This is a genomic window from Butyrivibrio sp. VCB2006, assembly GCF_000420945.1.
GTDB lineage: Bacteria > Bacillota > Clostridia > Lachnospirales > Lachnospiraceae > Butyrivibrio.
Genome location: NZ_ATVX01000018.1, coordinates 1 through 57,671, shown reverse-complemented (window position 1 = coordinate 57,671; position 57,671 = coordinate 1). Strand labels below are relative to the sequence as shown.

Below are 57,671 nucleotides of genomic sequence, written 5' to 3'. Positions count from 1 at the left end.
TGTTGCTCTCTCGTTAAGGGAAGCAGCAGGATCCTGGAATACCATCTGAATATTTCTGATAACTTCTCTATCAAGAGCCTTAGAAATCTTACCGGAAATTCTCTCGCCCTTATACTGGATTTCTCCGGCAGAACAAGGATTAACTCTGATAACGGCACGACCGATTGTGGTCTTACCTGATCCAGACTCACCAACAAGTGAGAATGTCTCGCCCTTATAAATATCAAAACTGGCATCCTTAACAGCCTTGAAAGCGTTATCTCCCTTTCCGAAAGTAATATCGATATTCTTAATGGAAAGGAGTACTTCTTTACCTGTTTCCGGATCTATTGGACCATGTTCAGGAAATGAATTATTAGCCATTTTCAGAAACCTCCGTAACATCATAAATCTTTAAGAACTTCTCATGAATATTCCGGATAATTTCCGGCTTTTCAATCTTTGGCGCCCTTGGATCGAGAAGCCATGTCTTAGCGTAATGAGTATCACTAACCTTAAACATAGGTGGTTCTTCAATAGTATCAATCTTAAGGCAATATGGATTACGAGGTGCAAATGCGTCACCAACGATCTTGTTATAAAGTGATGGTGGTGTACCTGTAATTGAGTAAAGCTCTGTATCTCTCTGAGCAAGCTGTGGAAGTGATGATAAAAGTGCCCATGTGTATGGGTGTCTTGAATCATAGAATACATCTTCTACAGTTCCAAGCTCAACAATCTGTCCGCCGTAAAGAACGGCAACTCTGTCTGCAATATTAGCAACTACACCAAGGTCGTGAGTAATGAATACGATTGTGTAGTTATATTCCTTCTGAAGATCCTTAAGAAGCTGAAGGATCTGAGCCTGAATTGTAACGTCAAGCGCTGTTGTAGGCTCATCACAGATAAGGATCTTCGGCTGACATGAAAGAGCAATAGCAATAACTATACGCTGTCTCATACCACCTGAATACTGGAATGGGTAATCATCGTAGCGCTTCTCTGCATTAGGAATACCAACCTTCTTCATGATTTCAATAGCACGTACCCTAGCTTCTACCTCTGAGCAGTTCTGATGCTTCATGATAATTGAAGTAATCTGCTTACCAATTGTGATAATTGGGTTAAGAGATGTCATAGGATCCTGGAATACTGTAGCAATTTTCTTACCACGAGTCTGTCCCCAGTCCTCAGGGTCTGTTACTCTTGCAAGGTTAATATGAATCTTACCAGTAAGCTTAGTCTCTGCCTCTTCTACAAGCTGGCAGTACATAACGTTATCAAAGAGTTTAATCTTAACATCCTCATTTGAAACGTCCTCGCCCATCTTAAGAGCTTTCTTGAAATCAGCAAGGAGCTTAGATACATATTTTCTTCTCTTTGAATATTTAAATCTACCTACTGAAAGGTAAATTTCCTTGGCAATAACAGCATTTCTCTCAATCTGAGTCTTGGTAACAGGCTTAGCGATCTCATTCTTGTACTGATCCTTGAGAGTCTGCATGTTTCTGTTGTACTCAGCAAGATATGTGTTATCTGCAGCAACGTCTGCTTTATGCTTAGCAATAAGATCATTTCTTTCCTTCTCTACTGCTAAGATATCAGCATCAAACTGCTTAATCTTTTTCTCAGACTCCTTGATCTTATCCTTTTCCTTCTTAGGATCAAGTGTCTGCTTGTAGTTAAACTCTTCTGTCTTCTTGAATTTGATATCCTTGATTCTCTTATCAAATTCCTGATCCTGCTCGTCTGAAAGAGTCTCTTTGGCTCTCTTGGATGACTCAAGGTCAAGAATCTTCTTGTAAGTATCTGCACCAAATTCAAGTGAAGAATAAGCATTAAGCCTGTCTGTAATTGAATTAAGTTCTCTTCTGCCGGCTGCATTTAAGAATACAACTGTATTAGATAACTCGTCATCATTGAAAAGGATATCACCATTGCTGATAAATCCGTTAGAATCAAGCATTCCTGCAAAAGTCTTGGTAAATACTGATTTACCAGATCCTGACTCACCTACGATAGCAATGGATTCATTCTCGTAAATATCAAGTGAAATACCGCGGATAGCTGTAAGAATACGGCCTCTTACACGGAATTTTACTTCCAAATCTTTAACTGATAATAATACTTTCTTATCTTCCATCTTCCTACGTTTCCTTACATATGTGTTCTAGGGTCTGATGCATCACCCAAATTCTGTCCTGTAACATAAAGAGCAACTGTGATAATTGAAGCAATTACAACCGGGCTCCAGAACTCGAACTGCCAACCAGGAGTAACCATGGCACTCTCTGCCTCATAGATAAGTCTACCAAGAGACATATCTGACATACCCATACCGATATAAGCAAGGAATACCTCGTATCCGATATATGAAGGAATCTCTACAGCAAGAAGTGTAACTATAACTGATGTCATGAATGGCAAAATATTCTTGGTAGCAATTCTTGTAAGAGGAGTACCAAGGCAACGGCTTGCCAGATTGTACTCTCTATCTCTTATGATAATAACCTGTGTTCTGATAAAGTATGCAATGAACAGCCAGCCTGTACATGTAAGCGCAAATACCATTGATCCAAAGCTTGGAGAAAAGATAAGTACAAGTACAGAGATAAGAAGGATCATTGGAATGTTACCAACGATATTGTAAACTTCCATCATAATCATATCTATCTTCTTGCTGAATCCCCAAATAGCACCAACAAGTACACCGATTGTCATGTTAATTGCAGCACAGATAAACGCCAGGGAAATTGAAATTCTTGAACCTGTCCAGATAGCATCAAAAGTTGACTGTCCTGATGCACCTGTACCAAGAATCCAATGAATGCTAAATCCAAACTTCTTAATGGCTGCGCCTGGCTTAAGATGCTTAGCAGAAGCATCCATAAGATTTCCGAATCTGTCGTAGCTTATAAGTGAAGGATAAATATAAGCAAACAAAATAACAAATGCTAAAACAGCAAGGATTACGATGTTAATCTTCTTCTTGAAGAATACGCGAAATACTGAACGCCAGTATGAATATCTGGGAGCTGTAATCTTCTCAGAGTCAAGACTGTTATGATCTACAAGCGAAAAGAGCTCCTCATCTGTCATTCCCTCTACTGTAAAAAGAGAATCTTTATTTTCCATTGTTAAAATCTCCAATCTATTGTTGTCTTACCTAGCTTTTCCAGTGTAGCTGATACGAGGATCTACTATTGAAATAAGTACATCACCCGCAATGATACTAATTACTGAAAGGAGTGAATAAAACAGTGCCATACCAACGATTACACCGTTGTCGTACTGATTAATAGCGATTGTCATAAGGTTACCGGCACCGGGAACTGTATAAACACGCTCAGTAATAATAGCACCAACAAGAGCTCCGAGAATCTGACCTGGAATACCATGTACAAGAGGAATTGAAGCATTCTTGAGGATATGCTTTCTGAAGATTTCACCCTCTGTAAGACCACCGGATCTTGCAAATTTAACATAATCAGAATTCATCTGATCGATCATGTATCTACGAAGCCACTTCATAATGTTTCCGATTGCAGGAAGTGCAAGTGAAACAATAGGAAGAACATAAATCAACTTACTTGTAGATTCCATATCAAAGGTTGTTGGAAGACCAATCTTACCGCCAATAGCCTTGAACAGGAAAATATATGCCAGTGAAGGAACCGCTGTAATAAATACGATGTAAGCTGTACCAAGCTTATCAACAAACTTGTCCTTCTTCTTGGCCATGAGAATACCCATAGGAATACCAAACAGATAAACAAGGAATACCTCAATAATACCGATTGTAAATGAGTATCCAACCTTAGACTTACCAGCCTTGTAGGTTGAAACGCTTGTATAGTCGTCTGTAAATCTATCTGAATTAACCTTGTTAGCTGCCATTGAGCCGTATACAAAAGTAGCTGAGTGAAGGTCATCAGCTGACTCCTCAGTAAGGCCTGTAGGGAATGTCATAGTAGACATAACATAAGATCCCTGCTTCTTGGTCATGGTATCAAATACATCGATACCTGCATTTACTGCATATGACTTACCAAGGTTAATAGTAACCAAATTCTGGTGTAAATAAGGGAATACCTTATCTACATATAATAAATATTTATGATATGTTCCATTTCCGATAATTGCAGGAGCAAACTTATCACCACCGTAAACCGGGTCATGAAGTGTAAATGTAAGGCCTCTCTTGCCAAGGTCAATATCTTCATCAACGAAATGAATATTATCTACAGAAATAAGTCCTGTAACATATTTAACTAATCTGTGAGTAACAGGAAGATCCTTAGCTGCGAAAAGCTGCTGCGCACCACCATTAGCATACTTCTTGGGTGTAACCATGATGGCATTAAGTCTTGTTACAGTGTATCCGTTAGCTGCACACCAATCATTAAACTTCTGAACGTACTCAGCTGTAAGTTCTGAATCGTTCTCAGGTTTCTTGCCAATAGAAGCAACCTTCTTCTGTGTCTCCTCATCGAGTTCCCCCTTATCAACAAGGTCAAGAAGGTAATCATTATAGGTAATAAGGTCCAGATAACCGTACTCTTCCCACTTTCTGTACATATATGCTGTCTTCTCATTGTTACCATAGTTCTTGAAGACATTATCAGTAGCAAAAATAAGGTTTCTGTCCAGCATGGTATAGATCATTATCATTACAATAGTAACAACAACGAAGGATGAAATTAATCCATGCAATAGTCTTTTCAATACATACTTAGTCATAGCGTCTATCCTTTAAGAACATATTTTGTATATGTGGCTAAATAAGTTTATAAAAAATTAATTATTTAGTTACACAGCCACAACATTATACAACAGAATGGAGAAAGTGGGAAGAACTTTTTCCCACTTTCTCCAATTTATTTGCAATATCTTATTACAAACTAAATCAGATAATATCATGCGCGAAATCCGTTATTACGGATTTCTGTGCATAATCTTTTCTAATAAACACGCAGTGTTTATTAGAAGATACCAATACTCTTAACCATGTATCCTGCATAGTCAGGAAGCATTGTATCAAGGTATGTCTGAGGATCACCATAGTCAGGACCCCAACCGGATACGTCACACATATCGCAGTTGAACTCGTAACCTGTCTCTGGGTAGTAAGCTGCATAGTACCAGTCATCAGCTGACTCGCACTTAACAAGGTTGATTACAACCGCGCCATCAAGTACTGTCTCAAGTGACTGCTTGAATGCGTTAGCTCTGTTTGTGTATACCTCAGAACCAGCGAAGTAAGGAAGGTCGATCTGGATAGGATTCTCTTTAGAAATCTCTACACCCTGAGCTGCAAGTTCTTCTGTTGCCTTAGCAAGGTTTTCCTTAGCTGCTGTAGGATTATACCATCCATCAAATCCGTCTGAAGACTGTGTATCTGCATCCCAAACCTTAAGGCTTACACCATCAGCATCGATCTGAGCCTGTGTGATCTCACCATTGTAGGTACCAGCTGGGAATGTTGTAGCTGTTCCGTTGATGTCGATTGTAACATCCTCTTCGAGGCTTACGAAGTTACCAGGAACATAAGAGTTTCTAAGGCTCATGAGCTTAAGATCTTCACCCTGTGTCTGAGCGTTGTAAGCTGCTCTGTCAAGAGCTGAGCAAACAGCAAGTCTGAAGTTCTGGTTCTGCATAGCGATAGTTGTTCTCTGTCCTTCGTAAACAGTCTTCTCAGAAACTGCTACTGTAGCATCGTTAGAGTTTGCAAATGACTTACGGTTGATGTTAAGGAATCCGTTGAATGTTGTAGCATCTGTGTTAGATGTGTACTTATACTTATCAAAAGTTCCGTCAGCCTTAGCAGACTCGATTGTTGATGTGTTAAGTCCGCATCCGTCAACTGTACCAGCAAGTGTATCGTTGTATGTCTTTGTTACATCTGTACCATCTTCGAATACATATGTAAGAGTCTTGATTTCCTGGTTGTCCTTGTTCCAGTAAAGTGGATTAGCCTTGAATACGATTGAGTTCTTCTCAGTGAAGCTTGTGATGATGAATGGTCCACAGTAAGCGATGTGATCCTTATCTGTACCATACTGACCAGCTGAAGCGCCCTGACCGAACTGTCCGCCCTGTCCTTCATAGTATGATCTTGAAAGAGGAGCAAATACACCATAGCTGAGCATTGTCATGAAGTAAGGAGTCTTCTGCTCAAGTGTGTACTCAAGTGTGTAATCATCAACAGCCTTAACACCAACTTCTGCGAAATCAGTTGTCTCACCGTTAATATAAGCATCTGCACCCTTGATAACGCCCTGAACGAGGTACTCAAGACCACCCATAGCGTCCATCATGTGCTGCATACCAGCTACGAAATCGTCTGCTGTAAGATCAGCAACTTCTCTACCCTGAGCGTCAACCCACTTAACACCCTCACGAATGTGGAATGTGTATGTAAGTCCGTCATCAGATACTTCCCAGCTCTCTGCAAGTGCAGGCTGCTGAACGTTCTCTACGTCGTACTCTGTAAGTCCATCATAGAGCTGAATAAGAATTCTTGAATCAGCCTGTCTTGATGTAGCAAGTACGTCCCATGTTACAGGGTCTGATGAACTAGGATAGTTGTAAGAATCCTTTAATGTATAGCCCTTGTCTGCAAGGTACTCTTTAGCCTTTTCTACATATGTGCCTGTACCTCTAAGCTCCTTGAGCATATCTCTGAGAGCCTGAATATCTTCAGAAGCAATAAGCTCTGTTGTAATAAGAGCATTATGCCATCTCTCATCGTCGTTGCCCCAAAGAGTTGTTGTTACTGAACCAGGAGCCATACGTGTGATAGCGTAGTTACCACCACGAGTTGAAAGTGGAATGAATACACCAGACTCAAGAAGCTTAGCCTCAGCAACAGCCTGAAGAGCATAACGCTCTGAAAGGTTGTCAGCCTCAAGTGCCTTCTGGTATGTCTCATAGTACTCACCAAGCGCTCTATTGTAGAGCTCTGATGACTCTGTCTGATAGCTGTCTACATCCCAAAGCTCTGAATAAGCTTCAGAAGCAAGACGAGTATCTGGCTCAACGCCTACAAGTGATGGGAGGTTTGAATCAACCTCTGTAGTCTCCTCTGCTACAGTAGCCTCTGTTGCAGCTGTATCAGTAGACTCTGTTGTCTGCGCAGGTGTATCTGTCTGTGCAGGAGCTTCTGTCTTGCCGCATCCAGCCATAAGTGTAGCTGTCATAGATGTAGCAGCAAGTAAAGCGATTACTCTGTTGTACTTCTTCATAATTTTCCTCCATATTTTAATAAGAAAATATATAAAAATAGCTATCTGCATCGTGAAGATACAAATAACCTTTTTATCACTAGAATATGTTCCCCACTCTTAGTCTCCGTAAAAACGTCATTGTTTCTACTTTCTTTCAAACCTGTATACAATTATACTACGCTGAATAAAATAAATCAATACCGGATTATTTTCTTCAGTGCTAGAAATATCAAGTTCTCCAACCACCTTTTATTAAACTAAAGTTTAACAGTTTAAAGTGTTGTGCTGTTACAATAATAAACCATGTTGATTAATTTTGCTACAATTTTTTTACAAAAATTTTATTTTTGTTATATCGTTTTTGACCAGAATCAAAAAAGTCATTGTAAACAATATTAATTTCATCACTGTTTTTCCTTGCAAGACGCACAATTGTGCGCCATTAGCGGATTGACATCCAAACAAAAATGAGCCTCGGAAAATAGTTTCCAAGGCTCAAAAAATGAAAAAGAAGTTTTATACATTATATTTATTTTCAAAAATTAAAGACAGCTTGCGTATGCAGCCTCTGCACCCTCTGTATGGATCTTCTTAAGGTCAGCTACAACAGCATCTGTAAGACCTGAAATCTTGTTAAGATCCTGATCCCACATCTTCTCATTGCCAAGAACAGCCTTTACAAGCTCCTCTTCAGACTCTCCCTTATGCTCATAGAAAAACTCAAGAGCCCATCTGTCATCACTTACTGTATATGTATTGCCTGCTGGTCTCTTGCATACAAGTCCTGCATCTGTAAGTTCCTGAATGTCATTTGAATAGAAAGCAATGTATGCAGCAAGTGACATTGTAAGGCAAACAGGAAGCTTGCCATTCTTATCAATATACTGAAGGAATGATGGCATATTTCTAGCCTTCCACTTACTTGTTGAGTTAAGTGAAATAGACATAAGCTCGTGGTTAACGAATGGATTGTTGAAACGATCCTTAACTGCTGCTGCAAACTCATTAAGATCATTCTCATCAAGATGATCTACAAGTGTAGGAATAACCTCTTCATTAAGCATCTTGTTCATGAAGCCTGCAACATTATCGTTGTGCATACAATCACGTACAATATCAAAACCTGCAAGATAAGCACCAAGAACAAAACCTGTGTGAGCGCCGTTAAGGATACGAACCTTACGATGCTTGTAAGGCATAACATCAGGAACTACGTGAACATTAACGCCAGCCTTCTTGAATGGAAGTCTGTCCTCAAGTCCATCTGGTCCCTCAATGATCCAAACACCGAAAATCTCACCAACATCGATGAGTTCGTCGTGGTATCCATTGATCTTCTCAAGCTCTTCTACTTCCCTGGCATCGCGAATTCTACCCGGAACGATTCTGTCTACAAGAGTTGAGCAGAAAATGTTCTCCTCATTAACCCAAGTCTTGAAGCCATCCTCAAGCTTCCACTGATCAATATACTGGTTAACGCACTTAAGAAGCTCTTTACCATTGTTATCAATAAGCTCGCATGAAAGAACAACTACGCCCTTCTTACCAGCCTTATATCTTGCAAAAAGAACCTGTGTAAGCTTACCTGGGAAGCTGTTAGCAGGAACATCCTCAAAATTGCATGAAGGATCATAAGCAATACCGGCTTCTGTTGTGTTAGAAGCAATGATATCAAGATCATCAGATACTGCAATCTCCATCATCTTGTCATAATCTGCCTTGTCATAAGGATTAAGGCAGCAATCTACTGCAGAAATAACTCTCTTAGCATCTACCTTCTCTCCGTTTTCACTTCCACGAAGATAAAGTGTGTAGAGGCCTTCCTGCTTGTTAATAAGCTCTGTAAGTCCCATTGAAATAGGCTGCACAAGAGCTACCTTACCATTAAAGCCAGCTTTCTCATTACTGATATCAAAAAAGTAGTCAACAAATGCACGCATGAAGTTTCCTTCACCAAACTGAAGAACTCTTACAGGTGCTTCCTTGCAAACATAGCCTTCGTAGCCAGATTTCGCCAATACATCATAGTTTAATAAATCCATTACCTGATCCTCCTAAATTGTAACCGCTTACAAATCACATAAAAAAGTAATTTTGCTACAAATGTTATAACACATTTATGAAAGCGTTTACAATACTTATTTTTCATTTAGTAAAAAAAATAAAGGACACACTATTTTATCCAGTAAAATAGCATGTCCTCGTATTTCTTTTACCAAGTGATCATTTACTGCTGAACGATTCCACCATTAGGTGATATTACCTGACCTGTTACATAAGGGGCTGTGAGAAGATATCCCAAAGCACCGGCTATATCTGATGTGTCACCAATAAAGCCCTGAGGAATAGTTGCCGCAAGAGCCTTAAGTTCCTCCTGGTTAACACCTCTTAGCATGTCAGTCATGATCATACCAGGAGCAATAGCATTTACTCTTATGCCCTTTCCTGCAAACTCAAGAGCAAGCGCTCTGGTAAGGCCAATGATACCTGCCTTTGAAGTACAGTAATCAGCCTGATTTATTACACCGATAAGTCCACCGATTGAAGAAGTATTAATGATACAACACTGATCGTCCTTACTACTATGATTAACCATATGCGGAAGAACCAAATGAGACATATGAAGAAAGCTCATAAGGTTAGTATTGATAACATTTTCATACTGCTCTCTTGTGATATCAATAAAGTTACAGTTGTTGGTGATACCAGCATTGTTAACAAGTACATCGATATTTTCGCCGAATTTCTCAATTGCAGCCTTTACAAGAGCTTCACAGTCCTCGTATTTGCTGACATCTGCCTTAACTACAAGAGCTTCTACGCCATATTCTTTTGTAAGCTTTTCAGCAATTGCATCCGAAAGTGCTTTGGAAGACTCGCTTCTGTAGTTAATAACTACATTGTAGCCAAGTTCTCCGAGCTTAAGTGACATAGCTTCCCCAATTCCCCTTGAGCCACCAGTTATGATAGCTGTTTTTGCCATTCTTCATACCTCCTTATTTTTGTCAAAAATATTGTATGCAACATAAATATAATAGCATAAATCAATATAATAATCATTTATTATTTACTTGATATAATCAGTTTTTCTTATCATTGCTCTACTGATTTTACCATTGGAGGTTCTTGGAAGCTCGGTGGCAAAGCATATTTTTCTGGGATATTTGTACATAGCTACTCTTTCTCTTACAAACTGCTGTATCTCTGCAGAAAGTTCATTACTTGGTTTATAACCTTTATTAAGAATAATACTGGCTTTTACAATTGCCCCTCTTGTTTTGGAAGGAAACCCTGTTACAGCACACTCAAATACAGCCGGGTGCATCATCATCACGTCTTCGACCTCGGAAGGGCCGATCCTATAGCCGCTTGATTTGATCACATCGTCATTTCTGCCAAGGAAAAAGAAATTTCCTTCCTTGTCCTTAAACGCCCTGTCCCTGGTGTGGTAGATGCCGCCTTCCCATGCTTTTATATAATTTTCTTTATCGCCAAGATAGCCCTTAAATACTCCGATTGGTAATATTCCCTTATTTTTAGGAAAAAGAACTATCTCGCCTTCCTCCCCATCAGAAACCTCAACGCCTTCCTCATCTACTATCCTTACATCATAAAGAGGCGAGGCCTTTCCAATTGAACCTTTAACCTGACTATCTCCTGCAGCTGTACATATCTGAAGTGCTGTTTCAGTCTGGCCAAAACCTTCCCTTACTTCAAGGCCTGTCATTTCTTTAAACCTTCCTGATACCTCTAATGGCATAGGTTCACCAGCTGTTGTAACCTGTTTTAGATTAGTAAGGTCATAAGCTTTTAAATCTTCCAGGACCAGATACTTATATATAGTGGGAGGAGCACAAAAAGAAGTTACTTTTTCTTTTTCCAGTAGTTCCAAAATATCCCAGGCATAGAATTGCTCATAATCATAGACCATAACAGCACATCCAATGAGCCACTGTCCATAGAGCTTACCCCACGCTGACTTAGCCCAGCCGGAATCTGCCACTGTAAGGTGTAGTCCGTTTTCTACTGCGCCGTGCCAGTTTTTGGCTGTATAGATATGGGCCAGAGGATATGAATAATCATGAATGACTGCTTTAGGAGCTCCGTTAGTACCTGAAGTAAAATAATAAAGCATATCATCGTGGACATTAGTTTCTACTCTTTCCAGCTGACATGATGCCAATTCCATCTCATCCTGAAAACTGTAGCAATTGTCGTATTTATCTCCCACCACAATCTGTTTAATGGAAGAATCAGTATTCATAATTGCATTTCTAACTTTATCGCAGATATCCTCTGAGTTTACGCATATTACAGCTTTGGCTTTCGAAAGCTTTATTCTTTCACTTATATCCTTTTCCGAAACCATATGAGATGTTGGAATTGCCACAGCCCCAAGCTTATGAATTGCTATGATGCTTGTCCAAAACTCATATCTTCTTTTTAGTAAAAGCATTACGCTGTCGCCTCTGCATATGCCAAAACGTCTTAGCATATTAGCAGTTTTATCCGATAGTTTTTTAAGCTCATAAAACGTAAATCTTGTAATAACGCCCTCCGTGCTTTTATGAACAAGGGCTAATTTGTCAGGTTCTGTTTTGGCATATCTATCTACAACATCGTAAGCGAAATTGAAGGATTCGGGAAAAGAAATATTTACATCCTTTACCTTTCCATAATCATCTAATATTTCGCTGTAATACTCAGTATATAATCCAGGCATCCTTAACCACCTATATCCAGTTCTATTATTTGTTTTCTACGTAGTAACCAATATTTCTGAATTTGTTATATCTTTTATCCAGTAGTTCATGTATAGGAATATCCTCAAGCTTTTTGACACTCCTATAAATATCCTCGGAAAACTTTTCCAGGTCATTACCTTTGCAGATTTTATCTATTATTCCAAGGCAATATAACTTATCCGCAGATAGCCCCAGTGCCTTGGCGGCAACATCCGCCTTATCTGTAGTCTTCCATAGAATATTGGAACAACTCTCAGGAGAAACAACGCTAAAATAAGCATCCTCCATCATCCAGATTTCATCAGCATGACAAAGAGCCAGAGCTCCACCACTTCCACCTTCACCGATCACAATAGATAAAATGGGGGTTTTAAGATCTGACATTTCATAAAGATTGTCGGCAATTGCCCTTCCCTGCCCTCTTTCCTCGGATTCCACATCAGGATATGCTCCGGCTGTATCTACCAGACATATAACAGGTCTTTTAAACTTTTCTGCCTGCTTCATAAGTCTTAGTGCCTTTCTGTACCCCTCAGGTCTTGCGCTTCCAAAATTATGTAATATGCGATCCTCGGTATCTTTGCCCTTTTCTATTCCAATAACAGTAACCGGAATGTCCTTAAGTAAAGCAATCCCTCCGATAACAGCACTGTCCTCTCCATAATATCTGTCCCCGGAAAGAGGCGTAAAATTTTCAAAACATCCATTTATATAGTCAATTGCATTCCTTCTTCCCTGGAGTCTTGCATTTCTAACAATCTCAATGTCAGTCATCAGTTCGTTCCCCCAAAGTGGAATCTAAGAAGCTTTTCAATGTAGTCCTTTTGTTCCTGCCTTGGAACTATGGCATCAATAAAGCCGCATTCCAAAACCCTTTCAGCTTTTTGAAAGTTCTCGGGAAGAGTCGTATTTAAGGTTTTCTCAACAACTCTTGGTCCTGCAAAGCCTACCCTGGCTCCGGGTTCTGCCAAGGTAATATCCCCCAGCATTGCAAAGCTTGCATCAACTCCGCCTGTGGTTGGATTAGTCAAGAGGACTATATAAAGCCCTCCATTATTACTATGTCTTTTCACAGCAGCCGAAACCTTGGACATTTGCATAAGAGATATCATTCCCTCCTGCATTCTTGCGCCTCCTGAGACAGTTACCCCAACAACAGGAAGTTTTTCATCAGTTGCATACTCAAATAGCCTGGTTATCTTTTCCCCAACTACAGAGCCCATAGAGCCCATCATGAAGTTTCCTTCCATGGCAAAGATACATGTCTTAAAGCCTCCTATTTGCGCAACTCCGGTGATCACACCTTCGTTTTCGCGGCTCTTGACTGTAGCTTGACTTAACTTATCATCATATTCGGGAAAATTAAGAATGTTTGTCGAAACCATGCTCCTGTCCAGTTCTATAAAAGTCCTGTTATCAGTCATCATCAGGATTCTTCGCCTTGCTCTCACCGGAAAATAGTAGCCGCACTCTGGGCATATAAAACTGTTTTTCCTAATCTTTTTAACAGAAAGAACACTTTGACACTTTTTGCAGGTAACTTTTCTGCTTCTTATTCTCTTACCATCATTTTCAAGTTCGTTATTTGCCTTCAAAAATAGCTTTTTTAAATCCATTTATAAGACCTTCTGACAGATTGTAGTGTCATAATTGCCAACAATAAATCTGTTGTTTTCCATAAATTTCATATGCATTTCCCTGTTGCTATCTACTCCTACAAGAACAAATTCAGACAGAGCACTCTTCATTTTTCTGATGGCGCCATCCCTCGACGGCGCACAGACAATGAGCTTTCCCAGCATTGAATCATAGAAAGGTGTGACCACGTAGTTTGCATAAAGGGCTGAATCGAATCTCACATCAACGCCTCCCGGAATATGCAGCATTTCGACTTTGCCAACAGAGGGGCTGAAATCCCCAGAGTTCTCGGCGCAGATTCTGCATTCTATGGCGTGCCTTCCCATTCCAACATCCTTTTGGTCAAAAGAAATTGAAACTCCCGCAGCAGTTCTTATCTGCCATTCAACAATATCGATGCCTGACACCATCTCTGTGACAGAATGCTCAACCTGAAGTCTTGTGTTCATTTCCATGAAGTAGAAATCCTGGCCTTTAACAAGATATTCAATTGTTCCTACTGTGACATAACCAACTTTATGCGCCAGCCGCACTGATGCCTCATACATTCTTTGTCTGATGTCTTCCGATAGTATCGGTGCAGGACACTCCTCAATAAGCTTTTGATTTTTCCTTTGTACAGAACAGTCTCTGTCTCCAAGAACCAGAATCTTACCGTTTACGTCTCCAAGGATCTGAACTTCCACATGCTTAACATTTTCAAGGTATTTTTCCATGAAGACTGCGTCATCATTAAAAGAGCTCATGGCTTCTTTTTTTACCTGGTCATAGGCTCTTTCTAGTTCCTGCATGGATCTTACTATTCGAATACCTTTTCCGCCGCCGCCGCTTCGGGCCTTTAGAATAACAGGAAGCCCTATTTTAAAAGCAGCTTCGCATGCAGCCTCATAACTTTCTAAAATGTCGCTTCCAGGAGATACCGGAACACCTGCATCAATTGCTATTTTTCTTGCCACCTCTTTTTGTCCCATTTTCTCCATAACTTCTACTGATGGGCCAATAAGGGTTATGTTCTCTTTTCTGCAGCGCCTGGCAAATTCCGGATTCTCAGAAAGCATGCCATATCCTGGGTGAATAGCCTTAGCTCCTGTTTTAAGAGCCACCATAATAATGGCATCCATATTAAGATAGCTGTCTTTAAGAAGCGGACCTCCAATGCAATAGCTTTCATCAGCCATTTCAACGTGAAGTGCATCCCTGTCGGCTTCTGAGTATACCGCAACAGTCATAATTCCCATTTCTTTGCAGGCCCTTATGACCCTGACTGCCACTTCACCTCTATTAGCTATAAGAATCTTTTCAAACACAAAGGACCTCCTAACAGACAATTGCAAAAGAAAATTCACCGCTCATACATTTTTTGCCATCCACAGATATTTCCCCTGATAATGCATACAAAGGATGACTTTCTCTCTTAAGTTTCACCTGGATTTTAATATTGTCTCCCGGCCTTATCATTCCTCTAAACCTGACTTTATCAAGACCTGTATACACAGGTAAAACTCCTTCTTGTTTCATCTTGTCGGCAAATAAAATGCATGCAGACTGTGCCATCATCTCGCATTGGATAACACCGGGAACAATTGGATTATCCGGAAAATGTCCCTGAAGAAAAAACTCATCACCTCTAACTTTGTAATATCCTGTGGCGGTTCCATCTTCATTAAGAATTACTTCATCCAAAAGAAGCATAGGTTCTCTATGAGGAAGAATCGTTTTAATTTCTTCTCTGTTCACTTTTAAGCTCCTTTATTTCAAATAAAACCTGGTCATACTCAACCAGATCACCCTCTTTGGCATTTATTCCAAGTATTATGCCGTCTACAGGAGATATCACATCATTCATCATTTTCATGGCTTCAATGCTGCACAAAACATCGCCCTGCTTAACATGATCACCGACACGTCTTTTCTTTTCATCTGATAGTTCACCAAAAACACCCAAAAGAGGTGCTTTGACTTTAACTGAATTTTCATCTGCAAATCCCATATCCTTTGACTCATTGTCTGGTTGCAGTACTTTTAATCCTGTAAACTCACTACTTTCAGAAATGCTATTCATATTACAGGTTTTTTTGAAAACAAGCTTTAATCCCTCGTCCTCAACAGATAATTCAGTAAGTCCCAGCCTTTGAAAAACATCTGCATATTCAGAAAGTGAATTTGTCATTGCTCATCTCCTTATAAGTGTTGCAAATCTTCATATCTTAAACTTTTTTAAAAGCTATGCAGGCATTGTGTCCACCAAACCCAAGGGAAGTACTGATTGCGTACTTAATATCTGCTTTCGCAGCACTATTTGGCGTATAGTCAAGATCACATTCCTCATCTTTTTCCTGGTAGTTTATAGTTGGCGGGACAATACCATTAGAAAGAGCCAGAACGCAGCAAATAGCTTCTACCGCACCGGTTGCTCCCATCATATGTCCTGTCATGGATTTCGTGGAACTAACATGGACGTCATACGCTTTTTTGCCAAATACTGTCTTAATGGCCTTGGTCTCCATTGCATCGTTTAAGTGCGTTCCTGTGCCGTGGGCATTTATGTAAAGATCATCATTTTCGTTGATCCCAGCCTCAGTGATAGCTGACTTAATTGCTCTAACAGCGCCGCTTCCCTCAGGATCAGGAGCTGTAATATGATATGCATCCGAAGTATTTCCATAGCCTGTAACTTCTGCAAGGATTCTTGCGCCACGCTTTTTGGCATGTTCATACTCTTCGAGGACAAGGATTCCCGCGCCCTCACCCATAACGAAACCGCCTCTTCTTTTATCAAAGGGGAGACTCCCTTGCGCCGGATCATCGGAAAGATTAAGTGCCTGACAGTTTACAAAACCTGCCATGGCAAGTTCATTGATAGAAGCCTCCGCGCCGCCGGCGATTATCGCGTCTGCGTAGCCGTGTTTAATAGCCCTGTAAGCCTCTCCAATAGTATGAGTTGAAGTAGCACAGGCAGTCACAACCGGAAGTGTCGGGCCCTTAGCACCAAACTTAATAGAAATAGCTCCAGCAGCCATGTTACTGATCATCATAGGAACAAAAAATGGCGAGACAAAATCTGGTCCTTTTTCAGTAAGCTTATTTGTCTCTCTAATAGTTGAATTAATTCCGCCAATTCCAGAGCCCACATAAACTCCAAAGCGCTCCCTGTCAAGGTCGCTTTCAAGAATCCCGCTTTGCTCAACAGCCTGAGTTGCTGCTCCCATAGCATATTGCATAAAAAGATCTGACTTTCGTATCTCCGCTGCATTGCTATAGTACTTTTTCGGTTCAAAGTCCTTAACTTCAGCATCCAGACTGACTTTAAGCCTTGATGCATCAAAGCGCTCTATTTTACCTATTCCGCACTTACCATTTCTTATACTGTTCCAAAAGGTTTCTATATCATTTCCAACTGGAGAGATTACTCCAAGACCTGTTACAACTACTCTGCACATGTATTTCTCCCATCAAGTAATTTTTAGTTTAGAAAACTCTGTATTACACATACATTCCACCATCAACCTTAATAACTTCACCGGTAATATATGAGGAACTGTCAGATGCCAGAAAAAGAACTAAATCCGCCACATTATCCGGACTTCCAAGACTTCCAAGTGGTATCTGGCTTTTTATCTGATCTCTTTGCTCATCTGATAGCGCCCCTGTCATATCTGTGGCTATATATCCAGGTGCCACAGCGTTGCATCTTATATTCTTCCTTCCGTATTCCCTTGCCACAGATTTGGTAAAGCCAATGATTCCAGCCTTTGAAGCCGAGTAATTTGTCTGTCCTTTATTTCCCATAAGTCCTACTACGGAGCTGATGTTAATGATATTTCCAGCTCTTTTTCTTACAAACTGTCTTATAAAGGCCTTGGTAACAAACATTGTTCCCTTGAGATTTACATCAATTACATCATCGATATCCATGGCAGACAGGGATGGCAAAATATTATCCCTGGTTATTCCTGCGTTATTGACCAAAATATCAACCTGACCAAAGTCAGCTAATATCTCTTCGCAGGCAGATGTAACTTCTTCTGCGCTTTTAATGTCGCAGGCGTATAGCCTTGCTTTTACTCCAAGTTTTTGAAGATTATCTATAGTTTCCCTGGCTTTTTCAGAATCTCTTGTAGCTACTACCGCAACATTAGCCCCGTTTTCAGCCAGCTTATATGCGATAGCCCTACCAATCCCTCTTGCTCCGCCAGTAACTACAGCTGTTTTTCCATTAAGCATAACTTAGTACCTTTTCCTCATTCTCAGTTTGCTCAAAGTATTCATTTTTAATTTTTTCGAAGGACTCCATATCGCTAAGATTAAAAATCCTTACTCCCGGTACAGTTCTTTTTACAAAGCCTGAAAGTGTCTTTCCCGGACCGCATTCAATAAAGGTGTCAACGCCATCCTTCGCCATATTAAGAAGAGTTTCTTCCCACTTTACGCTGTTTGAAACCTGCTCAGACAAAAGTTCTATCATCTCATTTTTGTCATCAGGGTACGGCATGGCTGTCTTATTTGCATACAAAGGCAGCTTTGACTGACTCAGTTCAAAAGCTTTATTTTCTGTAAGCTCCTGCCTAAGAAGATCAGTGGCCTCCTTCATATATGGAGAATGGAAAGAGCCACCAACCTTAAGCTGTATAAACCTAACTTTTTCTGTTTCCAGATTTTTTCTAAACTTCTCCATGTTCTTTTCTTCGCCGGAAACAACAATCTGTCCCGGACAGTTGTAGTTAACTGGATAAACCTTATTTTTCTGGCACAGCTTTTGAAGCTTTTCTTTGTCCATGCCCATAACTGCAACCATACTTCCTTCAACTTTTTCTGAAGCATTCTGCATGAAGCCTGCTCTCTTACAGACAAACTTAAAGGCATTGGCATTTGAAAGAGCTCCAGATACAGCCATGGCCACAACTTCTCCAAGAGAGAATCCTGCCACCACATCAGGGTGAATTCCTGCGCTTTCAAGAGCAAGGGCACCTGCAATATCAGCAAGAAAAACGCACGGCTGAGTATTTTCAGTTCTTTTAAGTTCTTCATCTGTTCCCTTGAGCATCTGAATAATTGTTCCGGGCCTTATTGCTTCAGCTACACCAAAAAAGTCATGAACTTCCTTGACGTTTTCATATAGATCCTTAGCCATTCCCGGATACTGGCTCCCCTGCCCAGAAAACAAAAATGCTGTCTTTCCCATATTTCTCCTCACATTAAGCTAATAGCTTACGCAAGCTTAGCTTTATCAATCCTTGCTCCCATAAGTTCATAGGCTTCATTACATATACTTGTCACAATTTCAAGACATGTATCCTGCGTTTTGACCAATCCTGCAATTTGACCGCACATACAGGATCCGGTCCTTACATCTCCGTCTATAGCAGCCCTTCTCAAAGCACCAGCGCCCATTTTTTCAAGCTCATCAGGTGTTGTATTTGGGTTATTTTCTTTTTCCAGGAATTCTCTTGTCATATGATTTTTAAGTGCTCTCACGGGATGTCCAAGACTTTTTCCGGTTACAATTGTGTCTCTGTCCTTGGCCTTTAAAACCTTTTCCTTGTAATTGGGATGTACATTACACTCCTTGGCTGTAAGAAATCTTGTTCCCATCTGAACAGCCTTGGCTCCAAGCATAAAAGCTGCAGCCATTCCTCTTCCGTCAGCAATTCCACCTGCAGCAATAACAGGTATGTGGACAGCATCTACTACCTGAGGTACAAGTGCCATGGTAGTGGTTTCTCCCACATGCCCACCGGACTCACATCCTTCGGCAACAACAGCGCATGCTCCCATTCTTTCCACCATTACGGCCAATGCAACGCTTGCCACAACGCAGATTACCTTAACACCGTTTGAAATAAGCTTTTCCATGTATCTGGCAGGATTTCCCGCGCCAGTTGTAACAACCTTAATGTGCTCCTGACATACAACTTCCACAGCTTCATCAATGAAAGGGCTCATGAGCATAAGATTTACCCCAAAGGGTTTGTCCGTGAGTTTCTTTGCCTTTTGTATCTGCTCTCTGAGCTGCTCCCCATTTGAATTCATCGCTGCAATAAGACCAAGACCACCTGCATTTGATACAGCCGCAGCAAGCTGGGCATCTGCTATCCAGGCCATTCCGCCCTGAAATACGGGATATTCAATTCCCAGCATTTCGCAAACTGGATTCTTATTCATTTTTCCCTCCGCATACTGCAATAATATGTTGCTTAATATTGCGCAAATTATTTTCTAGAGCAATGGCAATCACTGCGCTACTACTGATTCCTGATTCTCAATAAGCTTGGCAAGCTGTTCAATAGTAGTTATGTCCTGTGTCAGTTCAATCTTGCAGTCAAGTTCTTCCTGCATCTGCATAACAAGCTCCATGATATCCAGAGAATCCAGTCCGATCTCAGTAAACGTTGTTGTTTCTGAGATTTCTGACTCATCCTTATCAAGATACTCTGCTATGATTTTTACGATTACACCCTTTACGTCCTTCATTTTTCTTTTCCCCTTTTCTTTTTTAATTTCTAGATATTTGTTTTTTGATATTCAAATAATCAGTTCTTTGTTACAATAATCTTGGGGGTAACCCCCAGGTCAATACATTTTTTATAGAATTTATGAGGTTTATTATTACAATGGGAAATAGTTTTACAGACGATGAAAAAGAGTATTCCTTAACTGTCAGTCAATTTGCTGGTCTTTGCGGTACTACGAGGGATACACTACGGCACTATTATGAGCAGAAAATAATCATCCCTAGAGTAGATCCTGTTAATGGGTATCACTATTATTCCCCGGCCCAGATCAGTTCTTTTTTCTTTATCACCACCATGAGACAAGCCGGCTGTTCAATACAGGAAATTAGGGAAATGATAGAAAGTTCTACTAAAGAAGCGATTACTAAGCTGGCGAACACCAAGATACTACAGATGCAGCGGGAGCTCTTTTTAATAAACCAGAAAATAAGTGCTCTTCACCTTGGTATGTGGATTCTTAACACCTGGCAGGAGCACGGTTATAACAAGGTTTTCACAGACTTTATTCCCGACATCAGCTACTCTTACACCGCAATTAAGGACAGCAACACTGCTTATCATGTCGCTGATATTGCCGGGGACATCTCAGTTCACCTTGGCAAAACTGCAGGGAATGGAGCTCTTTCAACCTTTCCAACCGGTGTTACCATGAGCTATGAAAATATGCTCAAGAAAAGGTATGTCTACAATAACATTGTCAGCCTTTCATTTCTCCCTGCAGATAACAGCGATTCTCTCCCGCTTCCCAGCAATAATGTAGTTGCCTGTTATCATGAGCATGGAGATATTGACATCGAAAAAATATACGAAAGAATGGTATCATATATGAAGAGGCATAAATTAAAAGCTGTTTCAGACCTATTTATCGTTAGCCTCATAAACCTGTATAACAAGGAAAAGCAGCATACCTACTTTAAGTATCTTTTTATCTGTGTTTCCGAGTGACAGATTGCTATATGGGTCGTATAAATAATTAGTCTAAATAACTAAATCAATTATGATGGGGGAAAATATTGATGGCAGAATTAGGTAAAGTAACCACAGATAGTTTTACAATGGATTATTTCAAGTTCGGAAAAGGCGATAAAACTTTAGTCATTATTCCCGGACTTAGCATCCAGAGCGTAATGGGAGCAGCCTATACCGTTGAGGCTGAGTACTCCTCAAGAATAAAAGATGAGTTTACAGTTTACGTTTTTGACAGACGCTTAGAAATTCCCGAAAACTATTCAATTCACGAAATGGCCAGAGATACAGCCACCGCAGTAAAAGAGCTGGGCCTGTCCGATATTTCTCTTTTTGGAGCTTCTCAGGGCGGAATGATTGCCATGGTTATGGCTATAGATTATCCTGAACTTGTTAAAAAACTGATTCTCGGCTCCACTTCATCTCATATTAAACCTGAACAATCAGCAGTTTTGGAAAAATGGATTGAGCTTGCCGAAAAAGGCGATGCCCACACTCTTTATCAAAGCTTTGCAAAGGAAATATATCCTTCTACAGTCTACGAGGACTACAAGGATTATTTCGCTGATGTGAGCAATACCGTTACTTCAGAGGAACTAAAGAAATTTATAATCCTAGCAAAATCAATACTGGGCTTTGATATTTCCGGTGATCTCAAAAAGATCAAATGTCCTACTCTGGCAATCGGCTGCTATGAGGATGCAGTTCTTGACAGTGATGCTACAATGGAGATTGCAGAAAACCTGGATTACAGACCAGATTTTAAGTTGTACATGTACATTGGCTATGGACATGCTGCCTTTGACACAGCTCCCGATTACAGAGACAGAATGTACAACTTCCTAATGAGCTGACATAAATAAAAAGGAATTACAAACATGGCATTCGACGGAATTACAATTGCAAACTTAACCAAAGATTTCAGCGACAAACTAACAGGTGGTCGCATATATAAAATAGCCCAGACAGAGAGCGATGAACTTTTCATCACAGTTAAGCTCTCCTTTGAAAATGCGGACAAATATGGCATCAAGCAGGAAAAGCTGGTCTTATCGGCAGATGCTTCTCTTCCACTTGCTTATCTTACAGATGAAAGCAAAGCTTCTCCCATGACAGCGCCAAATTTCTGTATGCTTCTAAGGAAGCACATCCAGAATGGTCGCATAATTTCTGTAACTCAGCCGGGAGGCCTCGAGAGAATCATCCGTTTTGAGGTTGAGCATCTTGATGAAATGGGTGATCTTCGCCACAAGGTTCTTCTCATTGAGATCATGGGCAAATACAGTAATATCATTTTCACTGATGAGAATAATATGATAATCGACAGTATTAAGCATATCCCGGCTTCTGTAAGTTCAGTAAGAGAGGTTCTTCCGGGCCGCGAGTACTTTATTCCATCTCAGGACAAGGCCAATCCGCTCACAACAACTGCCGACGAGTTCTCGAGCTGTGTTCTTAGTAAAGGAATGCCTATTTTCAAGGCTATTTACTCCAGCTACACAGGTCTTTCTCCTATTATTGCTCAGGAAATCTGCTATAGAAGTGGTGTTGACGCAGATAAGTCTGCCATTTCTCTTGATACATCAGAGTCAATCGCAGTATACAGAGCATTTAACGATGTTATGAATCTTATCAGGGATGGAGAATTCAGTCCTGTTGTAGTTTATGAAGATGATGCCCCAAAAGAGTATGCTTCTATCCCACTAACTTTGTTTGGCATGGATGATAATAATGCTGATAGCTCACAATCTGATGCTACTGTAGAAGCTGCCGGCTTATATTCCTTTAAAAAATTTGATAGCATTTCGAATCTTCTTCAGAACTACTACGCAGAGAAAAACGTTGTGACAAGAATCCGCCAGAAATCCGTGGATCTTCGTAAGATTGTCCAGACCTCTCTTGAGCGTAATGTCCGTAAGTACGATCTTCAGCTCAAGCAGATGAACGACAGCGAAAAGAAGGACAAATACAGAGTTTACGGCGAACTACTTACAGTATATGGCTACAGCGCAGAGCCTGGTGCTGAGAAAATCACAGTTAATGACTACAACACAGGAAAAGACGTAACTATCACCCTTGATCCTACTCTCACACCTTCTCAGAACGCCAAGAAATACTTTGATAAATATACCAAGCTTAAGAGAACCGCTGAGGCTCTTGAGGAACAGATGAAAGAGACCAAGGACGCTATAGATCAGCTTGAGTCCATTCAGACTGCTCTTGAAATTGCCCAGAAAGAAGCCGACCTTGCTCAGATCAAACAGGAGCTTGCAGATAGCGGCTATATCAAATCTCATCCCACAGGCAAAAACGGCCGTAAGGAAAAGATTACAAGTAAGCCTTTCCACTACCTAAGTAGCGACGGCTTTGATATTTATGTAGGTAAAAACAATATCCAGAACGACGAACTTACATTCAAAACTGCCAACGGCGGCGACTGGTGGTTCCACGCCAAGAAAATTCCGGGATCCCACGTAGTCCTGATTACAGGTGGCAAGGAAGTCCCTGACAGAGCTTTTGAAGAGGCAGCAGCTCTTGCAGCCTTCTACTCAAAAGGCAAAGTTCAGGAAAAAGTAGAAATTGACTATGTCATGAGAAAAGAGGTCAAAAAGCCAAGCGGCGCCAAGCCGGGATTTGTTGTATATTACACCAACTACTCCATGGCTATAGCGCCGGATATATCTTCATTGAAACTAATCAGTGACTGAGAGTTGAGGCAAAAGGAATTATTTCAAAATAAAAAACTGTTACCCATATTTTCCACAAATAATGGGTAACAGTTTTTTCTTATATTCCACCAAGCTGCATGCGGTAATATTTCTCGTAGAGGCCGCCCTTTTTAATGAGCTCCTTATGATTACCTCTCTCCTTGATTCCGTCTTCATCAAGAACAATAATCTCGTCAGCCCCAAGGATTGTAGAAAGTCTGTGGGCAATAGTGATGGTAGTTCTTCCATAAGCAAGCTTATCAAGACTCTCCTGAATATAACGCTCGCTCTCATTATCAAGAGCACTTGTAGCTTCATCAAGAATCAGGATTGGAGGGTTCTTGAGGAACACTCTGGCAATAGCAATTCTCTGTTTCTGTCCTCCTGAGAGTCTTGCACCACGCTCACCTACCTGAGTTTCAAACCCATTTGGAAGGCTCTCAATAAACTCCAGAAGATCTGCATTTCTGGCTGCTTCTACAATATCATCCATGGTTGCATCAAGTCTTCCGTAGGCTATATTTTCTTTTACCGTTCCATTAAAAAGATAAACATCCTGCTGAACGATTCCTATATAAGAACGAAGAGATTTCTGTGTTACATCTCTTATATCTGTTCCGTCAATCTTAACGCTACCGCCGGTTACATCATAAAACCTTGGGAGCAGTGAGCAAAGCGTTGTCTTACCGCCGCCTGAAGGGCCAACAATAGCAACAGATTTGCCGGCTTCCACATGAAGATTTATGTTAGACAGTACCGTCTCATCATTATCATAGGAAAAAGAAACATCTTCGTAGTCGATTACGCCTTTAACATCCTTAAGTTCGCCGGCGTCCTCTTTATCTACAATTGAAGGCTCTGTTTCCACAACTTCCCTGAATCTTTCAAATCCTGCAAGGCCCTTCTGGAGCTGTTCTGTGAACTCAACGAGCACATTAACAGGATTGATAAAGATATTGATGTACAAAGCATATATAGCCAGGTCCTCTCCTGTCATCTGTCCCTTTGCAATGAAAAAGCCGCCTGCCACAAGGACTGCAATATACATAAGTCCTTCAAAGAAGTTATTACCTGAATTAAATATAGCCATCTGCCTGTAATTGGCCTGCTTGGAATCCAGAAATGCCAGGTTGCTGTTATCGAACTTATCCCTCTCAATATCCTCTCCGGTAAATGACTTAACTACGCGGATTCCGCCAAGAGTATCCTGAAGAGAAGAATTGATTCCGGCAATCTTCTTCCTGTTATCCCTAAAGGTTGCTCTCATCTTCTTGTTCTGGCCAATTGCAAAGATTGCCATACAGAAGACCACAGCCACAAGGCACAAGGTCATAGGTACATTTATGCGCATGAGCAGAATAAATGAACCAACAATTTTTACAACAGAAATGAATATATTCTCAGGACCGTGGTGAGCCAGCTCAGAAATATCGAACAAATCTGAAACCAGCTTACTCATCATCTCGCCGGTGTTATGAGAATCATAGTAGGAAAAAGAAAAGTCCTCAAACTTCTCAAACAGCTCTCTTCTCATGCCTGATTCCATTCGGGCTCCCATCATGTGTCCCTGGTAGGTTACATACCATCTGCAAAAAGACCTGATGGCATACATGATAAGAAGAAGTATGGCTATAATCCCAAGTCTGCTTAAGATTACCTTAGGCTCCTCCAAGAATAGCGTTGTTCTAAGGATTCTAAGGAACTGGGGAAAAGTTAAGTCAATAACTGATAAAATTGATGCACATAGAAGGTCCAGTAAAAATACACCAATATAGGGTTTGTAATAGGGAATAAACTTTTTAACCAGCTGCATTTCTTACAACTCCATTCACAATAATCTATTTATAAATTAGTTTCTTTTGACCTTTTACTATTCTTTCGATTCCATAAACACATGCGAATAAGGAACAAAATTCCTCTAACGCAAAGTTCACTGCACATTGCTATCCATGCGCCCTTTAGTCCATACATGGAACCCAAATGCCATGCAAGTGGGATTCTAACGCACCATACACTTGCAAGATTCAGGACACTAGACAGCATGGTCTCCCCAGCGCCTCTGAATACACCGGCAGAAACAATAGCCGCACCGTAGAAAGCTTCTGCAAAAGCTTCAATACGAAGGATTTCTGTGCCAAGGGCTCTTATCTCAGCGTCAGGTGATAAGATTCCAATCATCTGTGGTGCAAAGAGCCACATGAGAAAACCACTAAAGCCCATGACAGCCATTCCAAGAATTACAGCCATCCAGCCCAGTCTTTTGGCTTCATCCCGTCTCCTTGCGCCGATGCATTGCCCTATTATTGTTGTAGCAGCTACACTTATTCCAAAGCCCGGCATATAGCAAAGACTCTCTGCTGTTATGGAAAAAGAATTTGCAGCAACCGCTATAGTTCCATACTGAGATACAATTCTGGTAAAAGCCACATAGGCAAAGCCCATTATAATGTTATCAATAGCCACAGGAACAGCTATCTTAAGTGCTGTAACCATTTCACTTTGAAGGAAAGAAGGAAAGCCAACCTTCACCTTGTCTTTTCTTCCAACCAGGTGAAGAACCGGTGACTGCACCAGCAATATATACATCATTATAACTGCAATTATCACGATAGAAATAGATGTACCAAGAGCAGCACCTACTACTCCAAGTATAGGAATAAAAATGGCATTAAATAGAACATCCAGGGCACACATTATTACACTAAGAATACTTGGAACTCTGATATTTCCGCTAGACTGGATCATTCCCTGGGAAACATAGAGCATTTCATGAATCGGTAAGGTCAGGGCATATACAAGAAAATATGCTGATGCATCCTTTCTGATAGCCACATCTCCCCCCATCCAGGTAGGAAGATAACCGCTTATCCCAACGCATACCGCCATAAGCATAAGTCCAAATGCCAGGACGCAGATAAGGCCCCACTTAACAATAACTCTAGCTCCGGCTTCGTCCTTAGCTCCTATCCTATGGGCCACGCTTACTGTAAATCCCATACTGGCTGCAGTCATAAGACCTCCAATAAGCCATGTAGTACTGGTGACCAGTCCGATAGCTGCAGAGGCATTAGCTCCCATGTGCCCCACCATTGAGGCATCTATATATTGCATAATTACCGAGGAAAGCTGTGCCAGAATAGCCGGAAGGGAAAGCCTTATTATAAGGACTATCTCCTCTCGAAGTGATAATTTCTCGCCATTTCTAATGGCAGCAAGTTGATCATTCATATAAAGACCTACAATACACAAAAATCAGTGCCCTCTTATTTCAGAAGGCACTGATATATTTTACATTGTGCGCTATTTATTTGCAAGTCTTATTTAGTGTTTAGGCAGCATCTTCAATAACAGATTTTCAGCTGCTTAGCACATTGTACCCTTATCTGCAAAATCTCCAACGATGGTCTTACCATCGATTTCACTATTCTTGGCACCGAGATTTATAGCTTTTTTCTTGTCTCCACTAAATAAAAGGTTCTGTTTTTTAGTCTTCTCGCCTCTATAAACCAGATCTCTTTCCTTTGCGGTAAGATTCTTTCCACCATTTACATCCTGAAGTTCAAGATCCTCAATTTTCTCAAAATCCTTGCTCATAATAAAACCCTCCTACATAAAAAAACATAAACAATTAACTTTATTATACTATCCATTTATACGAAGAATTCTAAAATGTGGCAAAAATTTTCATTTCAAAAAATCAAATGTCAATTGTCCATCAATCCAGCTCTTTTGCTCTATCTGATGAATCTCGTCCTCGGGTCTTATGTGACCTATTAAAAGAGGCGACTTGGGATCATGATTTGCATGATTATCCATAACAGTCTTGTAATCATAATTGGCATAACAGTATTTGCACATATGAAGACAGGTATTGTACATACCAATATCATTTCCAAGGAAACACTTACATGTTTCTCTTGCATTCTTAATCTTAGGAAAATTCATGGTGTTATGAACAGCCTTCTCATAAATAGCCTGAGTCATACAACCACTGCAATCTGCACCGAACACTTCCAGTTCATTTCCTTCTGCGCAGGGACGAAGGACCATTCCATGTTCCCTCGCTATCCGTGCCATCCTTTCACCAAGGTACATTCGGTCTTCTTTTTCCAATGCCCTTGCTTCCGGAAAATTCTTTTTTACCTTCTGATATATGTCAATAAAGCTTATAACGCTTGTATTTGTGTAGCCATCAAGCGCCGTAGCAATCTCTTCAAACTTCTCCAAATGATATTCTTTGGTATATTTATCATCCAAGAAAATAGGATCATAGCGCCATCCCATAGAATCAATGCCAGCAAATTCTGAAAGCCTCTTGAAGGTCTCAATTACATCAGGAATATCCGGAACATTTGGCTCAATGTCTCTTCCATAGCCAGTAATCGTTACATACCAGTACATACCATATGGTCGTAAAAGATCTAAATACTTCAGCATAGGCTTCGGATTCTTGGAGCAAAAGCTAATCAGATCCACTACGGATGGATGAAGTATATACTTTGTAACATATGTCATATTGTAAGGATTTCGCACATAAACATAGCCTTCCCTAAGCCTGTTTGCAAACCAATCAGCATAGAAAGCAGGAATGTCAGTGCGTGAGCCTGATTGAATTATCATTTATCATCTTCCATTTTTCTTTTATCAGATAATTACTTTTTGTATCTATCTTATATGTACTATTTTTTCCTATTTGCATTTACCATTTCTGCCTTTGTATGAAGAAATGCCAGAAGTTCGTCTGAGCAGTATTCTTTCTTAACAATGTACATCTGTCTTGGTGAAGGTTTTAATAGAATGTATTTCTCGTCTTCTACAATCGAATATAATACTTCATATCTTACTTTGCCAAAGGTTTTTCCAGTATCAATATCAAAGTCTTCATCTCTGAAAACGTAATGAATTGTAGCGTCTTTAATACTTTTGTTTGCGTTATAATTTTGCTTGACCATATAAAGATTAAGACCAAACACAAGTGGAATGTATAAAACTGCTATTACAATGCACATAATAGGAAACATTTTATCTTCTGAAACACATAAAAGAAACACACCGAGAGCAATTATAACTATTAGCAATACACCAATTATTCTGAAAATCTTTTTCTTACTCTTCAAGCTTACAAGGGCAGCCGCCTTAACATCCTCAAGCGTAAATTTGAATTCTGTTTCTAATGCCATTTTGGTATCCCCCAATTATATTTTTTCTTTTGATGTCACATCCTGGCTGTTTACCATTTGCTTTTTGGGTCCCAGCAAAATCACGTATCAGATCTATTTATGATACAACATTATGAGCTTCTTTGTTGAATTATATATGAAAAAGACATAAAAATGGCATATAGCAGTTTCATTACCACTATATGCCACATCACACCTATATTTTAATGATGTGTTTATATTCTTTTACGCTGTTTTTCTAAGATCTGCAGAATTCTTCCTAGAAAGCTTTTTTACAAAGAAACCAAATACATTTCTTACCAAAGGTCCTGCAAAGAATATCTGCCAGCAAAGAGCCATTGGGAAATTCATGACTGTAGTCTGAAGCCATACTGCAACGATTTCCGAGCCTGCATTCTTAAAAAGGAATGTTGCCACAAGGCTCATAAGTGGGCACATAAGACACACTGACATAGCTGAAATAGCAAGAATGATCATAATCATCGGGTCTTTGCCTGGTGTGACAAATCTAAATGCAAGTTTCTGAGCCAGCTTTCCAACAAATAATAGCTCTAGTACAATGGCGATAGGCCACATTATCAGCATTTCCTTAAATGCTGCAAGAAATACAAAATTCTGCATACCACCTACGTTAAGGGCAATATTATAGCAGATCATTGCATAAACCATGACAAATGCCATGAAAACAGTAAAAATAACATCCTGAAACTTATTCTGTGGTAACATGCTTGAAAATCTCCTTTCAATTACCGGGGAAGATCTTAAGCGTGTTGTTCGTTATCACCACAAGGTGTGCGTTTCCAATGCTACCAGCTTTTTCATCTTCATTTTTAGAGTCGGTTTCAGATTATAGCAGAAAATTTTTATTCATGTAATAGGTAAAAAAATTTTCTGATCAAAGTGCGTACTGTACAAGAAGTCTAAGCGTGTTCTCTGCGCCGTCTCTGTGGCTTCTCTCATAGCCGTGAGAAGCATAAACGCCAGCTCCAATAAGACCGTGTCTTAAATCATTTCCTGAGCGAAGGGTAGCTTCAACATCGCTTCCATAGTGAGGATAAATATCTACAGCATAATCCGCGCCACTATCTACAGCAGCCTTGGTAAGAGCCTTAACAATTTCAAAGCTATAAGGGCCACCACTATCCTTAGCACAGATAGATACCTGTTTTTCAGTGCAGGTAAGACCCTCTCCTACACAGCCCATATCCACTGATATAGCCTCTGTGCAGCCCTCAGGAACGCTTCCACATCCGCCATGGCCAACTTCCTCATAAACTGTTATATGAGCATAAAGAGCTCTCTTTGGTGTGACCTTTTTATCCTTGATATACTTGGCAAGTCCAAGAAGTATACCAACACTGAGCTTATCATCAAGGAATCTTGATTTGATATAGCCGGACTTAGTAACTCTCACATTTGGCTCAAAGCATACAATATCACCAACTGAGATTCCAAGCTTTTCTGTATCTTCCTTGCTCTTAACATCTTCATCAAGAACTACTTCGCAGGTTTCCCAGCTTCTCTTGGTATCATCATAATCGCCGTTTACATGGATTGATGCATTATTAAGCTGGAATGTTCCCTCATAAACGCCATCAAACTTAGTAACAACTCTTACATTCTCTGTCTCAGCATTATTCGGATTCATACCGCCAAGGTTAGTAAGCTGAAGCCTTCCGTTTCCCTTGATAGTAGCTACCATTCCTCCAAGAGTGTCTGTGTGAGCTTCTAACAAAAGGCCGTTCTTTTTATCTTTTCCTGTAAGATCAACGATAACTCCGCCCTTATTTGTAAGAGTAGCCTTAAAGCCCAGCTTCTCAAACTCTTTTTTAACCCAGGCTGCAGCTTCCTCCGTATAACCTGTCGGTGAATCGATGTTAAGAAGCTTTGTGGTCTCCTCAACTATGAAATCTGTGTATTTTGTAAGATCGATCTTTTTTACAGTTTTTGTTGTTTTACCTGTTGTTTTCTTTACTGCCATGTCTTTTTATCCTTTCATAATCACTTCAAGATTCTAAGTTTTTTCATAATGTTAATCAGAAGATAAGCCTTAGGAATTCTCCTGATTTCTGACTCTGATGCGCCGCCAATCCTGATAAGCACTACAAAGTAAACTATCACAGCCAGCACCATTGCTACCATTGCGGAAAAGAGATTTACAAAGTAGCTTGAATACATGTAATCTTTAAATGCCATATCAGCTAATGTTCCTGCATTGACCATCTTGCTGATACTAAAAATCAGGAAATTCATCAAAACGTAGGATAAATATGCAAGCACTCCCATCACAACTGCTGCTATGGAAGGCAATACATAAGTTTTCTTAAAATCATTATTGGTAGTAATACTCTTTTTAAGAGACATGCTATTCAAAATACACATCAGTAGCGAATATACAATAGTAACGATGCAAAGTGCCACACCGCCTAGATCAGTAAACAGCAAAAGAGCTGCAAGCAAAGCCGTCTGAACTATAAGTGCCAAAAAGGCATTAACTACAGGAGTGTTAACCTTCCCGATACCCTGAAGCACTGCGTTAGATATTGTAGAAAGTGAGTAAAACACAACAGTAATAGCCAGATACTTAAGTAGTAATGCAGCTTCCGGAATAGATGCTCTTTGCGGAAACAGAATCATAATTACCGGCCTTGCCAGAGCAAATAATCCAACAGCACTTGGAATAGCTATAAGTAAGATTACCTTGGTAACCTTGGAAATAGTGTTGCTGGCTGCTTCCTTGTCTCCCTTTGCCAAAAGAGCTGACACCTCAGGAAGCATTGCTGAAGCTGCCGCACTTGCAAGAGCAATTGGAAGGCTGGTTATTATCTTGGATTTACCATTAAAAATTCCATACATAGATGCAACCTTGGATTCATCCACATGTCTGACATACATCAGAATTCTGCTAAACAACGTAGCATTCAATGAAGAAGAAAGGTTATAGATTGCAGTGCTAAGGATAAATGGAGTAACGATCAAAATGATCATCTTATATATCTCTTTATCCGGCAGAACTTGGTGTGTATCCCCATCAAGTCTTTTATGTATCTCTTTTCTATTAAAAAGATAGATGTGAAGCATGAATATAAGAGCAATAAGAACACCACTGCCCGTTCCAAGAGCACTTCCGATAGCACCGTACATAGCTCTTTTATGCTCATCCTCATAACCTGCAAGTCCTGTAAGATAGTACGCTGCGCCTACACTAACCACTGCATTCAATAGCTGCTCCAGAATCTGAGAAACCGAGGATGGAACCATTGTTCTCTGGGCCTGGAAATATCCACGAAGAACACCCAAAAATCCAAACACAAAAATAGTTGGTGCAAAGAATCTAAGAACTGTTGCTGCTCTACCTGCAGCTAAAAAGTCAGCTCCCAAAAACAGGATAAGACTTCCTATTAGTCCTACGATGGTTACGTATACCAAAGCACATTTAAATATTCTCTGTGCAGTTTTATACTCTCCCACAGCCAGCCTTGCAGAAATAATCTTGGACATGGCTGATGGAATACTATAAGAAGATATCAAAAGAACTATGGCGTATATCTCATAAGCCGTCCCATAATATCCGTTGCCTTCATCTCCGATTATTGACGCCAGTGGACTTCTATACAAAAGGCCGATAACCTTACTTATCAGTCCCGCCGCCGCCAAAATTCCGGCATTCATCAGAAGGCTTTTCTTATTTTCTTTAATAATATCGTTATTACTCATCTATATATTATTTCCAATCCTGAAATCTCATCTCACTTCAAATATTATGATTAAGAACTCTCCCAGTGTCAACATTCCCCAAAAGCGCTTTAAACAACGCGTATATCCGTGTACATTAATATCAAAATTGTTTACATATTATTTGGCTGGCAGAAAACAGGCAGAATTAGTTAAGAAATTGCAAGTAAGAGATTCAATCTTTGCGAATCATTCGCACGAGGAGATAATTTACAAAACAAAGAAAAGAAGGATAGCCGACTTCTTTGAACAACGCTGAAAGGAGGCTATCCTTCTTTTATGAGTTTAAGCAAATTACGACGAGCCAGAAATGAGCAAAGCTTGAAATCTTGTGAGCAATTCTTTACTAATTCTGCCGTCCTATTGTCGAATTATGGTTTTAACCAGTCGTACATTTCCTGGTACTTCTCAGCGGAAACCTTCCATGAGAAGTCAACTGCCATAGCTCTGTCGATCATCTTGTTCCATTCACGTTTCTGATCATAGTATACATGTTCAGCTTCTCTGATGGTTCCAAGCATCTCATGAGCATTATAGTTAAGGAATCCAAAGCCGGTTCCTGTGCTCTCAAACTTGTTGTAAGGCTCAACAGTATCAATAAGTCCACCTGTCTGACGCACAATCGGAATAGTACCATATCTAAGTGCCATGAGCTGTGAAAGTCCGCAAGGCTCAAACAGTGATGGCATAAGGAATGCATCAGATGCAGCATAAATCTTATGAGACATAGGCTCTGAATAATAAATATTTGCAGAAACCTTATCGTGATACTTCCAGTCAAAATGTCTGAAAGCATTCTCATACTGCTCAGTTCCTGTACCAAGCACAACAAGCTGGATAGCATCCTGACAAAGTTCATCAAGAACATAGTTAATAAGGTCAAAGCCCTTCTGATCAGTAAGTCTTGATACAATACCGATCATCATGCACTTGTCGTCTTCCTTAAGACCAAGTTCCTTCTGAAGTGCTCTCTTATTCTTAACCTTCTCTTTACGGAAGTTTATAGCATTGTACTGATATGGAATATACTTATCTGTCTCCGGATTAAAGTCAGTATAATCAATACCATTTACAATACCTCTAAGGTCATTAGCCCTAGCGCGAAGGAGTCCGTCAAGTTCCTCACCATAGAACTGAGTCTTGATTTCCTCTGCATAAGCCTTACTAACTGTAGTAATGGCATCTGCATAAACAATACCGCCCTTAAGAAGGTTAGCATCCTTGAAAAGTCCAAGCTTATCAGGTGTGAAATAATAATCAGGAAGTCCTGTAATATCCTGAACAGCCTTAATATCCCATTTGCCCTGAAATTTAAGGTTATGAATTGTCATAATGGCCTTAATTCCTCTGTAGAATTCGCTGCCCTGGAATCTCTCCTTGAGATATACGGGAACAAGACCGGTCTGCCAGTCATGGCAATGGATGATATCAGGCCTAAAATCAATAACAGGAAGAATTGAGAGTGCTGCCTTTGAGAAGAACGCAAACTTCTCAATCTCAAAGAGAACATCATCTCCATAAGGCTTCATCCCGTTAAAATAAAACTCATTATCAATAAAATAGTACTTAATTCCATCAACTTCGGCTCTGAAGATACCTACATACTCATTTTTCCAATGGAAATCCATGTAAAAATTGGATATATACTCCATCTTCTCTTTGAGCTGCTGATTAATGCATTTATATAGTGGCAGAATCACGCGAACATCAAAATATCTCTTGTCGATATCCTTAGGAAGTGATCCAACTACATCAGCAAGTCCACCAGTTTTTATAAATGGTACTCCTTCAGAAGCTACAAAAAGGATGTTTTTCATAAGTCGCCATTCTCCTCATACTTTGCAGATTGCATAGCTATAAGTTCTTTATCGTCAAAATAGTTGATCTTCATTGCTTTCTTTACATCAGCAAGTGTCTGTGCAGCAACTTCCTCAGCTACCTGGCTTCCCTTTCTAAGTACCTCATATACATAAGGTATATCCTTCTGGAACTCTTTTCTCCTATTGCGGATAGGCTCAAGCTCAGCCTGAAGAACGTTATTAAGGAATCTCTTAACCTTAACATCGCCCAGTCCGCCTCTTGAATAGTGACCCTTCATCTCCTGAAGATTAGCATAATCAGGAGCAAATTCTGCAAAATGCTCATCCTTGGCAAAGGCATCAAGATAAATAAATACAGGATTACCTTCAACCTGGCCTGGATCCTCGACTCTAAGGTGATTAGGATCTGTGAACATGCTCATAACCTTCTTCTGAATTGACTCAGGTTCCTCTGAAAGGTAGATGCAGTTACCAAGAGACTTACTCATCTTGGCCTTACCGTCAATACCAGGAAGACGGAGGCATGCAGCATTATCAGGTAAAAGAATTTCCGGCTCAACCAGAGCTTCACCATAAACTGAATTAAACTTCCTTACGATTTCCTTACACTGCTCAAGCATAGGCTCCTGATCCTCACCAACAGGAACTGTAGTAGCCTTGAATGCTGTGATATCAGCAGCCTGGCTGATAGGATATGTAAAGAATCCAACAGGAATACTTGTCTCGAAGTTTCTCATGGCAATTTCAGACTTAACAGTAGGGTTTCTCTGAAGTCTTGAAACTGTAACAAGGTTCATATAATAAAAAGATAACTCTGTAAGTTCCGGAATCTGTGACTGTATAAACAGTGTAGACTTGGCAGGATCAAGACCTACCGCAAGATAATCCAGCGCAACCTCAATAATGTTCTGACGAACCTTCTCTGGGTTGTCAGCATTATCAGTAAGAGCCTGCGCATCAGCGATCATGATAAAAATTTTATCAAATTCCCCAGAATTCTGAAGCTCAACCCTTCTGCGAAGAGAGCCTACGTAATGACCTACGTGAAGCTTTCCTGTAGGGCGGTCTCCAGTCAAAATAATCTTACTCATTTCCCCAATATCTCCTAAACGCAAAACTTTTTACTATTCAAAATAGTATCTAATATAGAATACTCTATTTTAGCTTACGTGACAATGCAAATTGTTCTTGAGAAACCTTAATCAGAACATTTTTTGTGTTCTGTGTGTATCCCAGAAGTCCAAATTCCTCCGAAAACAGCGCAACAGCAAGATTAAGCCTTCTATGGCTTCTGATACTGCCGTATTCGCTGATAGAATGCATGATACTGGCCATTACTCTGTCTCTAAGTCCCCAGTTATTCAGTAGATTCAGTATCTCATCACAGGTAAGACAGCTCATCACTGTTCTGACCTGACTGGATGTTCCACCAACTATAGCTGTATGGGCAGCAAATATCTCTCTTCTGCCATCCGAAGCATATGAATTGGTATTTGTAATACCTGCAGCCAATTTAACCAGCTTACCTACATTGCCCACAAGAAGCATGTAGGTGACTCCAAGAGAAGCACAGGTATCAATAGCCTGTCCCGGGTAGTTATAACAATAAACAGCTGTATTAAGCGGCACATGAAGCTCATTATTGATTTTATCAGCGCAGTAGCCTCCCGGAGCAACCAAAACACTTGTAACTCCCTGTTCTACCTGCATTTTTATCTGTCTGTCAATTGATTCGGTAATTTCTCTCTGATGAATCTTGGGCAGTGTGGCGTGTTCTCCGATAATGGATATTCCGCCTGTGAACATAGTCTGACCCATGGCATTTCCTGCCGCTATCATCATTCCTTCCGGGCAGCTCACAGTGATAAGAAGTAGCTGAGCTCCATCTGAAATCTCACATACATCAGCCACCGTTTCAAAAACGGTATTTCGAACATTCTTATCAATTAAAGCTTCTCCATTAAGAAATCCTGGTTGATTTCCCATGGCTGTTCCTATTCCCTCGCCGCCAACCATGAAGAGATTGGCAAATCTGGTATCAACATGGGCATTCTCGCTTACCCTGGAAATATCGTCTATATAAGAGACATTAACGCGGATTTCTGCCCTATCTTTGATGTCCGGCGGAGCTGCGCCTTCTACAACACACGAATACTCAGACTGTCTGCCTGTGCAGTTTTCGTCAATCCTTTTAACTTCTATGTTTCTGCTTGCACTACCGTGGCTTACAGTTATGCTGTCAAATCTGATCCTGAAGATCAGGTCGCTGGCTGCAGCCAATGCGGCAGCTGCCATGCAGTCACCGGATGAAGCAGGGCTAAGTAAACTATTCGGAGTCTGAACAGTAAATCGATCCATATAAAGCCTCTCAAATTAGCAAAACCACAACATTATGTGTCTGTGAATAGCTACTACAACATGATATACACTTTTAATTATACAATATTTCGTGTGTTTCCAAAAGAATTATTGCAAAATTAACTATATATCGTGTCTAGTTATTTATTATTTCGATTTACTTTATGTTTAATTTATAAATCGTCCATATTTTGTCCAAATTTAGACACTAATATATATACTATCAGAAGTGAATAACTTCTGACTCCCCCAACAAAACTTTTTTCATACCGGGTCGATCGGCTCCCCACTGGTCGACCCCTCCTCCCAAAAAAACAACCACCTAGTGATAGGTGGTTTTATTATGTCTATTCAATATAAAGTTAAGCTGTTAATACTTCTGAGCTCTCTGTCACTTCTACTGCATCCTCATCGATTACAGGACTCATAGCAGTTTCTCTCTCATCCTCAATAATATTGGAATCGCTCTTCCTTGGTCCTCTAACACCAAAGCTGCCGTTGTATCTAAGTTCCTTGAGAAGCTTCTTAACATTCTTCAGTTCTTTGTCCATATCTTCTACACGGGCACAAACAACTGTAGGAACACCGCTGCCGTTAAATTCGACTCTAAGACCTGCATCCTTAAGTGTCTTAAAAGCCTTTAATTTATCTGTTGTACTAATCTCATCTACTTCTTTTATATTCTTAGCCATATCTTGTGCCTTTCTTAATATCAAACACAATATAACACACTTTCAATCATTTTGCAAACGTTCGTTCTGACATTACTGCACAAAATATTGTTCGTTATTTCGTATATTATTTACCATAAAAAAATAGTCATTATAGTGTTAAGTTTTTGCAACCTCCACCGATATATATAGTGAGAATAAAAATTCTCACTCCCCCAACAAAACTTTTTTCATACCTGGGCTGTTTAACTCCCCATTAAACAGCCCTCCTCCCAAAAATTCAAAGAGACGACCGCTTGGCCGTCTCTTTTTTGTTTCGATATATGTCTACTCTCACCTATTTACTGTATATGCCTTTACAAAAAAGTCCTTATCATCCTGTCTTGCAAGGCCTGTACCATCAGAAGCTATATAGAAGCTGCATCCGCTGGCGGTATAGTTATTATGAACATTTCCCGTCAGATTATTCCACTCATCATAGTTAGGCTTACTGATAGAGTCCACAGTTGGTTCATATATAAGTCTTCCGCTTGTAACCGGCCTTACCAGAATAAAGAACTCATCTCCGGCAGCAAGCTCTATTTCTTCCGGAAGTTCAAAGGTATGATATCCACCGCTTATAGCCGAAGCTTTCATTGTCAGATCCGGCTTTTTCAAATTAGCAAACTCTATTATCTCTCCGTCATTTTCCGGATTTACATATATATCAAATTCATACTGCTGATAGGTTTCAAGTCCCATAAGACCTATCGCTTTCATGGTCTCATCGCCTACGGCCTTGTAAAGCATACCGTATGGATTAACGGAACTACTATATGTTGTCACATAATTCTCTGAGTCTTCATATGTGCTAACCATGTAGGTCAAAAAGCCCGCAGCCTGATAATTGTTGTCATAGAAACTTTCCTGCCCCGGAACAGCCGATGAATAAGCCGCCACATTATTTCTTCCTGTGGTCTGATCATAATAAGACAAATAGAAACATCCTTCTATGCCATTTTTACTGCCCCAGCTATTCTTACAAATCCAGGCTCCGTCTTCCTTTGGCTTAATTGTAAAGTTGTCCTTGCTGTACTCGTCATCCCAACCAATGATCAAAACTTCATGGTTTGCCGTAGGAGCTTCTTCTGTGCCAAAATCTGCATAGAGTGTAGAATTATGGCTCTTCCAGAATCTGTCATCTGCATAGACTCCCGCAGTTACACTTCCGTGTTCCATTATCATCTGCTTGATCATAGTATTATTTGAATAGCCTGCCGGAACCTCGCATACATTTTGAACATGATATTCACTTTCATAGATGTCCGATGGCACATCAGCATTATCCTTAAAAAGATTCTTTTCCCCATACAGACTCTTAAAGGAATTACTTCCTTTCTCAGATACAGGTCCTTTCCAGGCAGTTAAAAGACTTATACAGAAGTCAGCCACGCCCCCGGTTGCCACATAATTTGTGTCATAATCAAAAATCCAGGCACCTTCTTCATTATCAGCATTAACAAATTCGCGGTAGTCTCCGTCAATATACCCATTCACCGATCCGTTGGCCCTATGCATGTTACTGTAAGCAAGATGTTTTTCAGACAGATCAAGTTCATCCCTCGATAAACTCTCATTGTGCAATAAAAGATCGCTCTCTATAGCACCAAGAGCAGCATAGGTCCAGCACAAAGAAGTATATCCCTGGTCTTCAATATCAGTTATATAGCTCTTTCCGTCAACATTTCTAGAATCATATTTAGTGGGAATATCTTCTCTTGAAAAAGAATGAATGTCTACAGGCACAACATCACTAAAGTCGTCATTTCCGTAGAACTGCCCGGGATCACCATCAGCAATGCTGATAGCTTCAGGCAAAAGAATTACTTCAACGCTTTCGACAGATTCTGAAACAGGCTCTGTAGCCCCCATAGACTGTAATGATGAATAAAGAGCACTGTCGTCCTGCTCTCTTTGTTTGGCCGCTTCACTGTCGGCTCCATTACTGCCTCCCTGCTGATAGTTTTCATCAAGTTCTCCGTTTACAGCATTCAGGTCATCTTCTGCACTTGTAGAAGCCACAACCTGACCATCTCTTCTTGATGAATTAGCATTCTTGGGATTGACATAGAAATAAAAACATACGCCTACAGCGCCTAAGATAACAATAATAACACCTACCGCAATTATCACTTTCTTGTTCATGCAAAGCCCCTCATCTCTTCAATAAACAAATAAGCGTTTTACCGATAATTTATTTTACAACAATAGTGTTAAAAGAACCAAATATTGATTGAGATATATCTTTAGCAAAGGCCTCGTAGTCAATATAATAATATCCGCTTCTCCAGCCATCTATTACCCTTAGCATGGGATATAGCTTATCTCCGACTTTCCATATGCTGTAGCCCGCCACCACAACAGTATGATCCTTGTAATAGCCCCTTGCTATGTTCATGATAACAGGTCTGCCAGCAGATATTTCTTTTACAACCTGGTTTTCAAAGGTCCAGATATACACGCCCTTGCACTTGGTTTGGATTCCATACCTTGCAAAAGACTCTCTGGCTATTCCCGAGATAAAAAAAGGTATAGTGCCAATCTTATCGTTATAACAGTAGCTTTCGGCAATTTCTTCCACGTCCCTGTAAAGTTCCCTTATATCCTCTGGAATTCCCGGAAGTTTCATGGTCCTTCGGTAATAATCAATAACTCTTGTAACCGCAACAACTGAGCAGTTTCTGGTTTTTCGTCCGCTTATCTCAAGCATGGATTTATGGTTCATAACAATGGGGCGTCCTCTTTTTACAAGAACGCCTCGCTGTCCGTACTGTTCCAAAAGATATTTAGATATATTACTGATTCCGCCGTAGGGTTTTCTTTTCATATCTCTAAGGTCACTTTCGATCATTAAGTTTAACTATGTTGCCATATATCTCAACCAGGCTGTCTCCACTCTTAGTGGTAAATCTTATGAAATCATTATACTTCAAATTTGTGGTGCTTGTTCTTACGCAGTTGTCATACTCTTTTTTGATTTCATCAGTATCTTCATCTACAGAAAAAAGGATGTCATCATCAAAATAATACAATTTTCTGTCACTGGAGACATATTTAAGTGTATAGTCCGACTCCGAAATTCTTCCTAAATCCTCGATATAATTGTCCTTATATCTGTGAAGACCATAGTCTCTGTCTACAAACCATATTATTGAAAGGTCATCGTTGGCAGCATAGCTTCTAATGGGATACTCAATTTCCACATAAAGGTCCTCTTCCAAATGCCCATTATATATACGGCCCTTATATATATGATTATAATTCTGAAGCAGATAATTGAAGGAATCGCCATCAAAACTGTAATAGTCTACATAGTTTTTATCACCGACAGTTATCAGTTTTCTATTTGCATCTGTATAATAATAGCAATAATTCTCAGCCTCAATAAAGCAGCAGTTTAATGTATCGCTATCGATGTACTGTCTGTCAGCAATAGGCGCATGTGTACCTGAAATTTCTTTTGCAAAGTGAAGCTTCTCAACATTCTCATCAAGAATTTTCACTGCCTTTTCCATACTAGTATTATAGTACCAAAGGCCATCGACACCATATATGAATATTTCACTACAGTCTTTTGTAAAAACATATCTATAGTTCTTGCCATAATACACGTTGCTTAGTTCTCCGTCGTGGTAACTGTATAATGTCTTGTAATTACCATCGGAATACCTATAGAAAGCCTGATCACCCTCAACAGAAACGGCAACTCCTTCAAGTTCTTGCCCGGAAACGATTTTATGCCTGTTGTTATCATCTGTGTCAGAAATCACTAAATTTTTAACAGCAAAATCATAAGAGGAAACATATCTTGAATTAAAGGAAAAGGCCACTTCTTCAATCCATGAATATGAATAGGTGACATTAGTCTTTTTCTGGGAATATGTATCGAACCTATACAGGCCATGCTCTACCTCATCATAATACAGGATGTACCTTCCGTTTTTCCCCATCATTCCATAGCTTTTACATTTTCTGGTAACCCTGACAGGGCGAAGATTCCCGTCAATATAGTACAACATATCGTCAGCTGTTACTGCAGCCTTTGTTCTGTCGTAGCTATAGCTTACATAGACATTGGTACAGGCATTAAAATCTTCGTAAACAGCTCCGTTTTCGCAAAATACTGTTTTATCCGATACAAACAGCTTCGGTTCTGAAATATCTTTGATAGTTGCTGCTTCCACAATGGTTATACTGCTGTTTATATTGCTTTCTTCAGACGTTGTCTTTTTGTGCTTAGCCTTATATGATGCTGAAAAGCCTACAGGTATTCCCACAAAAAGCAACGCTATTCCCAAAACAAGAAAGAATCTTATTCTGTTTCTTTTTTTCTTACTCATTGTCCCCAAAAACATTCTTCTTAATTTCGCTCCATGTAATTTCCGAAAATTCTCATATATCTATGGTCCACATCACTTGAAAAGACCACAAAATCCTCATAGTCATAATAGTTAGTTGAAATATAGTTGGCTCCATCAAATTCAACCCTGTAATCATCGCCGTTTTTGCTGATAGAACATAGACAATCATCGTCGATAAAGAATACTCTGCCGCTGTACTTATCATAAAAGATATAATAATCAAGTCCTGCGTTTTCATAAAGCATTCTTGTTTCGCCATTTTCATCGATCCATAGTCTGTCTTTTCTGTCAATGTAATAGATTTCAGACAGATCAATGTTTGCTGTATAAGTTCTGATGGTAGTTTCTATCTCAGGTATTCTTTCTTCATAGCACTCCCTGCCATCGTTGACTATTCTAACCAGATAATTGTCACTATCCATATAAAGGTAATAAACCTTCCCATCATCAAAATATATCGGATCATAATATCTATGATTTCCCAAATCATTAGCAGGTATATCAGGATCGTAAAAGTAGAAATCACCCTTAACCGTATCTAAAACGCAGCCCTTAAGCGTCGGATAATCTACCATTCTCACTCCGCTATGTTTGCTGTCAACTCCTACTGCTTCCTTGCAGAAAAGAAATCCAAAGAAACTCGAATCCATTATTTCCACACTGTAGTCCATAGTGGAACCATAAAATCTTGTGGCATACATATCTTCGATGATTATTTCGGTGCAATCATCATTTATGACAAAATCACTATGTTTTCCTCTGGAAATCTCGTTTAAATTTCCGTCATTATAATAGAACACGAAGTATGTGGAATCATCATATAAAGAATAGAAGGCTCTTTTTCCATCGGAAGAGATCGCAAGGGCATCAAATCTTTTTCCGGATATCCTTGTATACTCCTCGGGATTATCTATATTCTTAATGAGCATTCCATTTTCCCTGTCATAATATGTTACATATTTACCATTGGAAGAAATGGCACTGTCATAAACTCTCGCATAGCCTGTAGCAAGCTGAATCTTTTCATGATTCTTGGCATCATAGACACACAAGCACTTTGTGTCGTCCATGTCGTTGTAAAGGACATAGGGCGCTCTCTTACTGATTATCCCCCTGCTGGAGCTATCAGAACACAATAGTACGGGATCAAGATATCCATCTATAAAATACAGCTTCTCATCCATGGTAATGGCAGCCATAGTCGAATCATAATTCAAACTAACGTACATGTAGCTGTCGCCTTTTAAGCCTTCATATAAAGCTCCGGTCTCGCTGTAAATTATCTTGTCGCCAATAAATATTCTGGGGTTATCTACCGGGGTATAATCAGCTTCCTTAATAAGCGTAATACCCTTGTGATTACGCATTATAGATGTCTTTTTAATATTGATTACCGCAAAAATCACAGCAGAAATATTCAGAACAAGAATTACCAGAAGTATTATCTTTAATACCTTCTTAACCCCGCTGTTCTTATTCTTTTGTTTCATATCTTCAGTTATTCTGTTATTTATATTATTTACTTCGTTATTTCTCAAACCTTAACCTCTTTTATTTAGATAACAGCACTACCCATAATATCACATATAGTCAATTAATACTTTACTTTTAGCCTGCATTTTCGGATAATTATATCTATGGAAAAAAGCGAGCAAATATCGGTAAATGAGGCATCTTCCATCCTTGGAATAAGCCCTGCTACCGTCAAAAACTGGATAAAGCTTGGCAAGATCAAAGGCACCAAAAAAGGTGCTTCTTTTTGGCTTGAAAAAAGCGATGTTAAAGCTGCTCTTTTATCTCTTGATACATCTGATGCCCTACGATCAAGGCGAAACAAATCAAGACAGACTACTAACTTTATTCCAAAGTCTTATATTCCAAATTCATCTCCTAACTATAAAACAATTAAGTCTCTGATTTGTGACAGAGACATCTCAAAATATAGTACAAACAGCATTCTTTATAGTTATAGTGCCCAGATAATGGAAAATGCAGGTCTGTCAAAGGATATCATCAGTGCTTTGCAGACTGCTCTTACCAATTCAAAAGAAGGCATTGATGTAGTTTCATCTATAACCAATAAGTATCCTTTAACATATATTCCTGAAGAGGACACCCTTGGAATGCTGTATTTATCACTTCGAGGTCTTCAGGACAAAAAATCCACCGGGGCATACTACACCCCATATTTCGTTGTGGACGAGCTTATAACCAAAGCTCTGGATACTTTAAATGATGGCGATATTCTGCATAAATCCTATTTGGATCCATCCTGCGGAACCGGTAATTTCCTTATAAGACTCCCTAAAGAAATACCTCTTTCCAGTATTCATGGTTGCGATATAGACGAAATAGCTATTTCTTTGGCAAGGATCAATTTGGCCATAAAATACCAGATTCATACTGAAAGGGAACTTTCTATCCTTATGCAGAATGTATCTGCCCAAGATTTTATATTGGGAGATTCTTCTTTTAACAAATCCTTTAATGTAGTTCTTGGCAATCCACCCTGGGGATATGTATTTACAAAAGAAGAAACCGGTATTATCAAGAAAAACTATTCCTGCTTTGACGGAAGCGGCAAGCCTGAATCATTTTCTCTTTTCCTGGAAAAGTCACTTGGGATCAGTAATCAGGTTACCTTCTTACTTCCTGAGACAATTTTGGAATCAGATTATCACTATGGAATAAGAGAATTTATTCTAAGCTGTTCACATGTTGACAGTATAATCTACCTTGGAGAAGTTTTTGATAAGGTACAATGCCCTTCTATTATAATGAGTGTCGCTAAATACTCAGTTGGCAGAATGATTACTTCATCCTTTTACAAAAAGAGCTCAAAGCTCCAAAATAAGCTTACTTTAATAAGAAGTTTTCAGGTTCCCGGATCAAGGATATGTGTAGAAAACATGCATATTCTTGCAGATAAAAATCAGTTTGCGATTATTGAAAAGATGAGATCCATCCCCCACTTTACTCTCAAAGGGAATGCTGATTTTGCTCTTGGAATTGTGACCGGTTCTAACTCGTCCGTACTTACCGATAAGCCTGTAGAAGGCTCAGAACCCATTATCAAGGGAAAAGATATTTCTAAGTATCGGATAAGCATAGGTAATTCCTATACCATATTTGATGAAAGCAAATACCAGCAGGTTGCTCCTGAAAAATTTTATCGTGCCAAGGATAAGCTCTTTTATAAGTTTATTGCAGGCGAACCTGTAATTGCAATGGATACAGAGGGGCTTTTGTCCTTGAACAGCGCTAATATTATCATTCCGCATATAGCAGGTTACAGCAGTGCCTATATCATGGCCATTCTTAACTCAGAAGCTATAAGCTTCTACTACAGACATACCTGTAAGAACATGAAGGTTCTTCGCTCCGTTTTGGAAGAACTACCTATTCCAGTATGCGATAAGGAAACCAGGTCAGAAATCTCTAGTCTCGCCATGGAAATTCAAAGTGCAAATAACAATGGTCTGGAGCCTGATAATAATGTAGTAAAAAGACTGGATTATTCCATCAACAGACTATATAATTTATATTCTAATGAAGTAAAAATCATAGAATCACTCTGATTATTTATTGAAAAAAAATATATTATGATTATAGTTTACTTTTACGATTTAAAGTACTATAGTATCAAAAGATTTATGTATTTAGGAGGATTACCAGATGTCTTTTGAATATATACAGAAGCTCCCTACTCCCGATGAGATTAGGGAAAGATTTCCGTTAACCAAGGAATCCGCAGCCATCAAGACAGAAAGAGATAAAATGATTTCCGATGCATTCACAGGAAAAAGCGATAAGTTTCTTGTAATTATCGGACCATGTTCAGCTGATAACGAGGATTCTGTATGCGAGTACGTTTCACGCCTTGGCAAGCTCAATGACAAGGTTAAGGACAAGCTCATACTTATTCCCCGTATCTACACCAATAAGCCTCGTACTACAGGTGAAGGTTATAAGGGTATTACTTCTCAGCCTGATCCTGAAGGAAAGACAGATTTCCATGCAGGTCTTATTGCTATGCGTCATATGCAGCTTAAGGCAATCGATGAATCAGGCCTTACTGCCGCTGATGAGATGCTCTACCCTGAAAACTGGGGATATGTAGCAGATATTTTATCTTATGTGGCTATCGGTGCCAGATCAGTTGAGGACCAGGCTCATCGTATGACAGCCAGCGGTTTTGATGTTCCTGCCGGAATGAAGAATCCAACAAGCGGAACGCTTTCTGTTATGCTTAATTCTGTATATGCTGCTCAGCAGTCCCACTGTTTCGTTTACAGAGGCTACGAAGTTAAGACAAACGGAAACCCTCTTGCTCACTGCGTACTTAGAGGATCAAGCAACAAACACGGACAGTCAATTCCAAACTACCACTACGAGGATTTATCTCTTCTTCTCCAGCTTTATAACCAGAGAGAAATCGTCAATCCTGCTGCTATTATTGACTGTAACCACAATAATTCAAACAAACAGTTCAAGGAACAGATCAGAATTGCCAAGGAAGTTCTTCACTCCAGAAGTCTCAATCCTGACATCAAGTCCCTTGTTAAGGGTGTCATGATTGAATCCTACCTTGAGGAAGGAAGCCAGAAAATAGGCGAAGGAATTTACGGAAAATCCATTACAGATCCTTGTCTTGGATGGGCTGACACAGAAAGACTCATTCTCGAGATGGCAGACCTTGTATAATATAAGCATAATATTAGGCGATAGCTCTTTTTCAGCTATCGCCTATTTTAGTTCCTTATTCTTGCCCATTCATATGGGTCCTTATTCTTGCCCTTGACTCTGGCATATTTAGATAATGTAGAAGTATCGTTATATCCCATCATTTCCTGCACTGCACTTACATCAGCTCCATTCTCAATAAGATGCATGGCAAAAGAATGCCTTAAAACAAAGGGTGAAATATCCTTATCAATACCGGCTCTTTTTACATAGGTTTTGATAAGCTTCCAAAGTCCCTGTCTGGACATGGGCATTCCCTTATAGTTTACAAAAACCTTTTGGAATGTTTCGTTTGAGTCAGGTATCATCTCGTCTCTAGCATAAAGGAGGTATTCGTTAAGGGCTTCCTTTGCTTTTTTACCATATGGAATAACCCTGTCATCCCCCAGTCTTATGCAGTTAAGACTCATATCGATATTCTTAAGTTCAAGATTTACAAGTTCCGTGGTACGAAGACCTGTTGCATAGAGAAGTTCAAGTATTGCCTTGTCCCTTTTGCCTATAGCGTCATTGGAAAATTCCTGAGACAAAAGGCTTTCAACTTCATAGGTGGACATGATCCTGGGCATGCTTTTTTCTGCCTTTGGAGCCTTAATGGTCTCCGCCGGATTTTCTTCAATATTTCCATTTTCAAGCAGATACCTGAAAAAAGCCTTTATCGACGACAGACTTCGAATAATCGAACTATTGGCACAATGTTCCTCCTGCATGGAATTAACGTAAGCAAATAGCCTGTCCTCTGTCACATCAGAAATAGACGTAACTCCCCTGCCATTCATGTAAGAGACCATTCTCTGCAGGTCTCTTTTATATGAAGCTATGGTATTATCCTTCATTTTCTTGACAGTGCCAAGATAAAGTCCAAACTCGTCAATCTGCTGTTGCATACTCTGTTTCTTTTCCCCAATTATATAGTAGCCATAAAGGCATAGTCATGACTATACCGTAGCCATATCTGAAATCCACTACAGGAGCCGCAATAAGAAGGGTTCCCACCTGAAATAGTAAAAGAACTTTACCCAGTATAGGTCTTTTCTTGTATATGCATACGCCTGTGGCAATGATCAAAAGCCAAGTATAAGTACCAATGCTCCACAACATGCCGTACAAAGGTACAAAATCCCCAAGTTTAAGTGCTATCTCCTTGCCCTTAACAACTAGTTTTCCGCCAATCTTAGGATCCCAGAATAAACCGAATTCATTATTCATGATTCCGTCTATTTCGCCAACCTTAATGGAAACATCAGGGTTGATATAACCTCCGTTAAGGTCGTACCAGGCTCTGACGGACGTTCCCGGATTCTCTGCATTTATTCTGAACCACAATTTGAAATATTCAAATTTGTTTTCTTCTATTTTCTCAGGGTGACCTGCTCTTACAAGTTCCTTGATGTTATCAGCAAAATCAGCTGCATAGAGCTCTCTGATATAAGTAGTATCTATTACTTCCTCTATAAGCTTTAGATCTTCTTCATCAAGCTTTCTATCATCCACCATCATTCTTGCAATCTGCTGAACAGGCACAGAAAGTGACTCTACTAGATCAGGCTGTGCAACCCCTGCACTTGTCATAACAGGGCCTTTTAAGGCAACAACTACCAGAATAATAATTGCCACAGAACAGACTGCTCTTTTTATATTCTTCCTAACGGCTATCAGTAAAAATGGCACCCAGGCTAAAAATGCATACCAGGCATTAGATCTGAACAGAGAAAATAGTATAGACAGTATCACAAAGTGTACCCAAAGCCGTATAGATAATTCCTGGCGCTGCCTTAAATCAATAACACAGCACAAAAGAAGCATTGTAAGGCCGGCACATATAATGTCCTTCCAAACAGTGACCATAAATACTGCGTTAAATGGCACCAGAGCATAGAATAATAAGGCTATTATCTGAAGCTTCCTTGACCTGATATGACATATCAATATTCCACAGCAAACAGCCATAAAAATCATCTGAAACAAGGTATAGCAAGCAATACCGATCTGGGGATTTCCCGTTATTCCCATGGCAATATCGTGAAAAAGTTTAATCAAAAGAGTGTGTATGATCGGATGATGATTGGAAACAGGCTCATCTCCTGCAAACTGGGCATACTGCACAAGAGAATCTGCCGTCATAATTCCGGGATACTCATAGAGAAAATATGGAAGCCAGAAAAGAAAACAGATAGCTGCAATAATAAGTACTGCTCTTGTTCCGCCAAATGCTGGCTTAGTATTTAGGAACAGTTTTTGTATTTCCCGGCCTGCATTAGTTCTTTTTTCCCCTCTGATAATAGTGATTGGAAATCCAAAACATATATAAAATACACAGCATAATCCCACAAATACAATTGCTAAGCTGAGTATTTGGAATAGTCTGTTATCAAAGGCAGCTGTAATTCTATTTCTAAATAATAGAGTTGTCGTAGCAGAAAGAGCTACTGAAATCCAATTTCCTAAAGCTCTCTGTTTGTCCTGTATAATTGATAAATATAATAAAAGCACAAAAAAGACTACCGTTAGAGGGTTTCTAACGGTAATCCCTGATATTTTCTGCAAAGCCCAACATCCCATAAAAGATGCCAAGATACATTTTATAGTTTTTACATCAGAATCTGTAGAATGCTTCACAGATTAGTTCCTCTCGCTCTCCATTATATGGTCAAGCTTATCTGCAATGTCGAGACAATCAAATGTAGCAAAGTAGTCTCTTGCTGTCTCAGCACGTCTAATTAGCTTTACTGAACCATCTTCCTTAAGTAAAAGCTCTGCGCATTTAAGCTTACCATTATAATTATACCCCATTGAGAAGCCATGTGCGCCTGTATCATGAATAAAAAGATAGTCTCCCATCTCAATCTCAGGAAGTTTGCGGTCAATGGCAAATTTGTCATTGTTTTCGCAAAGTGAGCCTGTTACATCATATACATGATCGCAAGGTGCATTTTCTTTTCCTAAAACGGTAATATGATGATATGCCCCATACATAGCTGGTCTCATAAGGTTTACAGCGCAGGCATCAACTCCGATGTACTCTTTATAAATATGTTTCTCGTGGATGGCCTTAGTCACAAGAGCTCCGTAAGGTCCCATCATGAATCTGCCCATTTCGGTAAATATAGCAAGGTCACCCATTCCGGCAGGAACAAGAATCTTCTCAAACTGCTCTTTTACGCCCTCACCGATAGCTTTGATATCATTCCCCTCCTGATCAGGAAGATAAGGAATACCAACACCACCAGAAAGATTGATGAACGCTATCTTACATTCTGTTTCCTTCTGGAGCTCTACAGCAAGTTCGAAGAGCTGACCTGCAAGAATCGGATAATACTCGTTAGTCACTGTATTACTTGCCAGAAATGCATGAATACCAAAGTTTTTGGCTCCCTTAGACTTAAGAACCTTAAAAGCCTCAAACAACTGATCTTTAGTCATTCCGTACTTGGAATCACCTGGATTATCCATGATTCCATTGCTCATCTTGAATACTCCGCCCGGATTATATCTGCAGGATATAGTTTCAGGAATCTTGCCAATAGTCTCTTCAAGGAAATCAATATGAGTAAAATCATCAAGATTGATTATAGCTCCGAGCTTATCCGCATAGACAAACTCTTCTTCCGGAGTATCATTTGAAGAAAACATAATGTCGGCTCCGCATGCGCCAACTGCCTCACTGAGCATAAGTTCTGTCTGTGAAGAGCAGTCAAAGCCACAACCAATTCCCTTTAGAATGTCCATAAGCACAGGGTTTGGAGTTGCCTTAACAGCAAAATACTCTTTAAATCCCTTATTCCATGAGAAGGCATCATATACAGCCTTAGCATTGTCTACTAATCCTTTTTCGTCATATAAGTAAAAAGGTGTCGGAAAATCTTTTACGATATTCTCAACCTGTTCTTTGGTAACAAACGGTTTTTTCATAATATAGCTCTCCTCAAGTATTCCATATATTTTATACAATTTAATATAGACTTTAACATATTAAAGCATCAAATTGCAATAGTAAAATTATATATTCTCAATTTGCCAATCTATAGGCTCTACACCATTTTTTTCAAGAAACTCATTGCACTTACTAAAATGCTTACAGCCAAAGAACCCTCTGTAAGCAGAAAGTGGACTGGGATGAGGTGCTTCCAGAATCAGATGCTTAGGGTTATTAAGCATGCTCTTTTTCATCTGGGCAGGTTTCCCCCAAAGCATATACACAATAGGCCTGTCCTGTTCATTGACTGCCCTGATAATTGCATCCGTAAAGTTCTCCCATCCTCTTCCCTTGTGTGAATTGGCCTGATGTGCACGAACAGTAAGAACGGTGTTAAGCATAAGAACACCCTGGTCTGCCCATTTTTTGAGATAGCCATTATTTGGAACATAGCATCCCATATCATCGCTTAGCTCTTTATATATATTAACCAGTGATGGCGGTGTATCTGCTTTTCCCGGAAGGACAGAAAAAGATAAGCCGTGAGCCTGTCCGGGCTCGTGATAGGGATCCTGTCCTAATACGAGAACTTTCACATCTTTAAGTGGTGTAAGATGAAGTGCATTAAATATATCGTCAGAAGGCGGATATACTACATGTGTCGCATACTCCTCCTTCACAAACTCAAATAGTTTCTTGTAATAATCCTTATGGAACTCCTCGCTAAGCGCCGGGAGCCAGTCATTTGAAATCATGGCCATTTATCAATAAACCTTCCGTTTACACATTTTTTTATAATCTTATGGATACGCCTCTATCCCTTAAATATTTCTTAAGGTCACATATTTCCATTTCCTTGAAGTGGAATAAAGATGCAGCAAGAACAGCGTCTGCCTTGCCCTCTGTAATAGCATCATAAAAGTGTTCCATAGTTCCGGCTCCTCCGGATGCTATAACAGGGACATCAACTGCCTCGGCTATCTTTCTGGTGAGCTCAATGTCATATCCGGCCTTGGTACCATCGCAGTCCATACTGGTGATTAGAATCTCTCCTGCTCCAAGAGCCACACCTTTTTGGGCCCATTCTATGGCGTCGATACCCATGTCAATCCTGCCACCATGTTTGTATATATTCCATCCGCTTCCGTCAGCTCTTCTCTTGGCATCTATAGCAAGAACAACGCACTGACTGCCAAATTTGTCAGCCGCTTCTGCAATCAGCTGAGGTCTGTCTATGGCAGCTGAGTTAACAGCAACCTTGTCTGCGCCTTCTCTAAGAATAGCTCTCACATCGTCAACAGTTCTGATTCCGCCGCCTACAGTAAAAGGAATAAATACCTTTTTGGCAACTTCTCTTACCATATCTGCTACGGTAGCACGTCTCTCATTAGATGCTGTTATGTCCAAAAAGACAAGTTCATCTGCACCGGCTTTGGAATAGGCCTCTCCAACAAGAACCGGATCTCCTGCATCTATAAGATCAACAAATTTAACACCCTTAACTACTCTGCCATTATTAACATCAAGGCATGGAATTATTCGTTTTGTCAGCATCAGCTCATCCTCCCAAATCAAACATCAAGAAAGTTTCTAAGAATCTGCATTCCTACATCAGCACTTTTTTCCGGATGGAACTGACATGCAAATACATTACCTGATTCAACTGAAGCATCTATCGTAACTGAATAGTCAGTAGTTGCCGTTACAATACTTCTGTCTGCCGCCTTCAGATAATAGGAATGAACGAAGTAAACATACGCCCCCTCATCTATTCCTTTATAGAGTCTGCCCTCTCGTGGAAATGAAAGCCTGTTCCAGCCAATCTGAGGAATCTTGTAACTATTACCCTTTTCATCAGTCTTGGGGATACTTACTATTTCTCCACGTAAAATGCCCAGGCCACTTACTCCTTCTGACTCTTCACTTGAATCAAACAAGAGCTGTTGGCCCAGGCATATTCCCAAAAATGGGGTTTCATTAGCCACGATACTATCAATTGTGGTTTTTAAGTCGTATTCATTTATTCTGCCCATGGCATCGCCAAAGGCACCTACGCCGGGAAGTACTACATGGTCAGCCTTAAGAATCTCTTTAGGATCTTTGGTTATAACAGTAGTTGCGCCGAGATAAGAAAACGCCTTTTCTACACTCTTAATATTGCCTGCATCATAATCAATAATAGCTACCATGTGGCATCATCCTCCAAATATAAAGTTCGATGCCCTCTACAGAGTTCCTACAATTTCCATCAGTCTGATGGTGTAGTCTCTCTCCTTTTTTATAGAATTGATCTCAGATATTTCTGTTTCCGATAATCCATAATTTGTTGAAAGCAACGATTCTATACTATCGTACACACTCTGAACCTGATTTTCAACATTGAATTTAGCTGCCTCTTCCAAAAGATCACTCTTATTGCGCATTCCCATAAGTAGCATATCAAGAGCTTCCTCTTCCATATTCATGGCAACATAGTTCTGGTAACCGGATAAATACCTCTCTGCCCACGCAAGTACTCTTGACTGTTCATAAATTACAGTCTGATCCTCAGTCATTTTCTTGCCATAAAGCATTTTATATGCAGTCGTATACTCTCTGTGAGTGTAAGCTTTCTCAGCCTTCTCATTTGCTATTCTGTCAGGCAGAACCAGTACGGGAATCATAAAGAATATTCCTATGCTCGCTGCAAATATGCCTGAAATAGCAATCTTTTTAGGAGACATTACCTTTTCCGGAGCACCGGGATTCTTTGGCTCCTTAGGCTTTTTCTCTTTCTTTGGCTTAGGCGGCTTTTTCTCCTTCGGAGGTTTCTTCTCTTTAGGAGGCTTTTCCTTCTTAGGTTTCTTTTCTTTCTTTTTCTTTTCTTTCTTGGGCTTTTCTTCACCTGCCAGCTCATTAAGTACAGTCTGGTTCTCATCAGTCAGACTGGCAAGGCCTTCATTATCCTCATCCTCTTCTGTAAGAGTTTTAAACAGTTTTGCAAAAAGAGCTCCAAGCCCCTTCTTTTCTTTTTTCTCCTTCTTTCCCTTCTTGCCTTTTCCGGAGTCTTCTCCATCATCTCCGCCGCCTTTTCTTTCAGGAATAGCTGCTAGATCATCAAGAGAAGGTTCCTCTGCTCCATCATCAAAGCCTTCTTCAGTAAGGGCTTCAAGAATGTCTTCCTTAGGGATTTCTTCTTCCTCAGCTACACCCGCTTCTTCATCCTGGGCTGCTGTACTTTCTATATCTTCGATTTCATCATTGGCAAGGCTATTCATCAATGCGTCAAGATCAGGCATTGATACGTCTTCACCTTCAGCTGAAGGCCCATCTTCTGAAGAAGGAGCATCTTCAAGTCCCGCTATCTCTGCCACCTCGCCAAGTGTTGAATCATCGACATTGATATCTTCACCTAAAAGATTATCAAGACTTGCTTCCATGTTATCCAGACTAAATTCATCATCCAGATTTTCTTCCGCACTTTCAGAAACATTATCACTTGGGATTTGAGCTTCCATCTCTTCAAGTGAAATATCGTCTGTCGGCTCTCCGCCATCCAGAGTAAAGCCGTCTAAAGACATTTCACCTGCATCCGCTGCTCCGTCAGCCCCTGCCTCAGCTTCTGAACCTGCCTCTGCGACTTCAGGATTGATATCCTCTATATCAGGAATGTCCATATCCTCTAAGCTGCTTTCTTCAAGTGCTATTTCAGGAGCAGCTTCCATTTCCGAACTCTCTTCCGGCTGTGGTGCAGTTTCTTCTAATGCAAGTTCTTCTAATGCTGGTTCTTCAAGGGAAAGCTCATCAAGTGACAGATCCCCTATCTCCGATTCTTCTACAACAGAATTAACACCGGGACTCTCAATTTTTTTTTCCTGAGACTCAGGCTCCAAGCTTAATTCTTCATCGGCCAATGAGGCACCGCCTACAGCATCTATAGCTTTTTCAATATCATCTAAAGAAAGGTCATCAATATTATCAAGGGTATCTATACTCTCAAGAGTATTACTTGTGGCAGTCTCCATCACATCAAGACTTGCTGAAATATCCCCGGATTCTTCCTGGATATTGTCAAGAACATCGCTTAGACTATCTTCTACTGATTCATCCGGAACAGATGTCAGGCTATCGCCAGGCATATCATCCAGTAAATCTGTCAATATTTCCTCTGGTGATTCATTAGCATCAGAAGTGCCACCATTTTCAAGCGTAACTACATTATCCTCTGGAAGTATTATCTCCGGAGCCATCTCTAAAAGAGCGTCATCGCCCTCCTCAATATCAACTATGGGAGCAGGTGTAGCATCCGCTACAGGAACATCATTGAACTTGCCACTTTGAATCTCAGCTTCCATTCTTTCGGCATCAGCTATAGCTTCATCAAGGGCAATTTCTTCAGGATCTCTGGTATCAAGAGCAGAACGCTCATTACCGACTGTAAAAAGAGGAATCGATGGATCTGTTGTTGACTCGATACCATCAAGAAGATCAGACATCTTGTCATCAATTATTTCACCACTATCAAGCCTATTTAATAACTCTCCAATTTCATTTAAATCATCATTGCCACTGGAGTTATTAACAAGCTCACCAATATCCCCTGATTCGCTTTGGTTGGGATCAAGGTTCATTCCCGCTGACTTAGCCTTAGGTGACATTCTGCTAAGAGCAGATTCGGGGTCATTATTTGATTGTGCGGAATTTAGAAGACTGTCGAGATATTTTTCATCGTCAGAACTCATAACCCTTTGCTCTCCTGCAAAATATAATCAACTGAATTCATCTGCACCGAATCAGTCTTATCTCCAATTTCTGGTGTATGATGATATAATTTCTCGTGAACTCTTACTAAATGAGCCTTTTTATTTATGAACACAACCTTTTCAAAAGGCCATCTGACAACAGTTGGATATTCTAGTCCAACTCCAAGCTCCAAAATAAGAAGATTAGAATTTAGCGTCCTTGCCAGATACTGCATGTACTCATCCCATCTTCCTTTATATGCACTCTCGTTATATATTATTTTACTATATTCCGTACGTTTTTGGTTAAGATAAAGTTCTTTTCCGTGTAAAAAAGGTCCTGAAAATGAACTATCCTCACCAAGATTTCCATCAAGTTCTGTTATTATCTTATGGATACTATCTACAATATCCATAAATTCAGGAATTTTCTGTGCTTCCACAAGTTCATCACTATTGTTTGATGTCTGCAGATACATATAATTCCCACAAGGATACACAACCTTGTCCAAGTCAAAGCCATACATAAGGGCATCCTGTAAAAAAATATCGCTTACGAGAAAATATTTTTTATCGCCAATAAGCTTTCTTAGCCCCTTATAAGCTTCTTCTATTCTGTTGTCGTTATTATAATAGGCGAATTCGAATTCTACGATCGGTAGAAGCCATTGATTACCCTCATGTTTACAATACTCAATTATCTGATTGTATCTACAATCATTAGAAATCCCCTGTTTAACCCAATTCCATTCGCTTCCGATTCCTATGATGCATAGATCCGAAGCTTTAATAAGCTCTGAAAGCTTTTGTTCCATACTACCAATGCTCCAATAATAATGTAAAAAAATACTCCCCTTAGTGAAACAGTTAGACACATTATATGTAAACTGAAGTCACCTAAGGGGAGTTTTAGTCAGTCAGTATCAACCGCCCGCATTAACAAGTTCATCAATTACAGAAACAAGATTACCAATCTCTGGCTTGGAAAGCTGTCTGTCTGCTCCTAAAGATTCGCCCTTTCTTCTCATTTCCTCATTAACAAGTGATGAGAAAATGATAAGCGGTATGTCCTTGGTAGCATCATCGCTCTTAACCAGCTTAGTAAGTCTATGGCCATCCATAATAGGCATCTCAATATCTGTAATAATGCATTTGATCTTATCAAGCTCGTTTCGATCCTTACATCCCTTGATGTAATCATATGCAAGCTTACCATTTTCAAAGTGTCTAACATTATTATAGCCAGCCTTATTAAGCGAATCTACGATAAGCTTATTAAGAAGCTGTGAATCCTCTGCAAGAACGATAGGTACTTCATTACGAGGTCTTGCACCAATATCTCCAAGAGCATCCATATTAAGTCCGGTATTAGGGTTAATATCAGATACGATCTTCTCGAAGTCAAGAATAATGATCAGCTGATTTTCAAATTTGATAATACCGGTAGAAATACTCTCTTCTGCCTTTGAAATTGTAGCGTTAGGCTTAATAATATCAGCCCATGAAACTCTATGGATTCCTACAACAGAATCTACATGGAAAGCAATATCCAGCTTATTGAAATTAGTGATAATGAAAAGGCCACCAGCCTTAGAAGCGCCACGCTGTAAGCAATTTCTAAGATCAATTGCTGTGATCATAGTATCACGTGGCATAAAAATGCCTTCAATACTAGGATGCGCGTTTGGCACAGGAGTAACCTCCTGATAAACAATAATCTCCTTAATCTTTGCTACGTTGATTCCATAGCAATGATCATCGATTTTAAATTCAAGAACTTCTAACTCATTGTTACCACTTTCAAGCAAGATCTTTGATTCCATTCTCTCACCTCACGAAATTAGAATAGTTGAGTTTCATAGGGTTTATTGATAAAAACTAACATAAAACCGATTGAAAATTATTTAAATATCCTCATTTAGTATAGCATAGTTTTTTGAAAATAAATATAAAAAAACGAAAAAGACGGCCATTTGACCGTCTTTTAAGATTTCATTTATAAGTATTTTATATATTTCAAATTTCGTTTAAATTTATACTATTTTGTACCTTCAAAACCGAACACTGATTATCTAAATCCTAACCTCTTCTCTTGTTCCTAACCTTTTTGGATAAGCCCTCGACCTATTAGTACACATCAGCTGAACACGTTACCGTGCTTACACCTTGTGCCTATCTAACCTCATACTCTCTAAGGGGTCTTACTGGACAAGCCAGGGATATCTCATCTTGAGGGGGGCTTCACGCTTAGATGCCTTCAGCGTTTATCCCTTCCGGACGTGGCTACCCAGCCTTATGCATCTGGCGATGCAGCTGATACACCAGCGGTCCGTCCATCCCGGTCCTCTCGTAC

At 39.9% G+C, this 57,671-nt stretch carries 48 protein-coding genes and 1 rRNA gene (1 of these 49 running past the window's edge); 5 read left to right on the top strand and 44 right to left on the bottom strand.

Annotated features, from left to right (window positions below):
* The 18 genes from G613_RS18170 to G613_RS0114745 all read right to left on the bottom strand — a co-directional run.
* Positions 1–363, bottom strand: partial view of an ATP-binding cassette domain-containing protein gene (locus G613_RS18170; protein ID WP_029233365.1) — the 5' portion only. The gene continues 930 nt to the left of window position 1, outside the view; the window shows 363 of its 1,293 coding nt (coding positions 1–363); its start codon is at positions 361–363; its stop codon lies beyond the left edge, outside the window.
* A complete protein-coding gene (locus tag G613_RS0114825; protein ID WP_029233364.1) occupies positions 356–2,122 on the bottom strand; it encodes an oligopeptide/dipeptide ABC transporter ATP-binding protein in 1,767 nt (588 codons plus the stop codon). The genes G613_RS18170 and G613_RS0114825 overlap by 8 nt, the downstream gene beginning before the upstream one ends.
* Positions 2,123–2,136: 14 nt before the next feature.
* On the bottom strand, positions 2,137–3,114 hold the full coding sequence (locus G613_RS0114820; RefSeq protein ID WP_051151090.1) for an ABC transporter permease: 978 nt from the start codon (positions 3,112–3,114) through the stop codon (positions 2,137–2,139).
* A gap of 27 nt (positions 3,115–3,141) precedes the next feature.
* Positions 3,142–4,719, bottom strand: a complete 1,578-nt coding sequence (locus tag G613_RS0114815; RefSeq protein WP_029233362.1) for an ABC transporter permease — start codon at positions 4,717–4,719, stop codon at positions 3,142–3,144.
* A gap of 242 nt (positions 4,720–4,961) precedes the next feature.
* A complete protein-coding gene (locus G613_RS0114810) occupies positions 4,962–7,223 on the bottom strand; it encodes a peptide ABC transporter substrate-binding protein (RefSeq protein WP_029233361.1) in 2,262 nt (753 codons plus the stop codon).
* A 524-nt stretch (positions 7,224–7,747) separates the two neighbouring features.
* Positions 7,748–9,247, bottom strand: a complete 1,500-nt coding sequence (locus tag G613_RS0114805) for a tagaturonate reductase (protein WP_029233360.1) — start codon at positions 9,245–9,247, stop codon at positions 7,748–7,750.
* Between the two features lie 185 nt (positions 9,248–9,432).
* Positions 9,433–10,188, bottom strand: a complete 756-nt coding sequence (locus G613_RS0114800; protein ID WP_029233359.1) for an SDR family NAD(P)-dependent oxidoreductase — start codon at positions 10,186–10,188, stop codon at positions 9,433–9,435.
* Between the two features lie 84 nt (positions 10,189–10,272).
* Positions 10,273–11,928: an AMP-binding protein gene (locus G613_RS0114795; protein WP_029233358.1), complete on the bottom strand. Its 1,656-nt coding sequence runs from the start codon at positions 11,926–11,928 to the stop codon at positions 10,273–10,275.
* Positions 11,929–11,953: 25 nt separating this feature from the next.
* Entirely contained in the window at positions 11,954–12,724 is a 771-nt protein-coding gene (accA, locus tag G613_RS0114790) for a carboxyltransferase subunit alpha (protein ID WP_029233357.1), read from the bottom strand.
* On the bottom strand, positions 12,724–13,566 hold the full coding sequence (locus G613_RS0114785) for an acetyl-CoA carboxylase carboxyltransferase subunit beta (RefSeq protein ID WP_029233356.1): 843 nt from the start codon (positions 13,564–13,566) through the stop codon (positions 12,724–12,726). The genes accA and G613_RS0114785 overlap by 1 nt, the downstream gene beginning before the upstream one ends.
* A complete protein-coding gene (locus tag G613_RS0114780) occupies positions 13,567–14,895 on the bottom strand; it encodes an acetyl-CoA carboxylase biotin carboxylase subunit (RefSeq protein ID WP_029233355.1) in 1,329 nt (442 codons plus the stop codon).
* Positions 14,896–14,905: 10 nt separating this feature from the next.
* Positions 14,906–15,325, bottom strand: coding sequence for a 3-hydroxyacyl-ACP dehydratase FabZ (gene fabZ, locus G613_RS0114775; protein ID WP_029233354.1), 420 nt, complete (start codon positions 15,323–15,325; stop codon positions 14,906–14,908).
* Positions 15,306–15,758: an acetyl-CoA carboxylase biotin carboxyl carrier protein gene (locus G613_RS18830; RefSeq protein ID WP_029233353.1), complete on the bottom strand. Its 453-nt coding sequence runs from the start codon at positions 15,756–15,758 to the stop codon at positions 15,306–15,308. The genes fabZ and G613_RS18830 overlap by 20 nt, the downstream gene beginning before the upstream one ends.
* A gap of 37 nt (positions 15,759–15,795) precedes the next feature.
* Entirely contained in the window at positions 15,796–17,028 is a 1,233-nt protein-coding gene (gene fabF, locus G613_RS0114765) for a beta-ketoacyl-ACP synthase II (RefSeq protein ID WP_029233352.1), read from the bottom strand.
* Positions 17,029–17,071: 43 nt separating this feature from the next.
* A complete protein-coding gene (gene fabG, locus G613_RS0114760; protein WP_029233351.1) occupies positions 17,072–17,812 on the bottom strand; it encodes a 3-oxoacyl-[acyl-carrier-protein] reductase in 741 nt (246 codons plus the stop codon).
* Positions 17,805–18,770, bottom strand: coding sequence for an ACP S-malonyltransferase (locus G613_RS0114755; RefSeq protein ID WP_029233350.1), 966 nt, complete (start codon positions 18,768–18,770; stop codon positions 17,805–17,807). Before G613_RS0114755 ends, fabG begins: the two co-directional genes overlap by 8 nt.
* Positions 18,771–18,796: 26 nt before the next feature.
* The gene (gene fabK, locus G613_RS0114750) at positions 18,797–19,750 is read right to left on the bottom strand and encodes an enoyl-[acyl-carrier-protein] reductase FabK (RefSeq protein WP_029233349.1); all 954 of its coding nucleotides are present in this window, start codon (positions 19,748–19,750) and stop codon (positions 18,797–18,799) included.
* Positions 19,751–19,819: 69 nt separating this feature from the next.
* Positions 19,820–20,059 (bottom strand): acyl carrier protein, encoded by a 240-nt coding sequence (locus G613_RS0114745; RefSeq protein ID WP_029233348.1) that lies wholly within the window; start codon positions 20,057–20,059, stop codon positions 19,820–19,822.
* A 140-nt stretch (positions 20,060–20,199) separates the two neighbouring features.
* Here G613_RS0114745 and G613_RS0114740 point away from each other — a divergent pair, with 140 nt between their 5' ends.
* From G613_RS0114740 to G613_RS0114730, 3 genes are all read left to right on the top strand, one after another.
* Entirely contained in the window at positions 20,200–21,045 is an 846-nt protein-coding gene (locus G613_RS0114740; protein ID WP_029233347.1) for a MerR family transcriptional regulator, read from the top strand.
* 71 nt (positions 21,046–21,116) lie between these two features.
* Positions 21,117–21,920, top strand: a complete 804-nt coding sequence (locus tag G613_RS0114735) for an alpha/beta fold hydrolase (RefSeq protein ID WP_029233346.1) — start codon at positions 21,117–21,119, stop codon at positions 21,918–21,920.
* 24 nt (positions 21,921–21,944) lie between these two features.
* A complete protein-coding gene (locus G613_RS0114730) occupies positions 21,945–23,774 on the top strand; it encodes an Rqc2 family fibronectin-binding protein (protein WP_029233345.1) in 1,830 nt (609 codons plus the stop codon).
* A 79-nt stretch (positions 23,775–23,853) separates the two neighbouring features.
* Here the strand turns inward: G613_RS0114730 and G613_RS0114725 are convergent, their stop codons facing one another.
* The 16 genes from G613_RS0114725 to G613_RS0114650 all read right to left on the bottom strand — a co-directional run bounded on the left by G613_RS0114725 (position 23,854) and on the right by G613_RS0114650 (position 43,476).
* Positions 23,854–25,587: an ABC transporter ATP-binding protein gene (locus G613_RS0114725; RefSeq protein WP_029233344.1), complete on the bottom strand. Its 1,734-nt coding sequence runs from the start codon at positions 25,585–25,587 to the stop codon at positions 23,854–23,856.
* 29 nt (positions 25,588–25,616) lie between these two features.
* Complete coding sequence (locus tag G613_RS0114720; protein ID WP_029233343.1) at positions 25,617–27,002, bottom strand: MATE family efflux transporter; 1,386 nt, start codon at positions 27,000–27,002, stop codon at positions 25,617–25,619.
* 135 nt (positions 27,003–27,137) lie between these two features.
* Entirely contained in the window at positions 27,138–27,368 is a 231-nt protein-coding gene (locus G613_RS0114715; RefSeq protein ID WP_029233342.1) for a hypothetical protein, read from the bottom strand.
* 90 nt (positions 27,369–27,458) lie between these two features.
* Positions 27,459–28,394: a DUF1848 domain-containing protein gene (locus G613_RS0114710; RefSeq protein ID WP_029233341.1), complete on the bottom strand. Its 936-nt coding sequence runs from the start codon at positions 28,392–28,394 to the stop codon at positions 27,459–27,461.
* A gap of 59 nt (positions 28,395–28,453) precedes the next feature.
* Complete coding sequence (locus tag G613_RS0114705) at positions 28,454–28,954, bottom strand: YcxB family protein (RefSeq protein WP_029233340.1); 501 nt, start codon at positions 28,952–28,954, stop codon at positions 28,454–28,456.
* A 225-nt stretch (positions 28,955–29,179) separates the two neighbouring features.
* A complete protein-coding gene (locus G613_RS0114700) occupies positions 29,180–29,680 on the bottom strand; it encodes a DUF2798 domain-containing protein (protein ID WP_029233339.1) in 501 nt (166 codons plus the stop codon).
* A gap of 169 nt (positions 29,681–29,849) precedes the next feature.
* Positions 29,850–30,935 carry a M42 family metallopeptidase gene (locus G613_RS0114695; protein ID WP_051151089.1) on the bottom strand — a complete coding sequence of 362 codons (1,086 nt, stop codon included), beginning with the start codon at positions 30,933–30,935 and terminating at the stop codon, positions 29,850–29,852.
* A gap of 20 nt (positions 30,936–30,955) precedes the next feature.
* Positions 30,956–32,671 carry a putative polysaccharide biosynthesis protein gene (locus tag G613_RS0114690; RefSeq protein ID WP_029233337.1) on the bottom strand — a complete coding sequence of 572 codons (1,716 nt, stop codon included), beginning with the start codon at positions 32,669–32,671 and terminating at the stop codon, positions 30,956–30,958.
* 389 nt (positions 32,672–33,060) lie between these two features.
* On the bottom strand, positions 33,061–34,506 hold the full coding sequence (gene glgA / locus G613_RS0114685) for a glycogen synthase GlgA (protein ID WP_029233336.1): 1,446 nt from the start codon (positions 34,504–34,506) through the stop codon (positions 33,061–33,063).
* A complete protein-coding gene (trpS, locus tag G613_RS0114680; RefSeq protein ID WP_029233335.1) occupies positions 34,503–35,600 on the bottom strand; it encodes a tryptophan--tRNA ligase in 1,098 nt (365 codons plus the stop codon). Before trpS ends, glgA begins: the two co-directional genes overlap by 4 nt.
* Before the next feature lie 64 nt (positions 35,601–35,664).
* Positions 35,665–36,867, bottom strand: coding sequence for a cobalt-precorrin-5B (C(1))-methyltransferase (locus G613_RS0114675; protein WP_029233334.1), 1,203 nt, complete (start codon positions 36,865–36,867; stop codon positions 35,665–35,667).
* Between the two features lie 362 nt (positions 36,868–37,229).
* Entirely contained in the window at positions 37,230–37,559 is a 330-nt protein-coding gene (locus tag G613_RS0114670) for a hypothetical protein (protein ID WP_029233333.1), read from the bottom strand.
* Between the two features lie 312 nt (positions 37,560–37,871).
* Positions 37,872–39,722 (bottom strand): C1 family peptidase, encoded by a 1,851-nt coding sequence (locus G613_RS0114665; RefSeq protein ID WP_029233332.1) that lies wholly within the window; start codon positions 39,720–39,722, stop codon positions 37,872–37,874.
* Positions 39,723–39,771: 49 nt separating this feature from the next.
* Positions 39,772–40,404 (bottom strand): C39 family peptidase, encoded by a 633-nt coding sequence (locus G613_RS18825; RefSeq protein ID WP_196805069.1) that lies wholly within the window; start codon positions 40,402–40,404, stop codon positions 39,772–39,774.
* A 10-nt stretch (positions 40,405–40,414) separates the two neighbouring features.
* Complete coding sequence (locus G613_RS0114655) at positions 40,415–41,917, bottom strand: hypothetical protein (protein ID WP_029233330.1); 1,503 nt, start codon at positions 41,915–41,917, stop codon at positions 40,415–40,417.
* A 20-nt stretch (positions 41,918–41,937) separates the two neighbouring features.
* Positions 41,938–43,476 (bottom strand): hypothetical protein, encoded by a 1,539-nt coding sequence (locus G613_RS0114650; RefSeq protein WP_029233329.1) that lies wholly within the window; start codon positions 43,474–43,476, stop codon positions 41,938–41,940.
* A 99-nt stretch (positions 43,477–43,575) separates the two neighbouring features.
* Here G613_RS0114650 and G613_RS0114645 point away from each other — a divergent pair, with 99 nt between their 5' ends.
* Together G613_RS0114645 and G613_RS0114640 are read left to right on the top strand one after the other, a co-directional pair.
* The gene (locus G613_RS0114645; RefSeq protein ID WP_029233328.1) at positions 43,576–45,516 is read left to right on the top strand and encodes a TaqI-like C-terminal specificity domain-containing protein; all 1,941 of its coding nucleotides are present in this window, start codon (positions 43,576–43,578) and stop codon (positions 45,514–45,516) included.
* A 97-nt stretch (positions 45,517–45,613) separates the two neighbouring features.
* Positions 45,614–46,642 (top strand): 3-deoxy-7-phosphoheptulonate synthase, encoded by a 1,029-nt coding sequence (locus G613_RS0114640; protein ID WP_029233327.1) that lies wholly within the window; start codon positions 45,614–45,616, stop codon positions 46,640–46,642.
* Positions 46,643–46,689: 47 nt separating this feature from the next.
* Here G613_RS0114640 and G613_RS0114635 read toward each other — a convergent pair whose 3' ends face one another.
* The 10 genes from G613_RS0114635 to G613_RS0114590 form a co-directional block, all read right to left on the bottom strand.
* Entirely contained in the window at positions 46,690–47,568 is an 879-nt protein-coding gene (locus tag G613_RS0114635; protein WP_029233326.1) for a tyrosine-type recombinase/integrase, read from the bottom strand.
* Positions 47,552–49,228 (bottom strand): DUF6020 family protein, encoded by a 1,677-nt coding sequence (locus G613_RS0114630; protein WP_155828103.1) that lies wholly within the window; start codon positions 49,226–49,228, stop codon positions 47,552–47,554. Before G613_RS0114630 ends, G613_RS0114635 begins: the two co-directional genes overlap by 17 nt.
* 75 nt (positions 49,229–49,303) lie before the next feature.
* A complete protein-coding gene (locus tag G613_RS0114625) occupies positions 49,304–50,593 on the bottom strand; it encodes a diaminopimelate decarboxylase (protein WP_330361466.1) in 1,290 nt (429 codons plus the stop codon).
* An 87-nt stretch (positions 50,594–50,680) separates the two neighbouring features.
* Entirely contained in the window at positions 50,681–51,358 is a 678-nt protein-coding gene (locus G613_RS0114620; protein ID WP_029233323.1) for a uracil-DNA glycosylase, read from the bottom strand.
* A gap of 31 nt (positions 51,359–51,389) precedes the next feature.
* Positions 51,390–52,151 carry an imidazole glycerol phosphate synthase subunit HisF gene (gene hisF / locus G613_RS0114615; protein WP_029233322.1) on the bottom strand — a complete coding sequence of 254 codons (762 nt, stop codon included), beginning with the start codon at positions 52,149–52,151 and terminating at the stop codon, positions 51,390–51,392.
* A 17-nt stretch (positions 52,152–52,168) separates the two neighbouring features.
* Entirely contained in the window at positions 52,169–52,786 is a 618-nt protein-coding gene (hisH, locus tag G613_RS0114610) for an imidazole glycerol phosphate synthase subunit HisH (protein ID WP_029233321.1), read from the bottom strand.
* A gap of 36 nt (positions 52,787–52,822) precedes the next feature.
* The gene (locus G613_RS18165) at positions 52,823–55,318 is read right to left on the bottom strand and encodes a hypothetical protein (RefSeq protein ID WP_029233320.1); all 2,496 of its coding nucleotides are present in this window, start codon (positions 55,316–55,318) and stop codon (positions 52,823–52,825) included.
* Positions 55,315–56,133 carry a hypothetical protein gene (locus G613_RS18820; RefSeq protein WP_029233319.1) on the bottom strand — a complete coding sequence of 273 codons (819 nt, stop codon included), beginning with the start codon at positions 56,131–56,133 and terminating at the stop codon, positions 55,315–55,317. The genes G613_RS18165 and G613_RS18820 overlap by 4 nt, the downstream gene beginning before the upstream one ends.
* 108 nt (positions 56,134–56,241) lie before the next feature.
* Positions 56,242–57,141 (bottom strand): chemotaxis protein, encoded by a 900-nt coding sequence (locus G613_RS0114595; protein ID WP_029233318.1) that lies wholly within the window; start codon positions 57,139–57,141, stop codon positions 56,242–56,244.
* A gap of 284 nt (positions 57,142–57,425) precedes the next feature.
* Positions 57,426–57,671, bottom strand: a 23S ribosomal RNA gene (locus G613_RS0114590); the annotation flags it as partial.

Coding starts and splice junctions, on each gene's coding strand:
- fabF (WP_029233352.1), bottom strand. CDS start 17,028: ATGTGCAGAGTAGTTGTAACAGGTCTTGGAGTAATCTCTCCAGTTGGA.
- G613_RS0114705 (WP_029233340.1), bottom strand. CDS start 28,954: ATGGCATTAGAAACAGAATTCAAATTTACGCTTGAGGATGTTAAGGCG.
- G613_RS0114805 (WP_029233360.1), bottom strand. CDS start 9,247: ATGGATTTATTAAACTATGATGTATTGGCGAAATCTGGCTACGAAGGC.
- G613_RS0114795 (WP_029233358.1), bottom strand. CDS start 11,928: ATGCCTGGATTATATACTGAGTATTACAGCGAAATATTAGATGATTAT.
- G613_RS0114595 (WP_029233318.1), bottom strand. CDS start 57,141: ATGGAATCAAAGATCTTGCTTGAAAGTGGTAACAATGAGTTAGAAGTT.
- G613_RS0114620 (WP_029233323.1), bottom strand. CDS start 51,358: ATGGCCATGATTTCAAATGACTGGCTCCCGGCGCTTAGCGAGGAGTTC.
- G613_RS0114785 (WP_029233356.1), bottom strand. CDS start 13,566: ATGGATTTAAAAAAGCTATTTTTGAAGGCAAATAACGAACTTGAAAAT.
- G613_RS0114800 (WP_029233359.1), bottom strand. CDS start 10,188: ATGGCAAAAACAGCTATCATAACTGGTGGCTCAAGGGGAATTGGGGAA.
- G613_RS0114725 (WP_029233344.1), bottom strand. CDS start 25,587: ATGCAGCTGGTTAAAAAGTTTATTCCCTATTACAAACCCTATATTGGT.
- G613_RS0114755 (WP_029233350.1), bottom strand. CDS start 18,770: ATGGGAAAGACAGCATTTTTGTTTTCTGGGCAGGGGAGCCAGTATCCG.
- G613_RS0114695 (WP_051151089.1), bottom strand. CDS start 30,935: ATGGCAGTAAAGAAAACAACAGGTAAAACAACAAAAACTGTAAAAAAG.
- trpS (WP_029233335.1), bottom strand. CDS start 35,600: ATGAGTAAGATTATTTTGACTGGAGACCGCCCTACAGGAAAGCTTCAC.
- G613_RS0114815 (WP_029233362.1), bottom strand. CDS start 4,719: ATGACTAAGTATGTATTGAAAAGACTATTGCATGGATTAATTTCATCC.
- G613_RS0114670 (WP_029233333.1), bottom strand. CDS start 37,559: ATGGCTAAGAATATAAAAGAAGTAGATGAGATTAGTACAACAGATAAA.
- G613_RS0114715 (WP_029233342.1), bottom strand. CDS start 27,368: ATGAGCAAGGATTTTGAGAAAATTGAGGATCTTGAACTTCAGGATGTA.
- G613_RS0114700 (WP_029233339.1), bottom strand. CDS start 29,680: ATGTTACCACAGAATAAGTTTCAGGATGTTATTTTTACTGTTTTCATG.
- G613_RS0114690 (WP_029233337.1), bottom strand. CDS start 32,671: ATGAGTAATAACGATATTATTAAAGAAAATAAGAAAAGCCTTCTGATG.
- accA (WP_029233357.1), bottom strand. CDS start 12,724: ATGACTGACATTGAGATTGTTAGAAATGCAAGACTCCAGGGAAGAAGG.
- G613_RS18830 (WP_029233353.1), bottom strand. CDS start 15,758: ATGACAAATTCACTTTCTGAATATGCAGATGTTTTTCAAAGGCTGGGA.
- G613_RS0114635 (WP_029233326.1), bottom strand. CDS start 47,568: ATGCAACAGCAGATTGACGAGTTTGGACTTTATCTTGGCACTGTCAAG.
- G613_RS0114730 (WP_029233345.1), top strand. CDS start 21,945: ATGGCATTCGACGGAATTACAATTGCAAACTTAACCAAAGATTTCAGC.
- G613_RS0114655 (WP_029233330.1), bottom strand. CDS start 41,917: ATGAGTAAGAAAAAAAGAAACAGAATAAGATTCTTTCTTGTTTTGGGA.
- hisH (WP_029233321.1), bottom strand. CDS start 52,786: ATGGTAGCTATTATTGATTATGATGCAGGCAATATTAAGAGTGTAGAA.
- fabG (WP_029233351.1), bottom strand. CDS start 17,812: ATGCTTAATGGAAAAACAGCTGTAGTTACTGGCGGAGCAAGAGGGATT.
- G613_RS0114640 (WP_029233327.1), top strand. CDS start 45,614: ATGTCTTTTGAATATATACAGAAGCTCCCTACTCCCGATGAGATTAGG.
- fabK (WP_029233349.1), bottom strand. CDS start 19,750: ATGAATAAGAATCCAGTTTGCGAAATGCTGGGAATTGAATATCCCGTA.
- G613_RS0114645 (WP_029233328.1), top strand. CDS start 43,576: ATGGAAAAAAGCGAGCAAATATCGGTAAATGAGGCATCTTCCATCCTT.
- G613_RS0114745 (WP_029233348.1), bottom strand. CDS start 20,059: ATGAAGGACGTAAAGGGTGTAATCGTAAAAATCATAGCAGAGTATCTT.
- G613_RS0114625 (WP_330361466.1), bottom strand. CDS start 50,593: ATGAAAAAACCGTTTGTTACCAAAGAACAGGTTGAGAATATCGTAAAA.
- G613_RS0114675 (WP_029233334.1), bottom strand. CDS start 36,867: ATGGATCGATTTACTGTTCAGACTCCGAATAGTTTACTTAGCCCTGCT.
- G613_RS0114720 (WP_029233343.1), bottom strand. CDS start 27,002: ATGAATGATCAACTTGCTGCCATTAGAAATGGCGAGAAATTATCACTT.
- G613_RS18165 (WP_029233320.1), bottom strand. CDS start 55,318: ATGAGTTCTGACGATGAAAAATATCTCGACAGTCTTCTAAATTCCGCA.
- G613_RS0114740 (WP_029233347.1), top strand. CDS start 20,200: ATGGGAAATAGTTTTACAGACGATGAAAAAGAGTATTCCTTAACTGTC.
- hisF (WP_029233322.1), bottom strand. CDS start 52,151: ATGCTGACAAAACGAATAATTCCATGCCTTGATGTTAATAATGGCAGA.
- G613_RS0114735 (WP_029233346.1), top strand. CDS start 21,117: ATGGCAGAATTAGGTAAAGTAACCACAGATAGTTTTACAATGGATTAT.
- G613_RS0114810 (WP_029233361.1), bottom strand. CDS start 7,223: ATGAAGAAGTACAACAGAGTAATCGCTTTACTTGCTGCTACATCTATG.
- G613_RS0114665 (WP_029233332.1), bottom strand. CDS start 39,722: ATGAACAAGAAAGTGATAATTGCGGTAGGTGTTATTATTGTTATCTTA.
- G613_RS18820 (WP_029233319.1), bottom strand. CDS start 56,133: ATGGAACAAAAGCTTTCAGAGCTTATTAAAGCTTCGGATCTATGCATC.
- glgA (WP_029233336.1), bottom strand. CDS start 34,506: ATGAAAAACATCCTTTTTGTAGCTTCTGAAGGAGTACCATTTATAAAA.
- G613_RS0114825 (WP_029233364.1), bottom strand. CDS start 2,122: ATGGAAGATAAGAAAGTATTATTATCAGTTAAAGATTTGGAAGTAAAA.
- G613_RS18825 (WP_196805069.1), bottom strand. CDS start 40,404: ATGAAAAGAAAACCCTACGGCGGAATCAGTAATATATCTAAATATCTT.
- G613_RS0114710 (WP_029233341.1), bottom strand. CDS start 28,394: ATGATAATTCAATCAGGCTCACGCACTGACATTCCTGCTTTCTATGCT.
- G613_RS0114820 (WP_051151090.1), bottom strand. CDS start 3,114: ATGGAAAATAAAGATTCTCTTTTTACAGTAGAGGGAATGACAGATGAG.